This window comes from Pirellulales bacterium (assembly GCA_035533075.1).
GTDB lineage: Bacteria > Planctomycetota > Planctomycetia > Pirellulales > JAICIG01 > DASSFG01.
In genome coordinates, this window is record DATLUO010000130.1 from 1 (window position 1) to 57,671 (window position 57,671).

Consider the following 57,671-nt stretch of genomic DNA (forward strand, 5'->3'; position numbering starts at 1 on the left):
GGTCGATCCGGCGATTGCCGCCTGCTTTCCCGATTGGAAGCTGCTGGCCGAAGGCGGCGATCGAGACGCGGAATCCGGCGCCCTCTGGACGTCCGAAACCGTGCGGGTGCTGGTGGCGCCGGGCCGCTGGGCGGAGTGCCCGGCGGAAGCGACCCGGTTTTACCAACTGCGCGACGGCCGCCGCCGCGTGCTCTCCGTCACGAACGGGCGCTACGACCAGTTCCGGCTGTTTTTTGTCGGTCCGCGGTCGGAAGGCGAACGCTTGCAGGACGAGCTGGAGGCGCTTTCGCGGCGCATCGAGCGGCCGCATTATTTGCAGGGGCAAGTGATCAAGCCGGACGGCGAAATCATGGCCGACTTCGAACCGCGCACCTGGGACGACGTAGTGCTCGCCCCCTCGGTGCAAACGGCCATCGAACAAAACACCGTCGACATCTTCCGCCATCGCGAGGCGTTTCGCCGAAATGGCGTGCCGCTCAAGCGAGGCATCATCCTGCACGGCGTCCCCGGCACGGGCAAGACGCACTCGACCGGGAATAACCATACTGCGATTGTCGGCGGCAAGCGGGCCAGAATCAAGACCATGCGCACCCGCCACGACTGGGCTTGCCCCAGTCGGGCGATGATTGACCGCCAGAGGCCCACCGCGTAAACGTCATTCCTTAGCTTTCACACGCGGCGCGCAGCCCGCATTCTGCCGCCGCGTCGCGGCGGCAGGATGCGGGCCGCGCGCCGCGAAAGGCGGGGGGAAAAAGGAAATCGGCGGAGCTGCTCCGGCGGTCAATCAACGCCCCACCGGCACAAGGCCGGCGGTGGAGGAGCGGAACGCATTTAGCCGCGATTCCATGCCGTTTGTGTCCGGAGATACTTCCGCCGCCGGAACGCCACCACTGCCCCACGTTGGGCAGCGAACTTTGCTACGATTCAGTGCGTCAATAGAGAGCAGAACGGGGCGCCGTCCACAACCCGACCAAGGAGAACGCCGTGAGTGACTTTAGCGAGCGCGAGCCGCATACGTTTTTTGGCTACGTTACCGCCCTGAACATCGACGAGCGAAACGAGCTGGACGAGTACCTGAGGGGCTTGCCGGAGTTCAACGAATGGGATGAGGCAGGCTTCCTGCTCGGCTTGACGCAGAAACTGCTGAAGGCGTCGACCAGGTCGGGCGCGACGGCCGACGCCGTCGAAGGCGCCTGCGAGCAGCTCCGGGCCGACTTCCGCAAGTACAAAGACCTCGAAGACAACCTCCGCCGGAAAGTCAAAGCCTGGTGCCGGGCGATGGTCGAAGTATGACGCAGCTCTGGCGAATGCAGTGCCTGACCGCCGTGGGCGACGTGGCCGATTTCTGCGTTCAGTGTCCGCACGCGGGCGGCGATTACCCTCACACTCCCAACTATTATCGCTTGTCGAACGCTTCGCCCTGGGGAGGGCGCGGCATCGTGGCGGTTGGCCGGGGCGTTGAGGGCTGCCCGAAAAGCAAAGACGAATACCGGCGGCTCGCCTGGCACCAATACGGGCAAGCGCGCGGCTTCGCCACCGTCGTCAACGCCTTTCTCGACTACCGGTCGGTCGGCGATCTGGTCTGGATCCGCAACCGGCGCGCGGACTATTACCTCGGCAAGATCACCGGCGACTGGCAGTGCGTCTCCGGGCATCAAAACGCCGCCACCGCTCGCCTGGCAAGGGCCGCGCGGCTAGAATGGCTCTATGGTCGCACTGACGAACGAGCCGATCGATGCAGCGAAGGTGCTCGAACAGGTCGAGTCGCCATTGGCAGGCGCCGTGGTCTTGTTTTTGGGCACCACCCGCGAATTCACCGGCTGCCGCCGGACCGAATCGCTCGACTATGAGTGCTATCCCGAAATGGCCGCCCGAAAGTTGGCCGAACTGGAACTGGCGGCCCGCCAGCGCTGGCCGCTGGTGGAATGCGCCCTCGTTCACCGCCTGGGTCACTTGAAAATCGGCGAGGCCAGCGTGGCTGTGGCCGTGAGCAGCCCGCACCGGCAGGCCGCCTTCGAGGCGGGGCAGTGGCTGATCGACACCCTCAAACAATCGGTGCCGATCTGGAAAAAAGAAAATTGGGCCGATGGCACCCATGAGTGGGTGCATCCGGGGGTAAAGGCAGAAGGATGAAGGTAGAAGGCAGAAAAACAATGGACGACTCGGTTGCCGACGAGCAGCCCTTGGTCGACAGCTTTGGCCGGGTCCACCGCGATCTGCGGATCAGCGTCACCGACCGCTGCAACATCCGTTGCTTCTACTGCATGCCGGAAGGCACGGTGAGATTCAAGCCGCGAAGCGAGCTGCTGACGTTCGAAGAAATCGAGCGGTTCGTCGAAGTGGCCGCTTCGCTGGGCATCCGCAAACTGCGGCTGACGGGCGGCGAACCGCTCGTGCGGCACGGTCTGCCCGTGCTGGTCGCTCGTCTGAGTCGGGTGCCGGGCATCGCCGACGTGGCCCTGACCACCAACGGAATTCTGCTGGCCGAACAGGCCCAGGCCTTGCGAGACGCCGGGCTGCACCGGCTCAATATCAGTCTCGACACGTTGCGGCCCGACACGTTTCGCCAGATCGCGCGTCGCGACGGTCTGGACCGCGTGCTCGAAGGCATCGCCACCGCCCAGCGCGTCGGCTTCGATAAGATCAAGCTCAACGCCGTGGCGATCAAAGACCTGACGGAACCCGACGTGGTGCCGCTGGCGAGGTTTGCCCGTCAGCACGGTTTGGAACTGCGGTTCATCGAGTATATGCCGCTCGACGCCGACGGACATTGGTCGAACGACCAAGTGCTTTCGGGCGAGCAAATCATGGAGCTGCTGGAGGCGGAATTCGGGCCGCTGGAGGCCCTGCCCGTCGCCGATCCGAGCCAGCCGGCCACCGATTTTCGCTATACCGACCACACGGCAACGATTGGCTTCATCAACCCGGTGACACAGCCGTTCTGCGGCGATTGCAACCGGTTGCGTCTCACGGCCGAGGGGCAGGTGCGAAACTGCCTGTTCTCGACCGTCGAATGGGACGCCCGTGCGGTGCTGCGTGGCGGAGGCGGCGGCGACGAGTTGCGGACCCTGCTGCGCTCGTGCGTGGCGGCAAAGAAGGCGGGGCACGGCATCAACAGCGACGAATTCATCAAGCCCGAAAGGGCCATGTTTCAGATTGGCGGATAGTCGATTGGCCGCGCGTCTCTATTTCGATCAGGCCGCGACAAGCTGGCCGAAGCCCGAAAGCGTCTATCAGGCCGTCGATCACTATCAACGCCGGCTGGGTGCGGCGGCCGGGCGTGGCGCGTATGCGGATGCCGTCGAGGTGGCGCAACGCGTGTCGCGTACACGTGCCGCGGTGGCCCGCTTGCTGGGGGCCGAAAGTCCGCAACGAATCGTGTTTGCGTTCAACGGCACCGATGCCCTGAATATCGCAATCCATGGCGTGCTGGCGCGTGGCGGTCATGCGATCGCGACCGTGGCCGAACACAACTCGGTGTTGCGGCCGCTGCGGACCTTGGAGCGTGCCGGGCGGATTGCGGTGACGCGCATCGCCGTCGACCGGTGCGGCATCGTCGATGTCGACGATGTCCAGCGTGCCTTGCGGCCCGACACGGCGCTGATCGCGGTGACGCACGCCTCGAATGTCACGGGCGCCATTCAACCGGCCGCCGAAATCGGTCAGGTCGCTCGCGAGTCGGATGCTCTGTTTCTGCTCGATGCGGCGCAGACCGCGGGCGAGGTGCCGATTGACGTGCGAGGGTTGAACGTCGACTTGCTGGCCGCCCCAGGACACAAGGGACTGCTGGGGCCGCTCGGCACCGGTGTGCTTTATGTGCGGCCGGGCGTTGAGGAGCGGGTGGATAGCTTCCGGCAAGGCGGCACCGGCACGCGGAGCGAGGAAGACGTGCAGCCGGACGATCTGCCGGACAAATATGAGGCCGGCAATCTCAACGTGCCCGGCATCGTCGGGCTTGATGCTGGGATCGAATGGCTGCTAGTGCAAGGTATCGAACGGCTGCGCAGCCAGACGGTCGCGCACACGGAGCTGCTGCTCGCCCGCCTGACGGCCGTTCCCGGTGTGACCATTTATGGTCCTGAGTTGGCAGGCGAGCGCGTCGGTCTGCTCAGCTTCAATGTGGCTGGCATTGAACCGCAGGAGCTGGCAGCCATTCTCGATTCGGCTTATGGCATCCAGGTGCGGGCCGGGTTGCACTGTGCTCCGTTGATGCATGCGGCGCTCGGCACATTAAAGCAGGGCGGCACGGCGCGACTGAGCTTCGGACCCTTCAATACGCCGGATGAGATCGAGCGGGCCGCCGACGCGATCGGCGAGATCGCCGGCGTGGCGAAGGCACGAGAAAGCGAATATACTGCTGGCGGCGAAGTGTAAAACAACCGGCGGTGGCTGGGGCAGAGCTTGGCCTGGACGCGGTCGACGCCAAAAAAGAGCGTGGCGGCCAAGCGATGCCCCGGCAGCCTCACCGACCGGGGCATCGCTGGCCGGCAGCGCGTTCTGGTGATGATCCGGATTTACTCGGCCAGCTTCTGCCCCAGCCACCGAAAATGCAGCGGAAATCGACATGAGCGGTAATCTGGACGAACAGCCTTGGTTCAAAGACGGCCTCCGCTTCGAGTGTACGCAATGCGGCAACTGCTGCACCGGCGCGCCCGGCTATGTTTGGGTAAACCAGCAAGAGATCGCCGGACTCGCCGCACACGTCGGCCTGAGCGTCGATGACTTCGAGCGCAAGTACGTGCGGCGCGTGGGGATCCGTAAGAGCCTGGTGGAGTTTCCCAACGGCGACTGCGTGTTCTTCGATGGAGAATCGCGTCGCTGTACGGTCTATGGGCTTCGGCCGCGACAATGCCGCACCTGGCCCTTCTGGCAGTCGAATGTGCGAACCGAGGAAGACTGGGAAGAGACCTGTCGGGCTTGCCCAGGCAGCGGAACCGGCACACTTTACCCGGTTGAAGAGATTTTGCGGCAGGTGAAGGTCTTCAGGGTCTGATTTTTCGGATTTGACTGGAGTTTGCCGATTATGCCGCCGATTATGGTGGCTGTCAGACCGAAGTTCTTTGGCAATTGGAATTTAGTCGTGCTTCCGCCGCAAGCGAGGCGGAGGCCGGCTTTCACGCGTTGTTTGGCTGCGAACGGCCGGCGGTTGGACCTCGGTGGTGCCGGGTGAGCTTGACACTAGTTCTTACGGCACCTACACTTGGAGCGTCTACTGTTGCTTGAGGAAGGGCCTCGGCGGGCCTCCTCTACCTCACGGAGAGCCGACTCGTGACCAAAAAAGAAATTGTCAAGACAATCTCGGAAGAAATTGGGCTGACGCAGCTCAAGACCAAGGAAATCGTCCAGAAGACGTTCGATGCCATTGTCGAGACGTTGGTCGAAGAGAAGCGGATCGAATTGAGAAACTTCGGCGTGTTCGAAGTCAAGAAGCGGGCCGCACGCAAAGCTCGCAACCCGCGCACCGGCGACAAAGTGTATGTCCCTGCGAAATACGTGGTTACCTTCAAGCCGGGCAAGGAGATGGAGGAGCGCGTCCGCGAGTTGGAGCGGCAGGCGGCCGAAGCCGTCGCCCAGCAGCATGAGGAGGAAACTGCTGCGGAGGATGCCGACATGCAAGCCGAATCCGAACCCCTTACCGCACATACGGTTTACGGCGGCAACTCGAAAGCCGCCCCCTGAGCCGCACATCGTCTTTCCCACCTGACGCAAAGCTGCTGACGAATCCGCTTGCCGAGCAAGCGGGCTACGTAGACGAATCCGCTTGCCGAGCAAGCGGGCTACGTAGCGGAACGAGCTTTTGCCCCACGAATATGTTTCGATTGGTCGTCGCCCTGGCAAGCTAGCCATGCGCGGCACGGATGCCCGATGAGGCTGCGCGCCTTGAGCAAGGCGCATCGCCCATCACTGGGAGGAGTTTTGCAATGCGCAACCTGTTGTTGGCAGTATTGTTGGGCCTATCGATCGGCTCGAGCGTCGGGTGCCTCGTCCCGGCTTATTCGGGCGATCCGGTGCGACGCGGCCAGCAATTGATTTGGACATCAGAAGACCTGCGTCATTTGCTGGACGACTGGGAACGGATCTGGTTCCTCGACCAGCCCGACCACTTGTCGCCCTATCGCACGCACGGCGGTATTATGTAGGGCCGGTTGTCGCAAGTGGCTTGCACCGATACATTTGTAGCCGTGCAACCAACTCCGCTGTCTATCGACCTGGCCGTGCAGCTCGGCCGATTGCGGCTGCCTAACCCGATCATGGTCGCGTCGGGCACGTTCGGCTATGCGCGCGAAATGCAGGGGCTGGTCGAGTTGCGCCGGCTGGGCGGCATTCTGCCTAAGACGATCACCCGCGAGCCCCGCCTGGGCAACGCCCCCTGGCGGACCATCGAAACCACCGGCGGCATGCTCAATTCGATCGGCCTCGACAACGACGGCATCGACGCCTTCCTCGATCACCACCTGCCGTACCTGCGGACGGTCGGCTCGCCCATCGTCGTGAGCATCGCCGGCCGCAGCCAGCAGGAATTCGTGGAACTGGCCGCCCGGCTCGATGGGCAATCCGGGGTGGCCGCCGTCGAACTCAATATCTCCTGCCCGAACGTCAGTGGCGGCGTCGATTTCGGCACCGACCCTACCATGTGTGAAGCGGTGGTGGCCGGTGTACGCCGGGCGTGTTCGTTGCCGGTGCTGGCGAAGCTCACGCCCAACGTCACCAGCATCGCCGCCATTGCCCAGGCTGCCGAAGCGGGCGGCGCGGACGCCATCTCGCTCATCAACACGTGCCTGGGCATGGCCGTCGATTGGCGGCGCCGGCGCCCGATGCTGGGCAACGTGCTCGGCGGCCTGAGTGGACCGGCGATCAAGCCGATTGCTCTGCGGGCGGTGTACCAGGTGCGCCGCGCCGTAAAGACGCCCCTGGTTGGCATCGGCGGCATCGCCACGATCGACGACGTGATGCAGTTTCTTGTCACCGGCGCCAGTGCCGTACAATTAGGGACGGTAAACTACTATCGCCCCACTGCGTCGATGGAGATTCTCGACGCGCTGCCCGCCGCTCTGGCCGAGTTGGGCGCGGGCAGCGTGGGCGAAGTGGTAGGAACATTAGAGGGTTCAGGGTTCAGGGTTCAGGGTTCAGGACTCGAACAGCCAACCCCGATTCCCGAATCCCCAACCCCAAATCCCCAATAATGCGCATTCTCTCAGGCATTCAACCCACCGGCCGATTTCACTGGGGCAACTACTTCGGTGCCATCCGCCAGTACATCGACTTGCAGCATGGCAACGAGGCGTATTACTTCATTGCCAACCTGCACGCGCTGACCACCGTGCGCGACCCCGGCGCCTTGCGGCAGAATACGCTCGATGCCGCGCTCGATCTGCTCGCTTTGGAGCTCGACCCAAACAAGGCCACGCTCTTCGTTCAGTCCGATGTGCCGGAGGTCACCGAGCTGGCCTGGCTGTTGATGACCGGCACGCCGATGGGCCTGCTGGAGCGCTGCCACGCCTACAAAGACAAAAAAGCCAAAGGGCTGCCGGCCGACGCCGGCCTGTTCACCTACCCCGTGTTGATGGCCGCCGACATTCTGATCTACGACGCCGACGTCGTGCCGGTGGGCGAAGACCAGGTGCAACACATCGAGGTCTGCCGCGACGTGGCGGCCAGCTTCAACCATCACTTCGGCGAGACCTTCGTGCTGCCCAAGGCGAAGGTCTTGCCCGCGGCGGCCAAGGTGCCGGGCACCGACGGGGAAAAAATGTCGAAGAGCTACAACAACACCCTGGAGCTGTTCGAAGAACCGAAAGGGCTGCGGAAGAAGATCATGCGCATCGTCACCGACTCGCGGCCGATGGAAGAGCCGAAGGAGCCGGAGGGCGACCACCTCTACCAACTCTATTCGCTGTTCGCCAGCGATGCGGAACGCGAGGAAATGGCGGCCCTTTATCGTCGCGGGGGCTTCGGTTATGGGCAGGTGAAGCAGGCGCTGGCCGATGTGGCCGAGCGTTTTTTGGCCGGGCCGCGGCAGCGTCGCGCCGAGCTGGCCGCCCGGCCCGACGACGTGCGGGCCATTCTGGCCGACGGCGCCGCGCGTGCCCGGCGGAAGGCCGCGCAAGTGCTGCTTCGCGCCCAGCGGGCCTGCGGGGTGCGGCCATGAGGGTGATTGGCATCGGCACCGACATCATCGAGTGTTTGCGGATTGCCCAGATGATCGAGCGGCACGGCGAGTTGTTCATCAACCGCGTCTATACGCCTTTGGAAATCCGCTATTGCAACAGCCGCAAGCAAGCGACGCAGCATTTTGCCGGACGTTGGGCGGCGAAAGAGGCGATTCTCAAGGCGCTGGGAACCGGCTGGCGGAAAGGGATCAGTTGGCGGGACATCGAAATCCGCAACGACCCGCTGGGCAAACCCGTGGTCGGCCTGCGCGGCGGTGCGGCCGATCTGGTCGAGCAGCTCGGCATCACGGAGATGCAGGTCAGCATTTCGCACTGCCGCAGTCACGCCATGGCCTACGCCTTGGCCCTGGGCGCGGAGACGGAGAAACAGGAAGAGTAATCGGTGCTCAGGCCACCGATCGTAGGGCGGGACCAGCGAGCTTGCGAGCGCCGGCCCACCACTAGCAGGCATCGGGCGTCAGGTATCAGGCGTCAGGCGTCAGGAGGGATCGCAGAACCGCGCCGGATGCCTCACGCCTATCGCCTTGGACATGGTGGGCCGGCGCTCGCAAGCTCGCTGGTCCCACCCTACGGAGCGGGCCGATCAGGCCGTCAGATTCAGCGATTGCCCGAGTGCGGCCAACGTGGCCGTTGCCGTGCTCGACGGCGTCGTGTTCGAAGTCGTGGACGTTCCCGTCGAGTTGGACGACGGCTGTCCTGAAGCATTGCTTTGCAGCGCTTGCACAAGGCTGTTCAGCACGCGTCGGGCGTGGTGCCCACCGTGGCCGTGGTGGGTGCTCGTGCTGTTGCCGCCCTGATTCAAGGTGTCGAGGATGTTGTTGATCTGGCTTTGTGAAAAGCCGGCCTGCGAAAGCGTATTCGACACGGCGCCGTCAAGCTGTGTCTGGAAGCTGCCGCTGCCGGAACTGCCCGAGGTGCTGGAACTGCCGGAGGTGCTGGAACCGCCCGAGCTGCCGGAAAGGGCCTGCTGCAAGTCATTCTGCAGTGCTTGCTGCAAATCTTGCACTTGGGAGGCCGAGAGCTGCGGCAGGTTTTGGCTGCTGAAATCCGAATTGCTCGTTTGCTGTTGCTGCTGAAGCAATTGGGCATTCAGCGCGGCCGACGACGAACTGATGTTCTGAATGGACATGGAAGCCTCCTGGAGCGCAAAGGTGTAAGGTGTGAAAGAGGCTGCTGTCCCGGTGGCAGCGTTGACGTGAGGCCGAATTGGCCGGTGCCAGTTATCGGCCGTCGGGCGGCGGCGAGTTGAAGCTGCCGGGCAAGGTGACCGAAACGTAATGGACGTAGGCCGCCCAAGCTGCGCGCACCGCAATGCGCGGCCACCGTTGCGACTGCTGCGGCAGCGTGCGATACTCGCACACATGAACACGCTTTTCTATGGCGATAATTTGCCAGTCTTACGGCGATACATCGACGACGAATCGGTTGACCTTGTCTATCTCGACCCTCCGTTCAAAAGCGATCAAGATTACAACGTGCTGTTCGCCGAACAGGACGGGAGCCGATCGGCCGCTCAAATTCAGGCGTTTGAGGATACCTGGCAATGGGACCAAGCGGCATCGGCAGCTTACCATGAAACGGTTGAGGCTGGTGGCCAAGTCTCGTTTGTGATGCAAGCCTTTCGCCAAGCGATCGGAGCGAATGACATGCTGGCCTATTTGTCGATGATGGCGCCACGGCTCGTCGAAATGCGCCGGGTCTTGAAGCCCCGGGGCAGCATTTACCTGCATTGCGACCCAACCGCCAGTCATTACCTAAAAATGCTGATGGACGCGGTTTTTGACCCGACGAACTTTCGCAACGAAATCACCTGGAAGCGCACCAACGCGCGGAGCACGCCGCAACGGTGGCCCCGCATCCACGACATTCTGCTGTTCTACTCCAAGTCCAGACGGTTCACGTTCAATTCTCTCAAAGTGCTTGCCGACGAAGCGAAGATGCCACATACGCTCATTACGTGGTCGGACGGAGAGAAATACCAGACCTATGAGCTGACCGCTCCCGGCGTGACGAAGATCGGAGATAGCGGCAAACCGTGGCGCGGTTATGAACCATCTTCGATGGGCCGCCACTGGGCCAACAACCATGCCCAAATGGACGAATGGGACAAGCTGGGGCTGATTCATTGGCCTAGAGAGGGAAGCGCCGGCGGCTTCCCTCGACGCCGCGATGAAACGCCGTTTGACCCCGCGACCCGCATGGTGACGGTAGGCGACGTATGGACCGACATCGACAGAATCAATCAAGCGGCCAAAGAACGTCTCGGCTATCCGACACAGAAGCCCGAAGCGCTGCTTGACCGAATCATCAACGCCAGCAGCAACGAAGGCGACACCGTCCTTGACCCGTTCTGCGGTTGCGGGACCGCCATTGCGGTCGCAGAACGTCTCCATCGAAAGTGGGTTGGCATCGACATAACGTATCTCGCCGTGGCGCTCATCAAGAATCGGCTCACCACCGCCTTTGGCGGTTCGGCGGAGTTTGAAATCAAGGGCGAACCGACATCGGTTCCCGACGCGCAGGCGCTTGCCCGACAAGACCCATATCAGTTTCAATGGTGGGCGCTCGGGCTGGTCAACGCTCGCCCGGCTGAACAAAAGAAAGGTGCCGACAAGGGCATCGACGGCCGGATTTTTTTTCACGATGAATGGGAGGCCGGCGGAGGGCCGACCAAGCAAATCATCCTTTCAGTGAAGGCAGGTCATACCAGCGTCGCCCAGGTACGCGACCTACGCGGCGTCCTGGACCGCGAGAAAGCGCCGATCGGCGTGCTGATCACGATGGAAGATCCAACGCGCCCAATGAAGCAGGAAGCGGCCAGTATGGGCTTTTACAAGTCGCCTTGGTCACAAGAGGATTATCCAAGACTGCAAATCCTGACGGTCGAGGAATTGCTGGGCGGCAGGAAGATCGACGCGCCGCCCCAGCGCGGGCCGGAGTTTAAGCCGGCACCCAGGGCGAAGCGGAAGCCGAGACACCGGCAGAAGGAACTGGGCGAATAGCTGGAAGCGGACATGACATTGCACGGCATATAGTATTCGCCCTCCCGCGACACTAGAATGTCGGCACGGGTATCTCTTCGAGGCACATTGCCGTCTGTCATCAGGAGAACGTCGCCATGTCGCATCGCCGCTTTACGCTTGGGGTCGCATCTTTGCTCGGCGGCCTCGTTCTGGCCGGCTGGCAATCGCAGTTGTTTTTCGTCGCCGAGGTCGCCACGGCGTCGGCCGCACAGAAAGAAGAAGCCGATTCCGCTACTGGGAAGAAAGCCGCGCCTAATGCGGCCGAAGGAACTCAAGCCGAGCGTCGCCAGGCCAACCAGCGCAGGCGCCGCGCTCAACAGCAGGCCAACGTGGCCGCCCCCGGACCGCGGGAAGCCGCGAGCGAAGGCGGTGTACCGGTGCTCTCGACGGGCGATTCCTACGACGACTTCGCTTCCGTCGCGCAGGCGCCCGATGGCAGCCTCTATGCCGCCTACGCCGCCTACTTCGACGGCTATGACCAGATCCGCCTGCACAAGCGATTGCCCGACGGCACTTGGTCGACCCGCACGCACGTGCCGCTAGTGCATGCCCGGCCCGATATCTGGATGCCGCAACTCGCGGTCGATGCGGAGAACCGTGTCTGGGTCCTATGGTGCGAGCAATCGCCCGCCAGCAAAGACGCGCCGGGAAATTGGGACCTCTATGCGCGTTCATTTTCCGGCGACTCATGGAGCGACCTGGTGCGGCTCACCGACGATCCCAAGCCCGATATCCATCCGCACGTGGCCATCGACGCCCGCCACAACATTTATGTCGTCTGGCAAGCGCACCCCGACAACACGGGCGATATCCAGCTTTGCAAGTTCGATGGCCAAACCTGGTCGAAGCCGCTGGCCGTGACTTCCGGGGCCGCGAGTGATTGGCACCCGCACGTCGCCATCGACGGCCAAGGCACCGCTTGGATCGCCTTCGACAGCTACCGCAACGGCGACTACGACGTGTTTCTCACCAGCGTCAATGACGGCGTGGTGGGCGATCTAGTTCCCATCGCGACTAGCCGGTTTTATGAGGCGCACGCCAGCGTGGCCTGCACGCCCGACGGCCGCGTGTGGGTGGCCTGGGAGCAAGGCGGCTATCTGTGGGGAAAAGACCAGGGGTACTGGCTGAAGCAGACCAACAAGAATGTGGGCACGGTGCTGGGGAGTCCTCGCCAGGTCCACGTCGCCGCGTGGCAAGACGGGCGGCTGCTGGCCGCGCCGCCGGTGGACTCGAAGTTGCCCGAGAATGCGCCGCGCGGCACCGCCATGCCCGCACTCGCCGCCGACGCCGATGGCCGCCTCTGGCTCCGTTTTCGCCGGCATCAACGCGGGGCTCCTCCGCCCAACCGGCCGCTGCAGGGCAGAAGCTACTGGACCGAGAACGTGACCCATCTGACCACCGATGGCTGGGCGGATCCGACGATGCTGCCCAACAGCACCGGACGCATCAGCGTGTTCAGCCGCGTTGTGCCGCTGGCTGAAGGCGGCCTGGCGATCGCATACTCCAGCGATCAACGCAGGCCGCCCAACTATCATCAGCCGCTCCGCGATCAGGCGCTCGTGACCACGCTCGCTCGGCCCGACGAGCCGGCGGGCTGTCCCGACCTGGCCGCCTACATGCCGCCCGCCCCGCCTGAGAAAGCCGGCCAGTGGGATGATGAGCGCGAGACGCGGCAGGTGGCCGCCATTCGCGAGCACGAGGAGCAGATCGGCGGCGAAAAAATGCGGATTGTCCGCGGCGATCTGCACCGGCATACCGAGCTGAGCTGGGACGTGGGGCCGGCCGGCGACGGCTCGTTCCTCGATTTCTATCGCTACATGATCGACGTGGCAGCCATGGATTTCGGCGGCCTGACCGATCACCAGGGCGGCGGGCATTATCCCTATCACTGGTGGCTGATCGAGAAGTCCGCCGATCTCTATTACCTGCCGCCGCGGTTTGTGCCGCTCTACAGCTACGAGCGCAGCGCCCAGTTTCCGCACGGCCACCGCAACGTTTTCCATAGCTACCGCGGCGTGCCGGTCTTCCCGTTTCAAATCAAGCTCACGCAGACGGGCGTGTTTCCCGGCGTGGGCACGGGCAATCTTTCCGACGACGACACGAAGCTGCTCTATCAATATCTGCACGGCACCGGCGGACTGGCCATCTCGCACACTTCGGCCACCTCGACGATGGGCACCGACTGGCGCGACAACGACCCGGAAATCGAGCCGGTCGTCGAGATTTATCAGGGCGCCCGCAACAGCTATGAGGTAGTGGGCGGGCCGCGCGTCCACGACGTCGCCAACGCGCCGCCCGCCGACGCGCCCGGCGGCTACCAGGAAGAAGGCCTGGTCTGGAACGCCCTGGCCAAAGGCTACCGGCTGGGCATGACGTCGTCGAGCGATCACGGTTCGACGCACATTTCTTACAGCATGGTCTACACGCCCAAGAACGACCGGCAGAGCATCTTGGACGCGGTCCGCCGCCGGCACACCTACGGCGCGACCGACAACCTGATCGTCGCCGCGCGGGCCAACGGGCATTTCATGGGCGAAGAGTTCACCACAGCCCAGCGGCCCGCGCTGGAGCTGCACGTGGCGGCCACCGACAAGATTGCCCGCATCGACCTGGTTCGCAACAACGTCTACATCTACACCACCTCGCCGCTGCGCGAGAACGCCGACCTGAAATACGTCGACATGGAGCCGAAAGCGGGGCTGAACTATTATTATTTCCGCATCCAGCAGGACGATGGCCAGATAGCCTGGGCCAGTCCGTTGTGGATTCACTACGAACCGAAGTAGGCGCGTGAGCGCAATGTGGCGGCTGGGGGGCAGAAGCTCGTAGGGTGGGACCAGCGAGCTTGCGAGCGCCGGCCCACCCTACACAGTCGACATTACGCCAAGGGGTCCTCGAACGACTCGAGGCCCAACGACTCGATCGGCCGCGACAAGGGATCGTCGGCCGCCGGCTCGGCCGGCTTGTCGCTGGGGCGCACGACGACGCGCGTGCCGCGGACTTCGACCACCTGCACCCATTGCCCCTTCTCGATGGCCATGCCTTCGCTGACCGCATCGATGTTGCGTCCGTCGATGAAAACGGCGCCGCTGGGAAGCATCAGGCTCTTGGCCTGGCCGATGCGGCCCACCAGAGCTTTCAGCAGGCGGCGCTCGTCGTCTTGCGGCAATACTTCTTCGCTGGTAGGAGCCGCCAGCAGCACGCGGCGGCCGATGGCGGTCTCAGGCCAATACTGCAGGGCCGCGATCAACACCGCCGGCAGGGCCACCACCGCCAGGCCCAGAAAACTCAGCCCGTACCAGGGTCCCCGGTAAAACGCCAGCCCGATGGCCGACAGCACCGACACGATCGAGAGAAAACCAATCACGCCGCCGGAGGGAATAAAGATTTCCAGCACGGCCAGTGAAACGCCCACCAGCATCAGAATAACGGCCCAGGCCACGGGGTCTAACATGGTGCCACCTCAGACAAGCCCGCGAACCACAACGCGATTGGCACGCACCTCGACCACCTCGACCGGTTGGCCGCGGTCGACGAACTCGCCGTCGGTCAGCACGTCGACGAGCTGATCGCCGATGCGCGCCTTTCCGCCCGGCACCAGCGGCGTATAGGCCGTACCGCGAAGCCCTAAGAGATGGTCGAAGCGGGCCAGCGCCTCGCGCTCGCTGATGCGCGAGGCTTCTTCGCTCGACGGCGGCGCCAACACCATGTTGTTCAGCACCGGCGTGTGCGGCAGGTAACGTCGTATCGCCGCGACCGCCACCACCACGCCCAGACCGGAGCCCGTCAGCATCAACAAGCTGTTGCGAAGGTGGTGCAATTGGTATTCGTTGCGCGGCAACACGAAGGTCTGGCTGGCGAGAATCAGCGAGACGATCACCAGCAGCCCGCCGGCCAGGCCGAACAAGCCGAAGCCGGGCAAGACAAAAATCTCCAGGGCCAGGCAAGTCAGCCCGCCCAGGAAGAGTAGCACTTCCAGCCAACCCGCCGTGCCGCCCAGGTGCTGGCTCCAGAAATAGAGCATGAAACAGAACGCCGCGATCAGCCCGCCCAGGCCGATGCCGGGCGATTGCAGCTCGGCATACAGCGCCGCACCGCCGATGAACAACAAGAAGTAGGCGACGCCCGGCGACTTCAACGCATCGATCAGAAAATCGGCCCAGCCGGGTTCAATCAACGCCGGATCCTGCTCCAGGCCGTAGTGCGCTTTCAGGCCGGCAAAGTCCTGCACCAGGGCGTGCGCCAGACCGAGCTGTTCCGCCTGCTCGCCGTTGACCTGCAACGCCTTGCCGGCTTCGGCCACCTGCGGGCCGCGTTGCCACTGTTTGGCATCGTCGAGCTTTCCCGCCTGCTCTTCGGTGAAGTAATCGACCAGTCCGTCCGTTTGCCGGGTGTAGCGAAAGACGGGGGTCATGGCCTCGACGAGTGCCGCCGCCAATGCCGGCGAGTGCCGCTTTTGCCCGGCGATGGCTGCCACCGAATGGGCCAACGCCTCTTGCTCGCCCTCTTTCAGTGCCGCCGCGCCGGAACCGCCCAGCACGGCCTGAGGGCGCATCACAATCTGGTCGCAGGCCAGCGCCAGATACGCCGCGTCGCCGCGCGCTTCCGACTGAATGTAGGCCACGGTCCGGCGCTGCTTGGCATCGATGCCCACCATGAAGTTCGCCAGATTGATGCTGTCGTTCGGTGAGCCGCCCGGACTATCGATCCAGAAGCACAGCAGGTTGACGTCGTGGTCGCGAATCTGAGTCTGCACCAGGGTCTGCACCTGGTTGGTCAAGGCATCCGTGATCGGCCCCTTGATGGCGATCCGCACCGGCCGCATCGTGCCACTCAGCGCCAGGTCTTCTTCGACGGCACTGGCCGGCAGCCCCAGCGCCTTGGCCACCGCCTGCCGATCGTCGGCCAAATAACTCACGAAACCCAGTTCGCGGGCACGCTCGCCGCTGAACAAGCCCGGTTTGCCCGCCGGAATCAACGGTTCTTCTTTGGCGATCGACTTCTCTTTGCGCACTTCGGGCAACCGGTCGGCCCGCACAAATTCGCGGCTCACGTCGGTCTCGACCAGACGCAGGTCGACGGCCGGATCGAGCATCTTCAGGGCCACGTCGGCGGGCACGGTCTTGCGGGCGTTCGCGATCTCCGCGTAGGCATTGCGTTCCGACTGCTTGATTCCCTTCTCCGGGTCGCCCGCGGCGCCCAACTCGGCTTCGTCGCTCATGATGATCTCATCGCAGGCCAAGGCGACGAGCACGCCATGCCCGGTGAGCGTTTCTGGAAGGTAGGCCACGGTCGTGGCGCCGTTCAGGTTCGTCCCCGACAAATAGCGGGCAAGATCGTAGGCCTTGCCGAACTCGATGTCGCCGGGGTGGATCTCGAAGATGATGATCGGCCAACGGCCATCTTGCTTGGCCTTCTTGATCGCTTCGCTCACGGCGCGGCGAATCCGGTTTTCGAGCCGGTCGCTCATGTCGAGATTGAGTCGGATCAGAATGCCGATTCGCTGCCGGCCGTCGCCCGCGGAGTTCTTACCGGGGTTGGCATTGCCGGCCGCTTCCTTGGCCGGCTGCCCGTCAGCGGCCTTGGCTTTCTTGGCGGCATCCGCGAAGCAGCGGTCGCCGGCAGAGATGCCGAGGCACAGCCAGGCGCAAAGCCAGAGCAACCTGCCGGGAAGTGCTGGCAGAAAACGGTCGAGCATTGGGCCTCCGGGCCCCGTTCCGCGTTGTAAGCTGATGCGCCGCGGTTCCATAGAGGTTGAAAACACGTGCCGCGCGAAAACCGCGCAAGTAATTAGCACATTTAGCCTTTGGGCCGCCTAGATTATAAGCCCGCGCCAAGCTGAGTCAAACTAGCCCACCCCTCTAGACGAGGGCCGTGCCGATAACTCCCACCGCCATAAGACGATGGGAGTTGCCGCGGCTGCTCTCGCTATGCGAATCTGATGCCGCGAGATGTCCACTTCGCTGGTGGCAACAGCTCGGCCTGGGCCGCTGCTTGGAAGACGAACGAATGTTATTCCTTGGGCAACGTCTCCATCCGCTTGACGGCCTGATAAAGCCCCCAGCCGAGCGCGAGAACCAGCAGCAGAATGACGCCGCCCAACAGCAGCGGATTGTTGAGCAGCTTCGAGGGCCTGAATTCGGCCGGCTGCCCGGCGCCCGGCCCCGGTTGCGGCTTGCCAAGCTCGGCCCGCGAAGGTTGAAACCCCGAGCCAAGCAATTCCTGGATTGCCGCGGTGTCATACGCCGCCGCCTCGGCGTCGGCCGACCCATAGACCAGTTGATAGCGGGAAGCCGGGGAGGCCAGGTAAACCAACTCGTACACGTCGCCTTCGGCCTCGACGCCCTGGATCTCCAACGGCGGGCTGTCTCGATCGTCGATCACGATGCGGTATCTGGATTTCCGCGACGGTGGAAACGAAATCGAAAGCCCCTCCCGCTGCACGTTCTTGAATTCGATCCGCGACACGGTTCCTTGGCCGGTCCGCCGCCATGTTGTGTTCACGCCCTGAATTGTTTCCGCCTCGACCGCCGCATGCCGGCTGAAATTGCGGTCGGACGTTTCCAATGTCAGCGACGTCAGCGGTTGACGCCGGGTGTCGATGCGGACGATCGTCTGATGTTTCTCCGTATCTTTTTCGACTCGGAAGTCGGTCAGCGGGTATTTCGTTTTTTCGTCTCCGGTGGACTGCGATTCTTCAACTTCTCGCCAGAAATCGATGCGTTCGATTCGCAGCGGACGGCGCTCGACCGTAACCTTCTCGGTGCGCTCCGTTTCGTCGGCGCCTTGCAGACGGCGGGTGAGCGCCAACAGTTCCGACTCTTGTTCGACGGTCACGTCGTCGATGACGATGCGGAAATGCCGCTTTGCCGTCTCAGGGAACGAAACGCTGTCGCTGCGCACGTCCATGTAGCGAGAGTAATCGAAGATCACGGTTTCGTTTCCGGCCCGCTCCCATTGTTGACCGTCGGTCGACGCATCGATCCGCACTCGCTGCTCGAAATTGCGCAACGGAGAGACGATCGTCAGCCCGTTGGCGTGTGGATCGTCTTTCTCAAGCTCGACGGTGATTTCCAGGCCGCCGTCGTCGCGCGGCCGGGCGGAAAAGTGCCGCGCCGGCCACGTCTTCCGCACGCGCCGCGGGCGGGTCGTCCGCGCTTTGCGCAACAAATACGGAACCGGTTTTCCCGTCTCGTCGAGCAACCGGACGTCGGCAAGTCCATCCTGGGTGGCTGCAAACACGTCGGAATCGAGCGCGACGGCCAGCAACTCTTCTTGCTTCACGGCAGGCGCTTCGACTTGCCTGGCGAACTGATATGCCGCCTCGGCGGCGAAAGCCGGCTGCGCCGCGGCCCACCCGACGAACGCAAACCAGAGCACCTTCTTGATCACGTGACCTCCTCCGTGCCCGCCGGTTCCTTCGTGGCGAAGGTCTCGCGGTATTTCAGATAGATGAACGATCCGCAGAGCACCAACACGCCCAGCAGAATGAAGGCCACGATCCGATAAAACTGATCGAGACGCGACAGATCGACGAAGAACACTTTCCAGGCGACGACGGCGAACAGCGCCAGTCCCAAGTAGCGCAGCGTGCGGATGTTTTTGCCGATTCCGCTCAAGATCAGCCCCAGCGCGAACAACGACCACAGGATGGAGACGCCGCCGGGCCGCAGCCCTTCGATATAGGAGAACAAGAACGAGTTGACTTCGAGCGAGAGATAGATGAACAGCGTCGCCAGGCTGCAAAAGCCAAGGAATACGCCGGCGCTTTTGGCGTGCGTTCGGGCCACCAACAGCGCATAGCCACCGGCCAAAAAGCCGATGACGGCCCCAAAATCGACCAACCGCAGCGCGGCGTCGCGGAACGAGTATTCTCCGCCGTAAAGCATGCGGTGCGTGATGTCCCAGGCCGGCAGATCGAAGCCAAACAGTTTGATCAGCACTCCGCCGACAAACAGCATCAGCAGCGCGAGCAACCACTCGCTTTCACGGAGACACGTTTCATACAACAGCAGCCCGCATAGGGCCAGCCACAACATCGTGAGCAGGGGGAGCTTGACCGGCGGATACAGGTATCCGAAGGTCCGGTTCAGCTCCAGATGCACGTAGACGAACAGCATGCCCAGGGCGGTTCCCGCGGCCAGCCGGACCGCCCAGGCGTCGCGAATCCAGCCTGGCACGTCGTTATCGCGGTCCACGATTTTCGCGTCGCCGCCGTCCTGCCGCGTCAGCAACCGATACGCCCCGCCGAGCGAAGCGATCGGCACGCCAAACATCACCATCCGTTCGGCAAGCTGGCGCAGATAATCGGCCAGCGGCAGCTTGGCGGCCGAAGGAGTCTGCAGGAATTCTCCGCGCAAATCGATGAAACCGAATCGGAACAGCACGATTGCATACAGCAGGTAGCAGACCTGCCGCAAGAACTCGCTGCCCAGCTTTCCGGCGACCCACAGCAGCACGAACGCTTGGATGGCCCAACTGACGGTAATCCATTGGCGAGACAGGACGAGCGGCATCGTCACCGCCAGAAAAAACGCCGCCAGGCCGATGAAGCTAACCAGCAGTTCGCGGTCGACCAGCCGGCGCCGGAGAAAGTAAAACACGTGAAGCGTATAGAAGGCCGCCAGCGAGAGCGTCGCCGCGGCGACCCATTCGCGCCCGTAAACCTGATCGATCAGGCGATAGGAAACCGCATAGAACACCCCCGCGTTCACCACCAGCGTCAGCAGGTCGAGCAGATTCGACTTTGCTTTGTTGACGACCTTGTAGAGAAAGGTCATCGTCGAGAAGAGTACGAAGAAGGCGATCAAAAACGGCATCACTTCCCAGAAGTGGCCGACGTCGTAGTCGGGCATCGCCGCGAAGAACAGGGCGTAAGTCGCGGCGAAGCTCAGGTAATTCACCAGCGGCCAGTTCTTCCAGTAGCAAAGAGCCAAGACGCCGACGCCCAGCACGAGCACGTAGCCGAACAGGCCGGGAAAGTTGACGACGCCGGTGGAAAGCATGACCGGCGTGCCGTAGCCGCCGATGATGCCCAGCACGGCGACGAGGATGGAGTTGAACCGCACGGCGATGCCGCCGGCCAGGGCGGTGACGACGCTCATCAAGGCGAACGCCGGCGGCATTTCGATCAGGTGATAAAAGTTGGCGGCGGCGAACACGGAGAAGTAGAGCGTCGCCAGGCCGCCCCCCATCAGGCCCTGGCCCAAGACGTGGTATCGACGCCCCAGCAATTGCGTGCCGGCGATCAGCATGCCCAGGCCGGCGATCGTCGAGAGGGCCACGCGGCCCAGTTCGTTGATCAGTCCGTGCTCGACGGAATACTTCAGGAAGAACCCCACCCCGACGACAAGGATCACGATGCCGATCCGCAGCAGCCATTGGCTGGCGACGGCGTATTCCAGGGAGACTCCCGCCGGCGCATGCTCTTCGCCGACGATGATCCAGCTCCAGATTCGCCGGAGGGTCTCTTTCGCGGCGGTTTCGAACTTGTTGGGTACGCGGGGCGCGGTGGGCCGAGGGGGCGTGGGCAGGCGCGGCGCCGGCTGCCATGGCGCGCCGAAATCGGGCCGTGCGGGCCGCACCGGCGACGGTTCGACAACCTGTTCGGGCACCATCTCCGCAGTTTCCGGCGGCGCATGGCGATCGGGCTTAAGGGGTTCCGGGGCGGCGCGTTCCGGCACCGCGCGCTCGGACGTCGTCTCCGGCGTTGCGGGAGAGGACCGTTCCGCGGCGCCCCGCAGGGCCTCGATCTGGGCTCGCAGGGTCCGGAATTCCCGCTTGAGGTCGCCGAGGGCCACCTCCTGTTCCTGTCGCAGCTTGACCAGCAAGATGATCGTTGCGATAGGAAGGATCAGGCAGAGTCCCAAACCGCCCAGCGCGAGCAGCAGCAAGAGATCATCCATCGACGTGCCTTTCCAGAAAACCGCCGGTTCCCATCGCTCTCGCGGAGTCTGCTCAGGGAGCTGACTCGCTCGATCGCTTGATTGTACTCGCCCCGCAATCGGGATGCGCCATGGTTCTCGCGGATTCAGGGGGGGACATCGCCGTGTACCGCAGTCGTAAGGTGGGACAAGCGAGCTTGCGAGCGCCGGCCCACCGTGATGGACGTCGCTTTCGGTGGGCCGGCGCTCGCAAGCTCGCTTGTCCCACCTTACGCTTCGCTGGAACAAAAACCGTTTAAGCAAAACACCGGGGCGGTTATTCCTGCCAGCCCGCCAGGATGCGCTCCACCTCTTCCTTGTGCCCCGTTTCGTCGCTCACCTGGTTTTCGAGCGCCACCTTCAGGCCCACGTCGCCGAACGATTCGGCATGTTCCACGCGCCGCGTGTAGTCGGCAATGGCTTGCTTCTCGGCCTGCAGCACGTTGAGCAGCATTTCGCGCGGCGTCTGGGCTTCGGGCACAGGACGCGGCACGGTGGTCGGCTGTCCGCCGAGGGCCGCAATCTTGTCAGACAAGAACTGCGCATGTCCCAACTCGTCGGTGACTTCCGCCTGGAATAATGCCCGCAGCTCCTTGCGATACGGCCCGGTGATCGTGGCCGAATAGTGCAAATACATGATCACGGCCTGCAGTTCGCCGGCCAGGTCTTCATTGAGGCCCTCCAGCAGCGACTCGCGCATGCTTTCGTTGGTCCCCGGTTCTGATACCCCGCTGGTTTGGTACTCGTGCTCTCGGGTGGTCGTGGCCATGATTGGATTGGCTCCTTTCTAGTTATCGTCGTAAGGTGGGACCAGCGAGCTTGCGAGCGCCGGCCCACCATGTTCGAGGCGTTGGGCGTTGGGCGTTAGGGCATCGGTAGAACAGCGCGCCTAAAGCCTTACGCCCACCGCCTAACGCCTTGCTTTCGGTGGGCCGGCGCTGGCAAGCTCGCTGGTCCCACCTACCGCCGTTCATGGGCAAATGCAAAGACCGTGCCTGCTAGGTAAGACTACTGGACGGCATCTTCGGCATACGCCTTGCTCATATCGACAGGACCATTTTCTTCATTCACAAGGAGCGATTCATGGCTAGCCCAGGCGGCCGGCTCGGGAATGCCGCGCACATGGGCCCCGGCGTAGTTCGTGAACCGCTTCACGGGCCGGCGACTTCAAACACCTGCGCACATTTGGGGCACTTCACCGCGTTGATTTTTCCCGAGGGCAGCCGAAGAGGCGCTTGACAATGAGGGCATTGGCACACTTTTTCGGCCGCACTGGGCGGCGCGGGCTGACCGGACGCCGACGGCGGACCCCGGCCGGTGGCGACCGCCGGCGCTTCGCCCGATGATCCGGCCTCGACCTTGATCGGCTTCTTGCAAACCAGGCAATCGACCGTGCCGCCGCGCGTCGAATCTTCCAACAGCATGAACTTGCGGCAATCGGCGTGCGGGCACTGAACGATAAACGGCATGGAACGGCACCGTCTTGGCTAGGTTCAACGTATCTTAAGTTGGTTCACAAACTCGGCCTCGCGGCCGATGTCGTCTTCCGTCAGGCCGTATTCTCGCTTGATCTCGGCCTGTGCGAAGCGGCCGCCGGTCATGTCGAGCGCCATCACGCTGATCCGGCCGTTGGCGCCGTAGCTCAGCCGCACCTGCACCGGCGAGCGGACCGGCAGGTTGGGCGGCAGCCCCGTCACCTCGCACTCGCCGATCGGAATGTTGTCGTTCGGCCGCTCCGACTCGCCTTCCAGCACCTTGACCACCACGTGCCTGGCGCCGGCCTTGGTCAGGCGAAAGATGCGGCTGGCGGCGAACGGAAGCTGGGTATTCTTCGCGATCACAAAAGCGTTCACCGGCCGGCCGCGCTTGGTGGCTTTGATGCCCAGGCTGTAGGCGTTCACGTTGAACACTTCGACGTCTTTGAGCTCGTCTTTCAGACCTTCGTCGATCTCCAGATCGCCGGCCGTGCCCTTGGCCGCCACGATGCCCGCGTGGATGGCCGCGCCGCGGGCCACCACCTGGTCGGCATCGAGACTATCGTCGGGCTCTTTGCCGGTCGCCTTGCGGAGCATCTCCTTGACCATCGGCATCCGCGTCGAGCCGCCCACCAGCAGCACGCGGTCGATGTCGGTCCAGCTCAGCCTGGCCTGCTCGACCACGAGATCCGTGACGATTTGCGTCTGCACGAGCAGCTCTCGCGACAGATCCTCGAATTGCTCGCGGCTGAGATTGAGCGTCAGCGAGTGTTCTTGGTGGAAGCACTCCAGCGGCACCTGCGGCAGGTCGCTGAGCAGGATCTTCGAGCGCTCGGCCAAGGCGGTCAGCGCCGCGCGGCGCTGGTCGTCGGCCAGCGGGTCGATGCCGTATCGCTCGCGGAACTGAGCGGCGATGTGTTGCACGATCTTTTCGTCCCAGTCCTTGCCGCCAAGCTGCACGGCCCCGTCGGTGGCCAAGGTCTCGAACCGTTTGGCCGCCAGGCGGACGACCGTGACGTCGAAGGTGCCGCCGCCGAGATCGTAGACCAGGGCGGTCAAGGTTCCGCCCGGCACGTCGAGCGGAGACGCCGCACCGCCGGCCGATTGGCCCGCCATGGCATACGACAGCGCGGCGGCCGTCGGCTCGTTGAGAACGTCGATCACGTCCAGCCCGGCGATGCGGCCGGCGTCCTCCGTCGCTTTGCGGCGCGTTTCGTTGAAGAAGGCGGGCACGGTGATCACCGCCTTGGCGATCGGGCCGATGTGCCGTTCGGCGTCCTGCTTCAGCTTGCGGAGGATGACGGCCGAAAGGGTTTCGGGGCGGAAGACGCGGCCATCGACGGGGTGCGAATAGCGCACGCCGCCCATATCGCGTTTGACCCACAGGGCGACGCGTGCGGCATCGACCGCCGCCGCCTCGCGCGCCGCCTTGCCGACCACCGCGGAATTGCCGTTCAAGTAGACGGCGCTGGGCGTGAGCGGGTCGCCGTCTTTGTTGGACAAGGTCACCGCTTTGCCCTTGGCATCGAGGTGGGCAATGACGGAGAACGTCGTGCCCAGGTCGATGCCTACCAGGTTGTGATGCTCGCGCGACAAAGCGGTGTCTCCCATGGTTCCAGCCTACGTTCTAACAATCTTTTCATCCGTCGTCAGCCGGAGATACCGGCGGTCGCAGTTCAATTCCGATGGTTTCGCCCGGAAAAACGGGCTGCGGCAGGAACAAAGACAGCTTATCGCGGCCGCGGGCAACCGTCGTAGACCAACCGCCGGCCCGAGGCCGCACGTCGATGACGGTCCAACCGTTCTCCTGGGTGCTGGCCATCGCCGAGAGTTGCTGGGGCCGGATCAGCAGCGTGTCGGCCCCGGCCGGCGCGATTGCGGGCGGCGACGTTTCTCGAGTGGCGATGATACCTTGACGCAGCCACGCTCGCGGCAGTTCGATGCACGGGCCGGTCCAGCGGGCAACGGCTTCGCTGACCGGATGCCAATGGAGCTCGGACGGCGTACCCTCTTGCACCAGGCGGCCGCCGTCGAGCACGGCGATGCGCTCGCAAACCATCGCGGCTTCGTCCCACGAATGTGTGACAAAGATGCACGTCGTGCGACGCGCGGAGACGCAATCGCGGATCAGCTCCAGCATGTCGGTGCGCAAGGGAGGGTCGAGATGCGCCAGCGGCTCATCGAGGAGCAGAAGGTCGGGACCGACTGCCAAAGCGCGGGCCAGGGCCAATCGCTGGGCTTCGCCGCCACTGAGCTGCGCGGGGCGGTGGTTCCAGACACGGGCCGGCAAACGCAGCTCGCCGAGCAGTGCTTCCGCCCGACGCCGGCGGTCGTTGACGGCGTGGCGAAACAAAACGCAGCGTAAATGCTCGAGCGCGGTGAGGTGAGGCCAGAGGGCCAGGCTCTGGAACACCATGCCAATTCGCCATCGGCCGTTCGCGGGGCCGTCGATGATGATGTTGCCGGAGGTGCAGCGGGTCAAGCCGGCAAGAAGCCTGAGCAGCGTCGTCTTGCCGGCGCCCGAGCCGCCCAAGAGTCCCACCACCTTGCCGGCTTCGATCTGCCAACAGACCCGGTCGAGCACCTCGACACGGTCGAAACGCTTCGTGACCTCGTGACACTTGATCGAATACATCGTCAAACCACTTCCAGGCAGCGATTGGTAAGCAGAAAATACGCCAGCACGGGCAAGAGGGCCACCGCCAACTGCATCAGAGCCAGGCTGGCCGCCACGTGGACCGGGCCGAAGTGCATGAACGTGAACAGCCGCAAGGCCAGCGTTCCCTGACCCGGCGCGCAGAGGAGTTGGCTGATTTCGACTTCGCCCACGGTGAGCACGTAACCGATCAGTACCGCCGCCAAGGCATGATCGGCCAACAGCGGAAGATCGATCCACCATGCCCGCCGCCAGCGGCCCAACCCCGACAGCCACGCCGACTCGCGCCATTCGCCGGCGATGCGGCGCTCGCCCGACGCCATGGCACGGGCGGCAAACGGCCAAGCTCGCGCGGTCAAGGCCAAGACGACGAGCGCGTTGGTGTTGCCCAACGCCTTCAGATCCACTGGCCAATCGCGATTGTAAAACTGGGAATAGGCCAGTCCCAAGACCAGCGCCGGCACGCCAATCGGCAGCAGCGACAGGAAGTCCAAAGCGAGGCTCTTTCGCCGGGCGGCCGCTCGCCCGACCACCGTGGCCGCCAGCAGCGCGAGGGCGGCTGCCAGCAACGCCGTGCGCAAGGTGTTGGCGGTCTCCGGCGCCGCGTCGCGAGCGGCAGCCAGAAACTTCGGCAGCGACCGGCACTCGACCACCATCGCGGAAACCGGCAAAACGACCGTGATCGCCAGATAGCCGGCCAACGCGGCCGCCACAAGCCAGGCCCGCCGCCCCAACTCGATGCGCTGAGCGGCCGTTTCGCTTCGGGCCGTGACATACTGCCGGCGCCGTTCGACGAACGCCAGCACTGCCACGGCGAACAGAGCGACCGAGAGCAAGGCCAGCGCCGATCGCGAGGCGCCGCCGCGATCGAGGTAGTTGGTCAGACGCAGATAGACCTCGATGGGAAACAAGCGACATTGCAGGACGTGCGGAACGCTGAAGTTGCCCAGGCTGAGTGCGAACGCCAGCAGCCAAGCGGCTGCCGCTTCCGGCCGAACGGCCCCGGCCAGCCATCGCCCGCGGCGCCACGGCGGCAACAGCAGGCGGGCCGCGTCCCAACCCGACTGCGGCAACCGGGCCAGTCCACGCCCGATGAGCAACATCGCCAGCGGAGCGTACATCTGGCCCAGCACCAGCACCGACGAAGTGAAATGCCCGGCGTCGAGCTGAGTCAGCCAAGGCCGCCAAGTGTCGCCCAGCCAGCGGTCGACAAGCCCGCTCGACCCATAGCAATAGACCTGAGCCAACGCCCACACCGCACTGGGTGAAGCGAAGGCGATCAGCATGGCCGTGGCCCACAGGCTGCGGGCCGGCAAATCGGTCAGTTCCAGCGCGGCCGCCACCAGGCCGCCCACGATGACGGCCACACTCGCGGCGGCGGCGCTCACCGCCAGACTGGCCGCGAACGAGGTCCAAGGGAACGCCGGCCGGCCCGCAACGCCGACGGCCGGCGACGGCGGCCCGGTGAAAGCTTGTTCGGGCGAAGAACGATCGCCGATGGCGAGCGCCGCCAAGGGCAGGAGCAACACCATTGCCACGCCCAAGGCCGGCCACAACGGCCAACCGGGCAAATATTCGTGCTGGTGCGCGATGCCTTTGCCGGTCACGGATGAAAGTGCTCCCGCGTCCAGCGACTGCTCGTGTCGAGTTGCTCGTAGATCGCCGTATGCGTTACCTGCATGGTTCGCAGCGGCCAAGCGCGCGACACGAACTTGGGCTGCGGCGAACCGCGGCGTACCGGCAAGTAGCCTTTGCCGTCGGCCGTGAGCGCCGCTTCAACCTGGCGGCTGACGAGGTAGTCGATGAGCCGCCGGGCCGACTCGCCGTGCGGCGCCCCGCGCACCAGCGCCACGCTGCTCGGCACCAGCAGCGTTCCCTGATCGTGCTGGTCGGGAAACACCATTCCGATCGGTTCGCCGTCGGCCAGACCGGAGAGCACGTCGTCGGTGTCGGTGAGTCCGACGAAAACCGGCGAGGCGCCCGGCTTGGCGCGGGCCACGAGATTCTTGACCATCGCGTTGCCGTCCACGATTCGCACGTCGTTGGCCAGAAGATCGTCGAACCACTTCGTCGCGCCTTCCGGCCCCAGCGCCGCGAACAGGGCGGCCGCGTGAGCGCGGGTGGTGCCAAACTGCGGGTCGGCGATGGCCACCTGGCCCCGCCATTCGGGCCCGGCGAGGTCTTGCAAGCCGCGAGGGGCCTTTTGTTCCGGCACATGGTCGGTGTTATAGACGATCACGCGGGCCCGCATGGCCACCGCGGTCCAACGGCCGTCGGCGTCTTTCGAATCGGCGGGAATATCGGCCGCTTCGGGAGACTCGTAACGATCGAGCAGGCCGCGATCGGCCAGCAGCAGTGTCTGCACCAGTTCGTTATTCCAAAAGACGTCGCACCGCGGCGACTGCGACTCCGCCAGCAACCGTGTTACGAGTCCGGTCGTCTTGGCCGCTTCGGCGTCGTAAACGGCGCGAACGTGAATGCCCGAAGCCGTTTGGAAGTCGTTCAAGATCGGCTCGGCATCGCCGCGGTCGATGGCCACGTAGACGACGACCTCGGGGGTATCCTCGCTACGGCAGCCCGGCAAAACGCACAGCGCGATTATCGCAAGCCAGATGCCGCCTTCGATCAATGGCGTCGCCCCTTTCGATAGTAGACCTCCGATCCGACTCGCATGAAATATAAAGGCGAGAAGTGGCCGTCAGCGTCACGTTGGGCGATGACGTCTTGAATCGAGTCGCCAAACCAGATGCAGCCGCTGGCCGGGTCGATTCCGGCGGTCCTTCCGATTTGTTTTGACAGATCATGCCGCCGCTGATATTCCGACAAAAGCTCTCGCGCTCGGTTCGAATCAGCTTCGGTCCAATGAGAAACGGTCATTCCAAATTCCTCAACGAACGCATATTCTACTGGCGGCGAACCTATGATCCATCTTAGATTGGCTACTCGACTAAGAAAAGGCCGACATTGCTTCGTCAAGGCCCCAGCTCCATCTTGGCATGCGCGACGACCAGGGCTTCGGCGTCGGGATACCAGGGAAACGACTTGTAGAGAAGCTGCACCTCGGCGACGACCGGCGGCCCGACGATGGGAAAACGTGCCTCGAACGTCTGGTCGATGCGCAGCTTCTCCGCACTCGACTCTCCACGAAAGGGCGTGATGCCTTTGATCAACTCCTGCCTGGCCAGCGTGATCTCGCCCCGCGAATTGCGCTCGATCACCTGAAGATACAGTACGCGATTGTGTCGCTCGCCCGGAAAGTTATGCCCCGTGGCATGGTTTGTGGCGGACACGACGAGTTCGTCGCGGTCGCGGCGGCAGCTCAGTTTCGCCGCCGAACGAATCAGATTGAGATCGTGTCCGCCGAGGCAGACATGATTGCGGCCGTGGGCCCTCTCGGCGACCGCCGGCATGTGGCACGACTGGCATTCTTTGCTCGCCGTGCGATACCGGCTTTCGTGCCAATCTTGATAGATCGCCTGGTGGCAGGCGCCGCAGGCCCGGCTGCCGCCGAAACCCTTGACCTCACGCGGACGGCAGGGCGCGTCGGCGATGGTCCGCGCGGCCGCAATGCCGCCCTCGGCCAGGCCATGACAGCTCAGGCAATCGACCCCGCTGGCCGGGTCGTCGGCGCGCAGCTCGATCGGAGCGCTGACATCCATCACGAGTTCGCGGACCGGAGCGTGGCACGACTGGCAGCGGCGGTCGAAGCCGAAATGTTGAAATGCGGCCTGCACCGGATCGTCGCTCCAGGCGCGCGAGTGGTACGAGGTTTGCCATTCACGCCACACCTGCTCGTGACAGCCACGGCAATCGCCGGCGGCCTTCACGCTCGAGGCGGCAGGCGACGGCGGGCCGGCGCGCGGCGCTTGGCCGATGGCCACCAGCAAGGCCAGGGCCACCAAGCAGAGCAAAGCAGCGGCAATTCGCGTTTTGGCAAACATGAAACGAGAAAGCGGGGCTTAATGAATTACGATCGGATTGTAGTGTTCTGCAAGTTATCCCGATTTTATGCCGCCGTCGTAAGGTGGGGCCAGTCCCGCGCGGACGGAACGCTTTCGGCGGAGGGGGCGACAATCGGCGTGCCGGACTCAGAACGGCCAGGCCCTGCGCAGCGCGGCGCGCTGCTTTTCGATAAGCTGCTCGATGCCGCCGCGGGCCAACTTCACCAAGGCCGCCAGCTCCTGCTCGCTGAAGGTCGCTTCTTCGCCGGTCCCCTGCACCTCGACGAAACGTCCCGCACCGGTCATGACCACGTTCATGTCGACGCTGGCGGCAAAATCTTCCTGGTAATCGAGGTCGAGCACCGGCCGCCCGTCGACCAGACCAACGCTGACCGCGGCCACGCTATCGCACAGCGGACGGCGCTGGGCGTCGGGCAATTCTTTGATCGCGGCCAGGGCGTCGACCAATGCCACCAATGCCCCGGTGATGCTCAACGTCCTGGTGCCGCCGTCGGCGTCCAAGACGTCGCAATCGACCGTGATCGACCGCTCCCCGAGGGCTTCCAGGTCGACGATGGCCCGCAGACTTCGGCCGATCAGCCGTTGAATTTCCGTGGTTCGGCCGTCGATCTTGCCGGCGCGATCCCGCGGCTTGCGAGGGCTCGTGCTGCCGGGCAGCATGCTGTATTCGGCGGTGACCCAGCCGCGACCTTCGCCTTTCATCCAGCCAGGCACTTCTTCGGCCACGCTGGCCGTGCAGAGCACCGTGGTGCGGCCGGCCTGAATAAGCACGCTGCCGGACGCGGTACGGGTGAAGCCCCGCTTGATCGTGATTGGGCGCAGCTCGTCGGCCCGCCGGCCATCGTGGCGGAGCAGTTTTGGATTTTGGGTTTTCACGCTTTGGCTCCCAGCAGCCAGGCCAAGATCCCTTTCTGCACGTGCAGCCGATTGGCGGCCTGTTGCACCACCACGCTCGACGGTCCGTCCATCACGCCGTCGGTCACTTCTTCGCCGCGACGCGCCGGCAGGCAGTGCATGAAGAACGTGTTTTCGGGCGCGTGCGAGAGCAAGGCTTCGTTCACCTGGTAGTCGGCCAGCGCCTGCCGCCGCACGTCGCTTTCGGCTTCCTGGCCCATGCTCGTCCAGACATCGGTATAGATGGCCGCCGCGTCGCGCACCGCTTTGCGCGGATCGGCGGTCACGGTCAGCTTCAATTGCGGCACCACCTTCTTCAGCAGGGCCAGAAAGTCGGCCTCGAACTGATACTCCTTGGGCGCCGCCAGGATAAACCGCATGCCCAGCTTGCCGCAGCCGATCGCCAGGCTGCGGGCCACGTTGTTCCCGTCGCCCACGTAAGCCAGCGTCCGGCCTTTCAACGGCCCAACCAGCTCGCGCAACGTAAACAGGTCGGCCAGCGCCTGGCAGGGATGCAGGTAATCCGTCAGCCCGTTGATGACCGTACACGTCGAATGCTCGGCCAGCTCCTGCAGCTTCTGGTGCGACTGAGCACGCACGACGATGGCGTCGACATAGGTGCTCAGCACGCGGGCAAAATCGGCGATCGTCTCCCGCGATCCCCAGCCCACCTCCTTGCCGAGAAACAGGCTGCTGCCGCCCAGATGACAGATGCCGGCCTCGAAGCTGACTCGCGTCCGCAGCGAAGGCTTCTCGAACAGCAAGGCGATCACGCGGCCGGGCAGCAGCGCCTCTCGCAGTCCCTGGGCGTGCTTGCTTTTCAGGTCTTCGCTGATGGCAAACACCCGCTCGAATTCGGCGCTCGACAGATCGGCCAGCGTGATTAAGTTGCGCATGGCTTATACGGGCTGCTCCACTTGTTCCTTCAATACTTCGGCCAGCACGTCGCAAGCGTCGTGGGCCTGTTGCTGGCTGAGATTGAGCGCCGGCAAAAGGCGGATGACCGTTCCCTGCGTGCAATTGACCAGCAGCTTGCGGTCCATGCAGGCTTTGACCACCGGCGCTCCTTCACGCGCCAGCTCGATTCCGATCATCATGCCCAGCACGCGAACGTCTTCAATGGCGTCGCACTCGCCGCGGAGCGTTTCCAGGCGGTCGCGAAAGACTTCGCTCACCTGCTTTGCGTTCTCCAGCAGGTTCTCTTCTTCGATCATCTCGATGGCCGCGATGCCGGCCCGTGCCGCGATGGGATTGCCGCCGAAGGTGGCGGCGTGCATGCCCGGCCGCAAACTGGGCGCGATTTCGGGCTTGGTCAGCATCGCTCCGCCCGCGATGCCCCCGCACAACGCCTTGGCCAGCGTCATCACGTCGGGCACGACGCCGAAGTGCTGGTAGGCGAACCACTCTCCCGTGCGGCCGAAACCGCTCTGCACTTCGTCGAAGATCAGCAGCAGACCGTGCTCGTCGCAAAGCTCACGCAGACCGGCGAGAAACTCTTGCGGCGGAATGTTGATGCCGCCTTCGCCCTGCACCGGCTCGACCATGATGGCGGCCGTTTCGGCATCGACCAGCTTGCGCACCGCCTCAAGATCGCCGTAGGGTGCATAGACGAAGCCGGCCATCAACGGCCCCAGACCTTCGTGATATTTCGGCTGGGCGGTGGCCGCGGTCGAACCGAGCGTGCGGCCGTGGAAGCCGCCGGTGAAGGTGATGATCTTGTAGCGTTGCTTGGGCGTGTGCAGGCGGGCCAGCTTGATGGCCGCCTCGTTGGCCTCGGTGCCCGAATTGCAAAAGAACGCCTGCCCGCCAAAACTCCGCTCCGAAAGCGCCTTGGCCCACAGCCCCTGGGCCTCGATGTACCAGGTGTTCGGCACGTGGATCAGCGTGGCGACCTGCTCCTGAACGGCCTTCACCACCGGCGCCGGACAATGCCCCAGCAGATTGCAGCCCCAGCCGGGAAACAGGTCGAGATAGCGCTTCCCCTCGCTGTCCCAGACATAGGAACCTTCGCCGTGCGTCAGGCACACCGGGTAGCGGTTATAATTCGGGATGACGTACTTCTTGAACAGCTCGATGACTTCGGACGACGAAGAAGCCAGCGACTGGGACACGGGGGGCGGTGCAACGGCGGCTTGCGAACTTGCCATGAGATGACTTCCTAATTGATTTTGTTCCACACGGGCGTAGAGACAAGCGACTCCGGGCCTTGGTTCGGCCTTCATTCGTTGACGATTTCGGTTCCCACACCGCTGCTGGTGTAGATTTCCAGCAGCAGCGAATGGCGCAGCCGTCCGTCGATGATGTGGATCTTGCTGACGCCGTTGTTGAGCGTCTCCAGGCAGGCTTCGACTTTGGGGATCATGCCCGACTCGATCGCACCGCTGGCCATCAACCCCCGCGCTTCGGCCGCGGTGAGCGAGTGGATGAGCGAGGCGGGGTCGTCTTTGCTGCGGCGGACGCCGTTCACGTCGCTGAGAAAGACGAGCTTTTCGGCCCGCATCTCCTGGGCGACGGCGGTGGCCGCCGTGTCGGCGTTCACGTTCAACTTCTGCTTCTGGCCGTCGACGCACATGGAGGGGATGACCGGGACGATGCCGGCATAGCACAGGTTCTCGACCGTCGTGCGGTCGACGCGCGTCACCTGACCGACGTGCCCCAGGTCGATCGGCTGGCCGTTTTCGCCGTCGAGCATCATCCGCTCGCCAAACAGGACGTTGGTGGTGTGGAAGTTGAGCGGCGCGGCGCGGCCGCCGAGTTCTTCGATGCGCTCGAAAATGTGCTCGTTGGTTTCATAGGCCAGCACGCGCTCGACGATTTCGAGCGCGGCGTCGTCGGTATAGCGGCGGCCTTGCACGAACCGCGGCACCAGCCCGGCCTCGGTCATGGCGCGGCTGATGGCCGCGCCGCCACCGTGGACCACCACGGGCCGCATGCCGACGGTGCGCATGAAGATGATGTCGAGCAGCAGGTGCCGCAGGGCGTTGGCGTCTTCCATCACGCTGCCGCCCAGCTTGATGACGGTGACTTTGTCGCGGAAACGCCGGATCCATTCCAGCGCCTCGATGAGCACGTCGGCCTTTTCGATGGCGCTAGACAGCGGCTTTGTCTCCTGGAACGTGGTCGGCTGGGCCTGGCCGGCGGGTAACCATTCAGCGACGGCAATGCTCACGGGCGGCGGTCCTCCGTTGTGTTGCGGGGCCGAAAGAAAACAAGCTTCCCCAGGGGAAGCGTGGTCTCGCCGGCGTCAGGATGGAAGAAAACGTTTTATTGTAGATGACGGCAGGGGGGTGTCAACTATTCTTCCGGCCTCGGCGGCTCATCGGCCGGAAAAACGGGCCGCCATCGATGATGCCCGGCGTCCGGCTTTACCGGCGGCAACCTTTGACAAGCCTTTGCCAGCCCGTGACAATGAGCTCTGACAGTCGGCGTGAGCCCATTGTGACAGGTCAGACTTGGGCGGCGTTGGGCAGAAGCAATCCAACGGCTACGGGAGATCCTTGACTTTCAAGCCATGCCAGAAAACGGCTACGACCCGCAACGCCTTGACCGCCGAAGATTTGTGAAGGCGTCGCTGATTTCTGCCGCATTGCCGATCGGCGCGGCAGCGGCGTGTCGCGAGAGCCGGGCCGCGGAGCCGCTGCCGGCAACGGCCGAGATTCCCGAGATCATCGACACCAACGTCCACTTGTTCGAGTGGCCTTTTCGCCGGCTCAAGTATGGCCGCACCGACGCCCTGATCGCCAAACTGCGGAAGCATCGCATCACAAGCGCGTGGGCCGGCAGCTTCGAGGCGGTGCTGGAGAAACAACTCGACCTCGTGAACCGCCGCCTCGCCGACGAGTGTAAGGCCCAGGGCGACGGCATGCTCGTTCCCATCGGCAGCGTCAACCCGGCCTGGCCTGACTGGGAGGCCGACCTTGAAGCGTGTCACGAACGGCACCGCATGCCCGGCGTGCGGCTCTATCCGATGTATCACGGCTACGCTCTCGACCACCCGGAGTTCGCCCGTCTGCTCGCCGAGGCCGCCAGGCGGAAAATGTTGGTGCAGGTCGTCCTGCGGCTGGAAGACGAGCGCGTTCAGCATCCGGCGGTGGCCGTGGAGGCCGTGGATGTCTCGCCGCTCGTCGGCTTGCTCAAGAATCTGCCCGACGCGAAGGTGCAGTTGCTCGATTCGGCGGGGCCGCTCTTGGGCAAAAACGTCGCCGCCCTGGTCAAGGAAACGACGGTCACGTTCGACGTCGCCGCCACCGAAGGAAATGGCGGCGTCGGGCGGCTCATCGAGGGTACGAACTACAGCTACCGGGGAGCGATTCCCGTCGAACGGCTGTTGTTTGGCTCTCATGCTCCCTATTTCCCGTGCGAGAGTGCATTGCTGAAGCTGTTCGAGTCGCCACTGGACCTGGAGCGGCTGCGGCTGCTCATGCACGCCAATGCCCGTCGTTTGATAGGCTCCCCGAGTTGAGTTCGTCGCCCACACTAACCCGAAGCGCAAGTTTCGACGTTGCGCTTTTGGCACCTGGCCGCGTAGCGGCGACAGAGTTTAGCCGTGGGCGCGAGCCCTCGTTGTTACACACAAGTTTCTTCTTGAACCTCGGCCTCCGGGCCGAAAAGTTCCCAGCAAAGGCGAAGTCGTGCATCCTCTGAAGGCCGATCCAGACGGTTTGAGGACCAGGCGGGTCGGCACGCTTCCGGTTCACGAACCCTCCAAGCTGGGCGATCAGTCGGACCATAATTCCCAGAGATGGCGGCTCGGACGGAGGGTCCTCGCGGTGAACCACCTTCCAGACCCCAAGCGGCACACGTACAGCGTGCGCCAGGCAGAGCGGCGTTTTGTTTTTGACAACGGTCAATGTTTTCTGACAACGGTAATTCGCTACGCATCCGCAACTGGACTTGGACGCGCACAGGGATTAGGATGCGTTCTGTCCATCGGAAGGGAGTTTTTCACATCGCATGACCAGCGCCCGCAACGGAATCTCGCCCGGCGAGCAACCCGATACAGGCTCCACACCCGAACTTCTCTGGCAACCGACGGCCGACCAGATCGCCCGATCGAACATGACCGCTTTCATGCGGTTCGTGGCCGATCGCGGTCATCCGGCCATGTCGGACTACCCGCCGCTCTATCAGTGGTCGATCGACAACCCTGAGGCGTTCTGGGCCGCCGTGTGGGACTTTTGCGGCGTTGTGGCCAGTCGCCGTTTTGACTCGGTGGTCGAAGACTTCGACCGCATGCCTGGCGCACGCTGGTTCAATGGCGCCCGGCTGAACTTTGCCGAAAACCTGCTTCGCTACCGCGACGACCGCCCGGCTCTGGTGGCCGTCAACGACCGCGGCGGACGGAGAGAACTGAGCTACCAGCAATTGGCGCTGGCCGTGGGACGCGCCGCGCGGGCGTTGAGGGCGTTGGGCGTGGCGCCGGGCGATCGCGTGGTGGGCTACCTGCCCAGCATTCCCGAAACGGTCATCTCGGTGCTCGCCGCCGCCAGCGTGGGGGCGGTCTGGTCGAACTGCTCGCCCGACTTCGGCGCCCAGGGCGTCTTGGACCGTTTCGGCCAGATCGATCCCAAAGTGCTGATCGCCGTCGACGGCTACATCGAAACCGGGCGGCACGTCGATCTGTCGCCGCGAATCGAACAAATCCGCGCGAACATCGCATCGCTCCAGCACGTGGTCATGATTCCCAATCTCGACCCGCCGGTCTTGAACTTAGACGCGCTGGCCGGCGCCGTTGCCTGGGACGATTTCATGTCCAGCGCTCCGGCCGGCCCGCCCACTTTCGAGCAGCTTCCGCCCGATCACCCGTTCTACATTCTCTATTCGTCGGGCACGACCGGGCGGCCCAAGTGCATTGTCCACAACACGGGTGGCGTGCTGGTCAAGCACCTGTTGGAACACATTCTGCACGGCAACCTGACGCGCGACGACCGCATGTTCTATTACACCTCCGCCGGCTGGATGATGTGGAACTGGCTCATCAGCACGTTGGCGGTCGGTTGCACAGTGGTGCTCTACGACGGCGCGCCCTTGGCCCCCAAGGTCGACGTCTTGTTCGACCTGGCCGAGCGCGAGCGGGTGACGGTCTTCGGCACCAGCCCCAAGTACCTATCGACCGTCGAAAAGATCCACGTCGAACCGATCAAGACGCACGACTTGTCGTCGTTGAAGGTGGTGCTTTCGACCGGGGCGCCCTTGCACGGCGAGAGTTTCGACTACGTCTATCGGGCGATTAAGCCCGATGTGCGGCTGTCGAGCATTATGGGCGGCACGGAGTTGTGCGGTTTTTTCCTCAGCGACAATCCCATCGGCCCGGTCTATCGCGGCGAGCTGCAATGCCTGACCTTGGGAACCAAGGTGGAAGTGTTCGACGAAGCCGGCCGATCGGTCGTCGGAAAGCCGGGCGAGCTGGTCTGCACGGCTCCGTTCCCCTCGATGCCGCTGGGCTTTATGAACGATCCGGAAGCGTACCACCGGACGTACTTCTCGCAGTTCCCCGGCGTGTGGCGCCACGGCGACGTGGCCGTGCTGAACGAGCGCGGCGGCATGGTGTTCTACGGCCGATCCGACGCCACCTTGAACCCCGGCGGCATCCGCATCGGCACGGCCGAAATCTATCGCCCGGTCGAGGCCGTGCCGGAGGTGTTGGAGTCGATCGTCGTCGGTCAGGACTGGGAGGGCGACATGCGGGTGGTGCTGTTCGTCAAGCTCCGCGAGGGGCTGGTGCTCGACAACGAGCTGCGAAAGCGGATCCGAGACGAGATTCGCCGCAGCGCGACGGTGCGGCACGTGCCGGCCCTGGTGCTGCAAGTGGCCGACATTCCCCGCACGCGCAGCGGCAAGCTGGTGGAGTTGGCCGTGCGCGACGTGATTCACGGCCGCGCGGTGCGGAACGCCGAGGCCCTGATCAACCCCGAGGCCTTGGAGTTGTTCAAGAACCGCCCGGAGCTGGCCCGCTAATTAGCCACCGCCGCTTGGCCAAGACGTCGCCAAAGAACCTTAACCTGGCGGGACGGCTCTCGCACCGCGATCTGCCTGAAATGACGGAACCTGCCGTTAGCTTGACCTAGGTCAATTTCGCCAGCTTGCGTATAATGCCGCCACACGAATCGCCTCACGCGGCAAGGAAGCTTCCGATGCGAAAAATCGCCATCATCAATCAGAAGGGGGGCGTGGGCAAAACCACGACCGCCGTCAATCTGGCGGCCGCGCTGGCCGCCACCGGTCAGCGGGTCGCGGTCATCGACCTCGACCCACAGGCCCACGCCAGCTTGCACCTGGGCCTGCCGCCCGAAAACGACGGCGGCTCCGTGTACGACGTGATGACCGGCGATGCCCGGCTGGCCGACGTGCGCCGCCAAGTGCAAGACAGCCTCTGGCTCGTCGGATCGCACATCGACCTGGCGGCGGCCGAAGTCGAGCTGGCCGGCGTGGTCGGCCGAGAACTGATCTTGCGCGATAAGCTTGCCGAAGACGACGAGCGGTTCGACTATCTGTTCATCGACTGCCCGCCCTCGCTGGGCATTTTGACGCTGAATGCCCTGGCGGCCGTCGACGAGGTCTTCATCCCCTTGCAGCCGCACTTTTTAGCCCTGCACGGTCTCAGCAAGCTATTGGAAACGATCGACCTGGTGGGGCGGCGGCTGAATCCGCGACTGCGGCTATCGGGCGTGGTGCTCTGCATGTTCGACGGCTCGACGCGGCTGGCGAGCGAGGTCTGCCACGACGTGGAACAGTTCTTCGAGCAGTGCCGCGCGGGCCGCACCTGCTGGTCCGATGCTCAGCCCTTTCAGACCCGCATCCGGCGCAACGTGCGGCTGGCCGAGGCGCCGAGCTTCGGCAAGTCGATTTTCGATTATGCCCCCGGCTCCAACGGCGCCGACGACTATCGTCAGCTCGCCCAAGAGGTGCTGCAGCTCGCCCCGGCGGTGGCGACGCCGTAAGGTGGGGCCCGTCCCGGCGCCGTGACGAGCGCCGGCCCGGTGAAGGCGGTTGGAAGGGCTTTTGGGGCGTGGTCCGTGTAGACTGCCAACGTGACGCTCCGCCCGGCAAGCGGGCGGCATCAGCCGGAAAAAAACCGCATCAACGTTTCTGCCACAAGGCCGACGTTTTGCGCATGCCAGTCCCACCCTACGTTCTTCGCAAACAATGGGCCGCGAGCGCGTCGGCCAGCGGGTCGGCGTCCGCATTGCAAAAGCCAAGGTGCAGGTGCCGCCGCCAGCCTTCGGCGTATTGAAAGCAGCCCGACATGCGGCCGACTTCGGCCGATAGCTCCTGCATGGTGCGCAGATAGGAGTCGAGTCCCTGGCTTTCGTCGAGCCAACGTTTCTGGCTGGCATGGCAGGCGAGCATGGCCGCCTTCTGCGGCATCACGTCGGTGACGTCGACAAACAGGCCCGGCAGCACGGGTTCGCCGAGCGGCGTCTGGTTTCCGTGCGGCTGAGCATGATAGACCGTCACCGGTTGCGAAACGGCCGGCGTGGGCGGCTCGGCGGGAAAGTTCGGCATACATCGGGCAAACGCCGCCGTCACCACCAGCCGGCAGGTATTCGTGTGGTCTTCCATGTAATCGACCGGCGAGTGCGTCAGCACGATCTGCGGTGACACCTCGCGCATGATGGCCGCCAGTCGCACGAGGGTCGGACGATCGTAAAAGATTTCCAGGTCGTTGACCAGGCTGTCGTGAAACACGGCCCCGATCGACCGGCAGGCCGCGACGGCTTCTTCACGGCGAACGCGGGCGACCGTGGCGGCATCGTGCTGCGTGGAGCCGCAGCAGCCGTTGGCCACGTTCATGTAGTGCAACTCGTAGCCGGCCTCGCGCAGGCGGATGAGCGTGCCCGCCATGACGAACTCGATATCGTCGGGATGCGCGGCGACGGCGAAAACGCGTTCGGTCATGGCCTGCGCCAATCGGCCTCGGCTTTGCGCATCACGCGTTCGGCCTCTTTGCGGCTAAAACCGAAAGTTTCGATGAAGGAGAGCACCGCCTCCCGCTTTGGGGCGGCAATTCTGCCATTCCAGATTGCGGCTGGTGGTGGAGTTTCCCCGCCGAGGACGCCGCGTTCGGGATTGAAGGTGTAGGTGATGCCTCCGACATTGTTGAGGCACAACCAAACTCGCGGTGGAGGGATTTTGGGCGGCATATTCGATCCTAACATCGAATACAGCCCTCCGCAGGAAAGATACTCGATCACCTTTTTCCTGTCGAGGACGGGCGGCGGTTCACCGGGCGGAACCAGTTCTATATCGTCCTCCGAGAGCGCCGCTATGTATGGCTCGTCGGGATCCATGGGAAGTTCGACGCGGTAAAGGTGCCGACCACGAACGCCTAGAGGACCGTGGTCTTCAAGGATTTTTCCGATGACCTTGCCGCTACCGAATTCGAACCTTACCCGATCGCCGACGCGGAACGGGAGCGCTTTTGACGCTGTTGCCATTTTTCCTCCTTACCAGGGTGGAACTCCATTGACGGTCATTAAGTGGTCGCGCATCACGCGGTCGAAACAGCCAGCAAGTTGATCGCAGGCGCTTCGCCAATCGCGCACAATCTGCAATTGCAACGTCGAAGTACCTACAGCGACGAGACTGAAGTCTTGATGGGCGATAGCGTTTCTCCACAGGTTCAGTTCTTCGAGGCGCTTTCGCCGATTCTCGTTGCGAACGTCGAGCTTTTCCACCGCGCCCCAAAACGACAGCCCAAATCTATTATAGTCGGAGCCAACGTTGCCTGGCGTTGGGTTTCCTCGATCGAGTTTACGGTTTTCGCCCAGTAGCGCGCCAAACGCTCTCGCCAGCACGCCGGTCAGGCTTTGAACAAGGTAGTCGGCACACTCGCGGTGCAAGTCGCGGCAAAACCCCTGGAACTGTGACGAGAGCAACACCGCGTATGCCTGATTGATCTGCTGGGTGGCATAGCGGCGGCCGCGGCCCGTGCCGCCGACACTCCTGTGGGCGGCCTCCAATTCATCGAGCGCAATCCGCCGTTCGTTCCGCCAAGCCTGAAGTGATTTCGACGGCATTGTGCCTCTCGCACCGAGAAAACGCTGTCCTTTGCTGGAAGTCTATCGCCGGCGCATCTCGCCAACAAGTTGGCCATTGATTGTCCCAACCTTTGCGGCCCGCGGCCGAGTGCCTTATGATGGCGGCCAACGGCCCGTTGAAGAAACAAAGAACCATGCCGCACAAGTCGATGTTGACCGGATTACAGGGTACGTTCGGCACGGTCCTGGCCGATCCGCCCTGGCGCTTTCAAAACCGGACGGGCAAAATGGCGCCCGAGCACAAGCGCCTGCGCCGCTACCAGACGATGAGCATCGACGAAATCTGCGCGATGCCGGTCGCAAAACATGCCGCCGAGCGCTGCCACCTTTATCTCTGGGTGCCTAACGCGCTCGTGCCCTGGGGACTGCAAGTGATGGACGCCTGGGGCTTCCAGTACAAGACCAACCTCGTGTGGTTCAAGGTCCGCAAAGACGGCGGACCCGACGGGCGCGGGGTCGGCTTCTATTTCCGCAACGTGACCGAGTTGGTTCTGTTCGGCGTGCGCGGCCAATTGAGAACCTTGCCTCCCGGCCGCCGCCAGGTGAATCTGCTTTCGACTCGCAAGGAAGAGCACTCCAAGAAGCCCGACGAGCTTTACCGCATCATCGAGCAGTGCAGCCCCGGCCCGCGGTTGGAGCTTTTCGCCCGCGAGCGCGTGGCAGGCTGGACCCAATGGGGCGATGAACTGGGCACCTATCTCGGCCGGCGGCCCGTCATCCCGCGATACAACGCGCACAAGATCAACGGCGCGGACGACTCATCGGACCCTGCCGACGATGTTCACACTCATCGGCGGCGATCACGCTCCCGCGCTTCGTAGCTCTTCATTTGCCGCGTGCCCCGCCGAAACCGATCCGGCATCCGACGCCCTTTTCAGCCGCGTCGTTTGACAGAAATACCGAATTCCTTCGCCCGCGAGATGATTGAGCCTCACAACCTCGCGCTCGGCTTCGTCGGCATCGTCAAGAACCGCCTTGACCGAGATACAACTCTCCAGGGGAGCGGTTGGCAACAAGAACTCGTCGATCCGCACGATGGCGTAGCCGTGTTCAAAGCGCCCCGGTTTCGCGGAAGAAACCCACTCGATGTCGGTTTGCGACGCGGTCATTTGGCTCCTCCCTCGGTTAAAGTCACTCGGCTCACGTTTCTTCATCGTCCTCGTGCCCTTCTTCCTCATGTTCTTTGTCGTCAACGTCCCCGCCCGCTTCCTCCGCCTCCACGTCGATCACGTCGCCCTCGTTATACTCATCAACCTCTTCCTCATCCGTGTCAAATGGCGCTTCCTCGGCCGCTTCTTCCGCGGCGGGCTTGATGCGGCGGCTGCGGGTCGGCTTGCTCGCTTCCACTTCAGCCGCCGCGTTCTGGCCCGACATCTGTTGCCATTGTTCGAGCGTGACCAGCACTTCGCGGGCCTGCGAACCGTTGTAGGCGCCCACAATACCGTCTTCGGACATGAAGTCGATCAGCCGCGCGCCGCGGCCGTAGCCGATGCCCAGCGAACGCTGCAACAGCGACACGCTGCCGCGCCCCTCGCGGACCACAATGTCGATGGCCGCCTCGTAAAGATCGTCTCGCTTCTTGAAGCGGTCGGCGTCGCCCTCGCCCGGTCCGCTGGCCTTCAACTGCACCAACTCCTTCACAAAATCCGGCTCCGTCGTGCCCACGAACTCCACGATTCTGTTGATCTCTTCGTCGCTCACGTAAGTGCCCTGACCGCGCAACAGCGTGCTCGTGCCCGGCCAGAGGAACAACAGGTCGCCGTTGCCCAACAGCTTGTCGGCCCCCATCTCGTCGAGCACCACGCGGCTGTCGGTGCGGCTGGCCACTTGGAAGGCGATGCGTGCCGGCAGGTTCGACTTGATAAGCCCCGTGATGACGTCGACCGTCGGCTTTTGCGTGGCCAGCACCAGGTGAATGCCCACCGCCCGGCTCTTCTGGGCCAGGCGAATGATGTGCGTCTCGACTTCCTTGGCCGAGGTCATCATCAAGTCGGCCATCTCGTCGGCCACAATCACAATGTACGGCAGGTGCGTGGGAATGTTCTGGCGCTCTTCGTCCGATTCGGGCTGCAAACGGTCGAACAGCTCTTCTTCGCCCAACTGGTTGTAGCCGGCGATGTGCCGCACGCCGGCGCGGGCCAGCAGGGCGTATCGCTCTTCCATCTTGTCGACCGCCCAGGCCAGGATCGCTTCGGCCTTGCGCATGTCGGTGACGACCGGGTGCATCAGGTGCGGCAGCGTTTTGTAGGGACTCAGCTCGACCATCTTGGGGTCGATCAGCAGCATCCGTACTTCGTCGGGCCGGCGGGCCATGAGCATCGACACGATCATCGTGTTCAGGCAGACGCTCTTGCCCGTGCCGGTGCGGCCGGCGATCAGCAAGTGCGGCAGCGAGGTCAGATCGGCGACCATCGGATTGCCCGACACGTCTTTGCCCAGGAAAATGGGAATGCGCATCTTCGCGGCCTTGGCCTGCGACTCTTCGATCACTTCGCGGAGCCGGACGAGCTGCCGCTCGGCGTTGGGCACCTCGACGCCGACCGTGTTCTTGCCGGGGATGGGTGCCACAATCCGCACGCTCGGCACGCGCAGGGCAATCGCCAGGTCGTCGGCCAGACTGGTGATCTTCGAGAGCCGCAAACCGGCTTCCAACTCCACCTCGAACTGGGCGATGACCGGGCCGGTTTCGATCTCCACCACCCGCACGTTGAGGCCGAAACTCGCGAACGCCTGCTCCAGCAGCTTGGCCTTGTGGCGGACCTCTTTTTCTTGCTCTTCGAAGGCGAACGGCTCGCTCTCCAAGAGCATGTCGATGGGCGGCAACTGATAGTCGGGCGTGTCCGCGGTGCGGCTGGCGGCGTCGAGCTCGTTCATCACCTGCTGGCGTTCGTCGCGCTTTCTGGGCGGCCGCACGCGCAGCGCGCTCGACGATTTCGGCTCGGCCACCTGCACGCCGCCCGACGGCTTGCCGAGCGGCTCTGCCTGGTCTTCGTCGACCACGTCGGCGGAACCGGCGTCGGCGATTTCGTTGGCGGCGGGCTTGCCGGCAATGCGGATGGGCGGGCCGTCGTCTTCATCGTCGGCCGGCTTGGCCGGGCCGTTCAGGTCGCTGCGGACCTTTGAGCGGCGCTGCGCATTGCTGCCGCCGATGCCGCCGAACGCGCGGCCGACGCTTCGGGCAGGAATCGCCACCAGCCAGCCCGACAGCCGCAGCAGCAAGTAATCGGTGGCCAGCAGCCAACCGGCGACCATCAGGCTGAAGGCCAGCACAAAAGAACCGGCCGTGGCGACGTGCGCGGCGAGCAGGCCGTAGAGCGTGGCGCCGAGGTAACCGCCGGCGCCGATCACCGGGCCGGGCGAGAACTGCGGCACGGCCATCGCGGCCAGCGTGGTCAGCCCGGCCAGCGACAGCAGCCAGCCGGCGCCGCGCAACGAGGGGTTGCGGACCGCCTTATGTCCCAACAGGGCCACGTCGAGCATGGCCAGCGAGACCACCAGGTAATAGGCGCCGAGTCCGAGCAACTGAAACAGCAGCGATGCCACGAGCGCCCCGACCCAGCCGCAGGCGTTGTTGGTTACGCTCTGGGGCGGGTAAACCAGGTCGCTGGGTGGATCGGCCGGATCGTAAGTGACCAGCGCGATGGAGAGAAAGACGCTCAGCGCCAACAGGAGCAGCGCCGCGAGGTCGAGTTTCGGATTTCGCTTTTCGAGCATGGTTTGGTTCTGCGGGGCAACACGGGCGGCCTTTTGGCAGCCGGTTTCCGATGGGGCAGATCCATGCCCGAACGCGACTTCCGTTGTGTCACTTCTTTACATCGGCACCGCCGCGGCCGCCGCCGCAACCTGGTCGCCGGTTGTCCCTTCTCATTGCCGAGACGGGCATGCCCGACTCAGCCGCAAATCCGGAGCGACCGTTATACGTCGTGCGGCCCAAAAATGAGGCTCGCCATTGCCGAAGAAAATGCGGTGGCTGGGGCAGAGCTTGGCCAGGACCGGCCCGGTTTGAGGACACGCTCTGCGGCCAAGCTCTGCCCCGGTTTGACGCACCGGGGCGTCGAAGCAACTAGGTTGGTGTGTGAATTTGCAAAAACTCGGGGCCGTCGCTTTGAACCGTGCGGTAATTCGGCGTACAATTCGGGGTTGCCCGTGTAACCCAACCCGCGCCGCCCATGTTCCTGAGATTCGACACGACAAAAACGCTGCAGTCCATCGGCGTCGTTCTCCGTCAGCACCATCTGTGTGCCGCGAGCAAGCTGCGCATTGTCAAGCTGCTTTACGTGGCCGATCGCGAAAGCATTCGCGAAACGGGCTTCCCGATTTTGGGAACCAAGACGGTCGCGATGGACCACGGGCCGCTGCACAGCGCCGTCTTGGACCTCATCAACGGCGAGCACGTGGACGAGCCGTGTTTCGCCGCCAGCTTCGACAAGTTCGGTTATATGGTGCAGATGGTCACCGACCCCGGCGTAGACCGGCTCTCGCGGTACGAGATTGAAAAGCTGCAGGAAGTTTGCGAGCGATATGCGGCCGCGGGCGATTGGGAACTGGCCCATCATGTGACGCACCGGTTTCCAGAGTGGCAGAACAACTTTCGGCCGGGGACGTCGACCACGATTTCAATCGAGTCGATCATCGACGCAGTCGGCCGAGGCGACGACAAGGCGTCAATCATGGACGACATTCGGCAAGAGCTCGATGCAGACGTTGCCTTCGGCGCAAAATCGTTGTAGCGAGGACCACGGTCAAGGCCGGCGATACATTTCGGTTTCGCGCTGGCGATCCACATTTGTGGATCATCATCTCCGACCCCGACAAGGACGCCGAGAACGTTTTGATCGTGAATGTCACGAGTTGGCGGGCGGACAAAGACCAAACGTGCCTGGTCGGCCCCGGCGATCATCCCCTTATCGAACACAACAGTTGCATCAACTTCCACGGTTCGCGGGTCTATCCAGACCAGCACTTGAACTGGCTGTTCAACGGCGACAAAATCGTTTTGCATGAGCCGCTTTCGCCGGCGGTGCTTCAGCGAGTGCGAGAGGGCGCCGTTTTGTCGCCGCGCATGAAGCTGGCTCACGGACAAATACTACTCGCCCAGGGGCTGGTCGAGAGCTGACGGAGCTGCGTGGGGCCACACGATTGATCAGGAGCCACGTCTATGAAACTCGACCCTCAGATAACCGGCAACGTCGGGCTGTATTACTGCTGCTATCAGCTTTCGCTTCGCGGCTGGAACGTAATGCCGACAGCACGCAATGCACGGGGCGTCGACATCATCGCCTACAACACCAATGCATCGCAGTTCGTCGGCATCCAAGTGAAGTCGCTCAGCAAGAAGGCGCCGGTCCCGCTCGGCCAATCGCTTGACAAGATCATGGGCGACTTCTGGGTCGTCATCAATAACGTCGCCACACAGCCTCGCGCTTACGTGCTTAGGCCAGCCGAAGTGAAGGAGCGGGCGCATCGCGGAGAGAAGGATGGCAGAGTGTCGTTTTGGCTACAGCCTAACCAATACGAGCACGAGTTATTCCACGAAGCTTGGCAACGTATCGGCTTTGGCCGACAGGATCAGGAGTTGCCGGTAAACGGCGTCGTACCGCAATCGGTATTGCCGAATCGCTGATTTTACGCAGGCCAATCCCACCCTACTTTTCCACAATTCGCACGTTCGTCGACAGAAAATACGGCACGCGGTCGGTAGCGAAGACGGCTTCGCCGAAGATGGCCTGCAATCCCTTTTGAGGGAGCGGCAACACAAATTCGTGGCCATCGCCGCTCGCTTCCATCGGCTGACTCGACCAGCGGGCCTCGCGGAAGTCGCGCGTGGGCGATTCGGCCAGCCAGGCCGAGACGCGCTGCGGGGGTTCGCTCGACGTGACCCGCAACCGCAGCTTGCCGGGCTCGTCGATGAACTTCCAATCGAGATCGGCCAACTTCAGCTCGCCCGCCGCCTGCCGGTGCAAGGCGGTGACCGTGCCCAGCGTGCGCTCGCGATCGTTCAACCCGTGACCCTGATTGGGAACGTACAAGACGTACTTCTTGCCCGTCAGGTCGGCCCAGTAGAGATTGAGTGCGTCGAGCGGCCAATAGCGGTCGTTCGTGCCGAGCAGAATCAGCTTCGGCTGGTCGATGAGATGACGATAGCTGTAGGGATCGACGATCGACACCAGCCGCTGGCCGCGGGGCGTGGCCAGGAGCAGGTGCAGGCCGCGCTGGGTGTAGTCGCGAATTTGCTCCGAAGGTTTGCCCCAGCTCGCAAGCTGGTGCGGCATCTGCTTGGGCAGGTTGAGCGTGTCGATCACGGCGGGCGCCAGGGCGGTGACGCGGCGATCGACCGCGGCGGTGAGCCAGGTGGTCCAGCCGCGCTTCGAGGCGCCGGTGACCGTGAACTCGTCGACGTCGAGCGACCATTCCTGTTTGGCGAACTGTCCGATGGCGTCCATGCCCGCCACCGCGCTCTTGACCATCGGCAGCAACAAGGGCCAAGTGGCGTCGTCGGTTTTGACGAACTGCGTGAAGGTGTGCGAGATCAAGGCGTCTTCGCGCATGCCGTGAAGCGGCTGGTGCGGCACCTGCAACAGCACGGCGAGCGGCGTGCCCGTGTTCTCGGCCACCGCGGCGTACATCGCCGCCTGTCCCGGCACTTCTTCGCCGGCCGCCGGCGGCTGTTCGAGTTCGGGCTTCCAGTTTCCGCCGCCGATGACCAAGAGTGCCCGGCCGCCGTCGCGGAGCTTCTTGGGCTTGAGCACGAAGAGCTGGTGTTTCCAGGCGTGGTCTCGCCAGGTCTGCGAGGTGAGTGTCAGCTCGCACCACGTGCCCTGCGGAATCTCGCCGCGTCGCCGCACGGTCCAGGCGAAGCTCTGGTCGGGCGTTTCCACGTAATCGGCCAGGGCACCCTTGGTCTTTGTGGTGTCGGCCTTCGCGGCCGTTTCGTCGGCCGAAGCCGGTGCGGCCATAAGCGCGAAGGCGGCCAAGAGCAGTTCGAGATATAAAGCGTGCTTCATCATTCCTCGTGGCGAGCGGGATGCGTCAGCTTCCCGGTAAGGGTAGTTGTGATTGGAATACTCAATTAGACTCGCCGGCCTTCCGCGAGGCAACCTCGGCGGTGGCAATCGCCTCGCCCCTTGATACACTTGAAGAAGCTGAACCCCCCAACGCCGAACCTCCAAGACTCCAATGAGAGCTGACGCCGTTCGCACCGAAGTTATCCGCATGGTCCGCCAGGCCCCGTTCCGTCCCTTTGTTCTCAGCATGGAGAACAGCGACCGCGTCACCATCGGTCATCCCGAGAACATTGCATTTGAGCCCGAAGGGGAATCGCTGGATTTTTATGTGATTGCTGGCGGCATTCGGCTGTTCGCCACTTTCAATGCCGTGGCGAGCGTGGCGATGGCCGATTCGATCGAGCATTTGGCGTAACGTGGCAATCGCGAACAACGGCTTCGGTCAGCCATGCAAAATGTACTCGGCATGATCCGTCTTACCATCTGGTCGTCGGCCATCGTCAGCGTGAGCTGGCCGGCGGCGACCGCCCGCGCTGAAGACCCCGCTCGGCCGATTGAATTCAATCGCGATATCCGGCCCATCCTGTCAGACAACTGCTTCCAGTGCCACGGGCCTGACCGCGCACAACGCAAGGCCGACCTGCGGCTCGACCTACAAGCCGAAGCCCTGGCCGAGCGCGACGGCGGCCGTCCGATCGTGCCGGGCAACGCCGCCGCCAGCGAGCTGCTGCGGCGAATGACCACGGCCGATGCCGATGAACGAATGCCCCCCGCCGACAGCAAGCGCCGGCCGACCGCCCAGCAGATCGAACTCCTCCGGCGCTGGATCGAGCAGGGCGCGCCGTGGCAAGCGCATTGGTCGCTCATTCCGCCCCAGCGGCCCGCCGTGCCGACGCTCAACGAGAGCGACGGGCCTGCCAGTCCGATCGACGCCTTCATTCTCGCACGGCTCCGGCGCGAGGGCCTTCACCACTCGCCGCCCGCCGACAAAACAACCTTGCTGCGCCGCGTCACGCTCGATTTGACCGGCCTGCCGCCGGCCCCCGCGGAAGTCGATGCTTTTCTCGCCGACGACGCACCCGACGCTTACGAGCGGGTCGTCGATCGACTGCTCGCTTCGCCGCGTTTCGGTGAACGCATGGCGGCACGCTGGCTGGATGGCGCCCGGTATGCCGACACGAACGGCTATCAGAGCGACGGCGAGCGGATCATGTGGCGCTGGCGCGACTGGGTGATTGAAGCCTTCAACCGCAAGCTGCCGTTCGATCAATTCACCGTCGAGCAGCTTGCCGGCGACCTGTTGCCCGGTTGCACCCTCGATCAGCGGATCGCCACCGGCTTCAACCGCAACCATCGCGGCAACGCGGAAGGCGGCATCGTGCCGGAAGAGTACGCCGTGGAGTATGTGGTCGACCGCGTGGATACGACGGGCACCGTCTGGCTGGGTCTGACGCTCGGCTGCGCCCGCTGCCACGACCACAAGTTCGATCCCTTCAGTCAGCGCGATTACTACCGGCTGTTTGCCTACTTCAACAACGTGCCGGAGCGCGGCAAGGCGGTCAAGTACGGCAACTCGCCGCCCGTCGCGCTCTCGCCGACCCGCGACCAGCAGGCCGGCCTCCAATCGCTCGAACGGCAGCTTGCCGCGGCCGAGGAGTCGTTCGCCAAGCTGGCAGACCCACTCGCCACCGGCCAGCAGGCGTGGGAGCAGTCGCTCGTGGGCGGCCCGCCGCTCGATTGGACGCTTACCGAGGGTCTGGTGGCGGCCTATTCCTTCGACGGCGATCTGCTGAATCGTGTCGACGCGCAAAAGAGCGGCCGCATCGTCGACGGTGCCGAGCAGTTCGCCGCGGGACGCACCGGGCAAGCGGTGCAATTCGACGGCCGCAGGTTCGTCGAGGCCGGCGATCTCGCGCCATTCGGCTTTTACGACAAGTTTACGCTTTCGGCCTGGGTGCGGCTGGGCGACGACCCCCGCGGCACCATCGTGTCGCGAATGACCGATGCGACGCAGGCCGATGGTTATTACCTGACCGCGGACGGCGGCAGAATTCAGCTCAACCTCGTCAAACGCTGGCTCGACGATGCCCTGCGTGTGGAGACGCAGCGCAGGCTCATCCCCGGCCGGTGGCACCACGTCGCCGCCACCTACGACGGCTCTCGCGTGGCGTCCGGCATTCACATCTACATCGACGGAGAGGCCGAACCGCTCAACGTGCCGCTCGACGATCTGAATCAGTCGTTCGACACCAAGCAGCCGCTGCGCATCGGCGGGGGCGGTGGAAGCGACGGACGGTTTCGCGGCGCGCTCGACGACGTGCGCGTGTACCGCCGCGCGCTCGACGCCGACGAGGTGCGGGTGGTCGCCACGGTCGAAACGATCGGCGACATCGCCGCCATGGCGCCCGAGCACCGGCCCACCGGCATGACGCTCAAAATTCGCGCCTGCTTTCTGAACGAGGCCGCGCCGCCAGCGATTCGCGACGCATGGCGGCAGGTGGTTGAGCTTGGGAACCAGCGCACCGCCATGATCGAATCGTTCCCCACGACGATGGTCATGCAAGAGTCGCCGCAGCCCCGCCCGACGCACCTGCTCGTTCGCGGGCAATACGACCGGCCGGGCGACGCCCTCTCTGCCGGCGTGCCCGCCAGCCTGCCGCCGCTTGCCGACGGCTTGCCGAACAACCGGCTCGGCCTGGCGCGTTGGTTGGTCGGTCCGACCAACCCGCTCACGGCCCGCGTGGCCGTCAATCGCCTTTGGCAGATGCTGTTCGGCACGGGGCTGGTGAAGACGGTGGACGACTTCGGCGCGCAAGGCGAACCGCCTTCGCACCCGGAATTGCTCGACTGGCTGGCCACCGAGTTCGTCGCCATGGGCTGGGACGTGAAAGCGATGCTCCGCCAACTGGTCACGAGTGCCACGTATCGGCAATCGTCCAAGGTATCGCCGGAGCGGTTGGCGCGCGATCCCGACAATCGCTGGTTGGCGCGGGGGCCGCGGTATCGGTTGTCGGCGGAGATGGTCCGCGACCAGGCCCTGGCCGCCGGCGGCCTGCTGGTCGAGCGGCTGGGTGGGCCGTCGGTCAGGCCCTATCAGCCCGAAGGCCTCTGGAACGACTTGTCGGGCGTCGACTACGTGCAGGACCACGGCGAAAAGCTCTATCGCCGCGGGTTGTACGTCTTCTGGAAGCGGACGGTGGCGCCGCCCGTGATGGTCACGTTCGACGCCGCCGGCCGCGAGACGTGCATCGTGCGCGAGACGCGGACCAACACGCCGCTGCAAGCGCTGACTTTGTTGAACGAGGTCAGCCTTGTCGAAGCGGCCCGCGGCCTGGCCGAACGGGCAATGCAGGTGGCCGAGTCGCCGCCGCGGCGAATCGAATGGATGTTCCGCCTCGTCACCGCCCGGCTGCCCAGCGCCACGGAGCTCGACACTCTGTTGCGCGGCTGGCAGCGGCACGCGGAACACTATCGGACGCACGCGGAAGCCGCCGCGGCCGCCATCAAGATCGGTGAATCGCGGCCGGATGCCGCGCTGGACGCGGCGCAACTGGCGGCCTACATGGCGGTGGCCGGGGTGATCTTGAACCTGGACGAGGCGGTAACGAAGCAATAGGCACATGGTCCGCGCAAACAGGCAACTTATCACCGAATACCAACGGCTCTTGACGGCGAACGAGTCGCTGGCGAGCGTCAAGCGAGCGATCAAGCTCGTTTGGCACGTTCTCGGGGCACGCGTCCGGCCGACGGCCAATGGCTTCGTTTGCGAGTTGTTTAACGCCGAATGCGCCGAGGTTGACGAACAGCTTCGGCAGGCCATCGAACGGTTAGGGCCGCTTGGAGTTCCCGCGGACCGCAAAGTCGGCGGCCGCGCACATTCGCGAAGTTCTGAACAACAGAAGCTGCGGGCCGTGGTCCGCGAAACGGAAGTTGCCCTTACGCTGGCTCCCACGGTCGCCTCAATGCCGGAGAAGGGACTCGGCGAAACAAGTTTATCGCTGCTGATGGATTCGTGCATGTTGTTGGCCCACCACGCTTACTTCGCACTGCTGCCGAAGCTCGATGAAGTGCTGCTAGCCAGCGAACGTGACGCGTTTCTTTCCGGGTTTCGGCAGTTCGCCGAATCGCAGACGCGTGCCTGCGACCGCTTTGCCCTGTTAGCGCTCTACTTCGATGCGGTCGATGCGCCACAAGACGCAAGCGACGCCCGCAGGGCCGCGCTGGCCGCCACTCCCGCCGACGCTCACGAATTCATGACGGAGTTGCAGAGCTCGTGGTCGAGTTTGATCGAGCGAGCAATGCCTGGCGAAGCGCTGGAGCTGCTGCTGGACAATTACCCAAGAGTGCCACGGCGCGATCTCGACGAGGTGAACGAGTTGATTCGACAGACGTTCCGGCATCAAAAGGCCGCGTCGAACGGCCATTCCGGCCCGCGCGAGAGCCGCGCGAAGCGACGAAGTCATTGAAGCCGAAGTCTTCGTGGTCGAGCAGGGAATCATTCTTTGGTCTTCATTGCTTCCAACCAGTCCATACGGAAAATGGCGCGCTGCACGACGGCATGCGCCACCAACGCGAAAACGCCGCCGATGACAAACGTCGCCAGGCAACTTTGAGTCGGGTCGACCACCGGTATGCGGAAAAGATCCGTGTCGTAGGCCACCGTAATGCCCCAATTCAAGAGATAGCCCAGCGGCATGCCGGCCAGCGTGCCCAGCGTGTTTACCAGCAGGCTCTCGCGCAGAAAGAGATTCCCCACCTGCCATTCGGTGTAGCCCAGCACGCGCAACGTGGCCACCTCGCGGCTGCGCTCGGCCAGCCCGATCAGCGACGAGTTGAGCACGCTGCCGAAAAAAATCACGCCCGCAAACAGCACCAGCAGGCCGATGAACACCCGCTGGTTCTTGATCAGCGTGTCCATGACGTTGGCCACCGCGTCAGCCCGTGAGCTGACCGATTGCACGCCGGGCAGCCGCTTCAACTCGCGATAGAGCGATAACACCACGTCGCGGCGGGGGTCGATCGCCAACTGCACGCCCGACACCGCCAGCTCCTCGTGGACCAGCCGGCTGAGATATTGAATGTCGGCATAGACCGTCAGGCCCATGTAGTTGTCGGCGATGCCCACCACGGGCACGCGGCGCGGCTCGCGCAGGCCCTTGGTGGGGCGAATCTCGACCAGGTCGCCGCGATCGAGATACAGCAGCTCGGCCAGCTTGCGGCTCATCAGCAGGCCGCTTGCGGGGATGCGCAGCCGCCGGCCCGCCAGATCGCGCGGCACCGTCAATCGGGCATCGCGGGCCAGGCCCGTGATGCCGCCCTTGTAGGAATGCGGGCCGTTGATGAAGGTGCAGCCAACGCTCAACATCGGCTCGGCACGGTCGACGCCGGGCAACTGCCGCGCTTCGGTCAGCGCGGCTTCCGACCGCTCGTCTTCGAAGGCCAGGTCGATGTCGCTCCGCTGCACCTGGAAGAACTGAAAGTCGACCAGGAACCGCGTCGCCTCGACAAGCATCAATGCGTTCACCGACATGCCGGCCCCCATCGCTGCCGCAAACATGCCGGCCGCCGTGCGGAACCGCTGCCGCACCAGGTTGCGCAGCGTCATCCGCCAGGCGAAGCTCAACGACTTCCAGAAGCGGCCGAAACGCTCCAGCCAGATCGCGCCACCCTGAGCGGGCGGTTTGGGACGCATGGCCACCGCCGGCTCCAGCCGCAACACGGCCCGCGCTCCGTGAACCGATCCGATCAGGGCACAAGCCAGGCTGACCAAGATGCCCTGCACAAAAATGTCGAAGTAGAACTGGTTGTCGAGCGTGGGGAACTCGAAGAACTTGCGGTACAGGCCGGTCATGCCGAACGAGATCGCATAGCCGAGGCCGCCGCCCAATGCGCCGCCGAGCACGCCGACGGCCAACCCGAACTTGAGAAAGTGGGCGAACACCTGCCGGTCGAGATAGCCGATGGCCTTGAGTGTGCCCACGATCACCCGCTGCTGCTCGGTCAAACGGGTCATGAGCACATTGAGCACCAGCGCCGCCACCGAGAGGAAGATCAGCGGGTCGATCACGCCGAACGCCTTCAGCCCGGAGATCTCGTTGCTCAAAAAACGGTTCGAGGGCTGCTGCGAAAGCGGCACGCTGGTGAACACGCCGTAGGAATCGAGCAGCAGCTCTGCCCGGCGCATCGTTTCGTCCGGCCGGTCGCGCAACTGCGGCGAGAGCAACCCCAGCACTTGGTTGCACGCGCCGTCGAAATCGAACACCTCCTCGGCGTAGGAATGTTTGAGATAGAAGACGCCCAGATGTTCCGGGTCGGGCATGATCGAACCCGGCCCGACCAGGTAGGTGAATTCGCTGCTCATGGCCGTGCCCACGATGAACAGCTCTTGCCGGCGGTTGTTCAAGATCAGGTGAATCCATTGGCCCGGCCCGAGTCCGTGAACGCGGGCGAACTTTTCGTTGACGATCACTTCGTTCGACCGCGCGTCGGTGAAGTAGCCGCCCCGCCTGAGCAGCACGTCGTTGATCGTCGGCTCGCGGCGGTCGGGCAGCGACAGCACGATGCCGTTGAGCGGCTCGGCGATGCGCTCGATGTCGACCGTGGCGAAAAACTGGATGCGCGGCCGCACTTCGACCACGCCCGGCAGCCTGGCCACGGCCGCCAGCTCGGAGACGGGCACCTTTTTCACTTCCAGCGAAAAATCGGCCATCCGGCAGTCGGCATAATAGCGGTGCTGGGCCCGCGACAGGTTGCGGTAAGCGAAGCCGAGCGCCACGTAGCAGGCCACGCCCACGGCCATGATGCTGGTGATGGCCAGCAACAGCCCGCCCGAATGACGCAGGTCGCGCAGCAGCTTGCGGTCGAGGACGGTCACGAGACGACATCCTCCGGGGCGACGGGCGGAGCTTCGACCTGGTCCGGCCCTGGAACGGCCGAACTTGCAGAACGCGGCCCGTTCGAGTTTGCCATATTGTTGCTCCTCGGCTAACGAAGTTTGTACTTCCTGCGATGAGACACTGCAAATCTGCTGGTGGGGCGGTCCGGTCAGCGCGGGCCGCCAGTGATGTAAAAACTTTCGCCGGTGATCCAGGCGTCAGCCTTCTCTTTCAGAAAAAATGGACGGCGCAACGCACCTCGTCACAACTGCCGCAAGAAGGCCACAAGCTCGGCCTTCTCGTCCCGCTCAAGCTTGAGTCCTTGCACGAGGTTGAAGAACTCGACGGCGTCTTCCAGCGTCAAACAGCGACCGTCGTGCAGGTACGGCGGGCTGTCTTTGACGCCCCGCAACGTGAAGGCTTTGATCGGGCCGTCGCCGGCCGCGTCTTTCAAAAAGCGCTCCACGTGCAGGTCGTGCATGTTGTTGTCGAGATAAAACGGCGCCGGATGGCAGACCGAACACTGCGCCTTGCCGAAGAACAGCTTCTCGCCGCGCAGCTCGCTGGGCGTGGCTTTGTCCGGATCGAGATGCCCGATGAGCGTCAGCTTGGGGGCGGGCGGAAAGTCGAGCATGTTCTGCAGTTGGGCCATGTGCGTTACCTGGATGCGGTCCAGGATGTTCATCCCCTTTTTCATGGCGTGGATCGCATCGCCGTTGAAATACGCCGTCCGCTGCTCGAATTCCGTGAAATCTTCCACGGAGCGGAGACTCCGCTTCGACCCGTGAATCTGCTGATTGAACAGCCCGCGCAGGCTGACCGTGTCGAGCCGCATGCGGCGCTGTTCCGGCCGCGTGTCGGGGCTGATGTGGAACTGTCCGGCCGTGTGGCCGTTGGTGTGGCAATCGAAACACGCGACGCCCAGACTGGGCTCGGCCGTCTTGCGATCGCCGGTCGGGTTGAACTCTTCTTGCGGAAAGGGCGTCACCAACAGCCGCAGGCCATCGAGTTGCACGGCCGTCAGCAGATCGGCAAACAGCCGATAATAGTTGTTGATCGACAGCACCTCGCCGCGCGAGACGTCGCCCAGCTCCGGGCGGTTCTGCAGATACATGGCCGGCGGAAACTCCGGCAAAAACGCTTCGGGCAAGTCGAACTCCACGTCGTACCGCTCCAGGCGTGGAAACATCTTGATCTGCATTTGCGGAAACACCTGCCCGCCCAGCCCCCCGCCCTGCGCCGGATGAGGCAGCGCCGGATACGGGAAAATATCCTTTTGGGCGATCTCATCGGCGCTCATGCCAGCCAGCGCATTCCAATCGACGCCTTTGGGCAGCTTGGCGGTCGGCCCGACCGGAATTGGTTTGCCGCGCGACATCTTCGCTTCGCGGTCGAGCTTCGGCTTCAAGTCATAGCGGGCCTCCAGAAGCTTGCGCTGCGTGGCCATGACCTTTGGCTTGGCCTCGACGCCGGCTTGATAGATGTCTTCGAAGGTCATGCCCGGCTTCATGGCGCCGAGAGGATCGAGGTAGAAGTCAAAACCGAGCATCTGCCCTTGGTCTTTCTGGTCGGACAGCGCCTTGGTGGTGGGCAACGCCTTGGCCGGCTTGAAGATATCCGACGTGTCGTGCTTGGTCTTTTTCTGTTCGGGCCGCTCGACGGGCACTTCCTTGGGGGTCTGGGCCTCGGCCACGGCGTCGCGCGGGGCTTTGCCCTTGGCGGGCTGCCTGGCATTTTTCTCTTGGGCCACGATCTGCAAAGCGGAGGCGTCCGCTAACAAGGCCGCGGCAAGAGCCAGAACCAGCCTAATCCGAGTGCTCATGAGTGTAACCTCCCGTTGGTTCGTGTCGCCCCTGGCCGACGGAACCACTTTTGTTGCTCGACGAGGTCGCTTGTCGGGGGCGCGTCGGTCCAGACCGGCAGCAGCGTCAGCAGCGCGTGAATGGCCTTCCGCCGTTCGGCCTCGGTCATCTCAGTTAACTCCCGCCGCTCAATTTCCGCCAGCCGTGGCCCGGCTGCCTTCCAAACTTGCACCCAATACTTGGTTGTACCCGCTTGATCTGACGAAGACGAGATGGTCATCGTGGCATTGCTCCGTTTCTGCTTGGATTATACCACACGCCCACCCGCGGCGATCTCGACCATGCACACTTCCTTGCGCAGCGTAGGCACCAGCGGCGGCAGCAGTTTCTCGAAGCTCGACGCGCGCAGCGCTTCGTCGGCCGGAAACCAACGGATGGCCGGATCGAGAATCGCGTGCGGATCGTCGGGAAAATCGGGGTGCAGGGCCATGTTCGTTCAATGTCGTAATCGTTTCGTGTTGCCACTCGACCCCATCCAGCTTGCCTGGATGGACGTGGTCGGCCATTTTTCCTGTAAGATCCGGATCGCTCGCCGGTATTCCAAGCTAAGACGAACCCTTTTTAATGTGGAGGTGAAGCATGACATCCCAGACGCAGCATCCCGCTTCGAAGGCGGCAATCTGGTCCGGCTGGCTCCTGAGCGCGCTGCCGTCGCTGTTGCTGCTGTTCAGCGGCGGCATGAAGTTGGTCAAGTCAGACGACCTCGTGAAGATGTTCGAACACTTAGGCTACCCCGGGCACCTCGCTCTCATCCTCGGGGTAATCGAAGTCGGCTGCACGTTGGTCTATTTGATTCCGCGCACCGCCGTCCTGGGCGCGATCTTGCTCACGGGCTATCTGGGCGGCGCCATCGCCACACACGTGCGGCTGCTCGAAGGGCAGTTCTTCGTGCCGCTGGTTCTCGGCTTGCTGATCTGGGGCGGGCTTTTCCTGCGAGATCCGCAGGTGCGAGCGCTCCTTCCTGTTCGTCGCAAGTAGCGGGGCTTACGGGTCCACAGACATCACCATCCAGGGATCGTCACCGTGAATGTCCCGCTCGACTGGGACGCGCTCATCGCCTCGCTGGCCCCCAACGGCCGGATGCACGTCGTCGGCGCGGTGCTGGAGGCGATCCCGGTGGCGGCCTTCGCGTTAATTGGCGGTCAGAAGAGTATCTCCGGATCGCCGACGGGTTCGCCGGTGGCGATCGAAACGATGCTCGACTTCGCCGCGCGGCACAGCATCACGCCGCAGACGGAGCACTATCCGATGAGCCGCATCAACGAAGCGTTCGAGCGGCTGTAGGCGGGCAAAGCCCGATACCGCATCGTGCTCGACGCGGACTTTTGACGGCCGTCGTGCGTTCACTGTTTGCATTGTCGGGCGAATACGGCACCGTGGGAACGGTCAGCCGAGCGAAGGAACCTTCCGAATGGAGTGGGCGTCGCCTGAAACGCGGACCTCGGGTGGCGGTTTGACGGCCTGCTCGCGTCGCCGAGCGCTTACAGCAAACCCTGATGGGGGGAATGATGCGTCAACGTTGACGCATCCATCCCCCCGTCAGTATGGACGTCCAGAGCGGGAAGCAGCTTTCGGCCGGCAAGTTCCCCGGCCGCTCTGAAAAGGACGATGCGTGAACGGCGCCGGCGGTTTCACTCCTGAAACGATGGGTGCTCCGTGAGACTCGCTGCCAACGGTCGGATCGGTTGCGGTTGCCGCCGTCACGATATCCGCCCTCCGTTGCACGTGATAGCGAAAAACGGGCCAACTGCCAAGTTCCGCATTACATCAGGATCCTGAGCGCTTC

Annotated in this window: 52 protein-coding genes (1 of these 52 running past the window's edge); 25 read left to right on the forward strand and 27 right to left on the reverse strand. The window is 63.8% G+C overall.

Translation table 11 applies throughout. The features are described 5' to 3' along the window. The 11 genes from VNH11_16165 to acpS all read left to right on the forward strand — a co-directional run. A partial coding sequence (locus VNH11_16165; protein HVA47905.1) for a hypothetical protein occupies positions 1–652 on the forward strand: 652 nt, incomplete at its 5' end. A gap of 332 nt (positions 653–984) precedes the next feature. After that, a complete protein-coding gene (locus VNH11_16170) occupies positions 985–1,293 on the forward strand; it encodes a hypothetical protein (GenBank protein ID HVA47906.1) in 309 nt (102 codons plus the stop codon). 414 nt (positions 1,294–1,707) lie between these two features. Beyond that, complete coding sequence (locus tag VNH11_16175; protein HVA47907.1) at positions 1,708–2,133, forward strand: molybdenum cofactor biosynthesis protein MoaE; 426 nt, start codon at positions 1,708–1,710, stop codon at positions 2,131–2,133. 20 nt (positions 2,134–2,153) lie between these two features. Further along, positions 2,154–3,167 (forward strand): GTP 3',8-cyclase MoaA, encoded by a 1,014-nt coding sequence (gene moaA, locus VNH11_16180; protein HVA47908.1) that lies wholly within the window; start codon positions 2,154–2,156, stop codon positions 3,165–3,167. Between the two features lie 4 nt (positions 3,168–3,171). Continuing rightward, entirely contained in the window at positions 3,172–4,374 is a 1,203-nt protein-coding gene (locus VNH11_16185) for an aminotransferase class V-fold PLP-dependent enzyme (GenBank protein HVA47909.1), read from the forward strand. Positions 4,375–4,564: 190 nt separating this feature from the next. Then, the gene (locus VNH11_16190; protein HVA47910.1) at positions 4,565–4,993 is read left to right on the forward strand and encodes a YkgJ family cysteine cluster protein; all 429 of its coding nucleotides are present in this window, start codon (positions 4,565–4,567) and stop codon (positions 4,991–4,993) included. Between the two features lie 275 nt (positions 4,994–5,268). After that, positions 5,269–5,679: an HU family DNA-binding protein gene (locus tag VNH11_16195; protein HVA47911.1), complete on the forward strand. Its 411-nt coding sequence runs from the start codon at positions 5,269–5,271 to the stop codon at positions 5,677–5,679. Between the two features lie 242 nt (positions 5,680–5,921). Beyond that, positions 5,922–6,140, forward strand: a complete 219-nt coding sequence (locus tag VNH11_16200) for a hypothetical protein (protein HVA47912.1) — start codon at positions 5,922–5,924, stop codon at positions 6,138–6,140. A gap of 42 nt (positions 6,141–6,182) precedes the next feature. Next, positions 6,183–7,184, forward strand: a complete 1,002-nt coding sequence (locus VNH11_16205; GenBank protein HVA47913.1) for a dihydroorotate dehydrogenase — start codon at positions 6,183–6,185, stop codon at positions 7,182–7,184. Beyond that, positions 7,184–8,149 carry a tryptophan--tRNA ligase gene (trpS, locus tag VNH11_16210; protein ID HVA47914.1) on the forward strand — a complete coding sequence of 322 codons (966 nt, stop codon included), beginning with the start codon at positions 7,184–7,186 and terminating at the stop codon, positions 8,147–8,149. The genes VNH11_16205 and trpS overlap by 1 nt, the downstream gene beginning before the upstream one ends. Then, complete coding sequence (acpS, locus tag VNH11_16215) at positions 8,146–8,550, forward strand: holo-ACP synthase (protein ID HVA47915.1); 405 nt, start codon at positions 8,146–8,148, stop codon at positions 8,548–8,550. The genes trpS and acpS overlap by 4 nt, the downstream gene beginning before the upstream one ends. A 204-nt stretch (positions 8,551–8,754) precedes the next feature. Here acpS and VNH11_16220 read toward each other — a convergent pair whose 3' ends face one another. Next, positions 8,755–9,300 (reverse strand): hypothetical protein, encoded by a 546-nt coding sequence (locus tag VNH11_16220; GenBank protein HVA47916.1) that lies wholly within the window; start codon positions 9,298–9,300, stop codon positions 8,755–8,757. Between the two features lie 232 nt (positions 9,301–9,532). Here VNH11_16220 and VNH11_16225 point away from each other — a divergent pair, with 232 nt between their 5' ends. Together VNH11_16225 and VNH11_16230 are read left to right on the forward strand one after the other, a co-directional pair. Beyond that, on the forward strand, positions 9,533–11,173 hold the full coding sequence (locus VNH11_16225; protein HVA47917.1) for a DNA methyltransferase: 1,641 nt from the start codon (positions 9,533–9,535) through the stop codon (positions 11,171–11,173). A gap of 116 nt (positions 11,174–11,289) precedes the next feature. Then, positions 11,290–13,980 (forward strand): hypothetical protein, encoded by a 2,691-nt coding sequence (locus VNH11_16230; protein HVA47918.1) that lies wholly within the window; start codon positions 11,290–11,292, stop codon positions 13,978–13,980. A 92-nt stretch (positions 13,981–14,072) separates the two neighbouring features. Here the strand turns inward: VNH11_16230 and VNH11_16235 are convergent, their stop codons facing one another. The 15 genes from VNH11_16235 to argB form a co-directional block, all read right to left on the reverse strand. Continuing rightward, entirely contained in the window at positions 14,073–14,648 is a 576-nt protein-coding gene (locus VNH11_16235) for an NfeD family protein (GenBank protein HVA47919.1), read from the reverse strand. Positions 14,649–14,657: 9 nt separating this feature from the next. Further along, the gene (locus VNH11_16240; GenBank protein HVA47920.1) at positions 14,658–16,892 is read right to left on the reverse strand and encodes an NfeD family protein; all 2,235 of its coding nucleotides are present in this window, start codon (positions 16,890–16,892) and stop codon (positions 14,658–14,660) included. Between the two features lie 314 nt (positions 16,893–17,206). After that, positions 17,207–18,586 (reverse strand): DUF3999 family protein, encoded by a 1,380-nt coding sequence (locus tag VNH11_16245; protein HVA47921.1) that lies wholly within the window; start codon positions 18,584–18,586, stop codon positions 17,207–17,209. Continuing rightward, positions 18,583–21,099 carry a DUF2339 domain-containing protein gene (locus VNH11_16250; protein ID HVA47922.1) on the reverse strand — a complete coding sequence of 839 codons (2,517 nt, stop codon included), beginning with the start codon at positions 21,097–21,099 and terminating at the stop codon, positions 18,583–18,585. Before VNH11_16250 ends, VNH11_16245 begins: the two co-directional genes overlap by 4 nt. A 295-nt stretch (positions 21,100–21,394) precedes the next feature. Next, on the reverse strand, positions 21,395–21,886 hold the full coding sequence (locus VNH11_16255; protein HVA47923.1) for a ferritin-like domain-containing protein: 492 nt from the start codon (positions 21,884–21,886) through the stop codon (positions 21,395–21,397). Between the two features lie 382 nt (positions 21,887–22,268). Continuing rightward, on the reverse strand, positions 22,269–22,586 hold the full coding sequence (locus VNH11_16260) for a hypothetical protein (GenBank protein ID HVA47924.1): 318 nt from the start codon (positions 22,584–22,586) through the stop codon (positions 22,269–22,271). 24 nt (positions 22,587–22,610) lie between these two features. After that, positions 22,611–24,203 carry an Hsp70 family protein gene (locus tag VNH11_16265; GenBank protein HVA47925.1) on the reverse strand — a complete coding sequence of 531 codons (1,593 nt, stop codon included), beginning with the start codon at positions 24,201–24,203 and terminating at the stop codon, positions 22,611–22,613. Between the two features lie 28 nt (positions 24,204–24,231). Beyond that, on the reverse strand, positions 24,232–25,227 hold the full coding sequence (locus tag VNH11_16270; protein HVA47926.1) for an ABC transporter ATP-binding protein: 996 nt from the start codon (positions 25,225–25,227) through the stop codon (positions 24,232–24,234). A 2-nt stretch (positions 25,228–25,229) separates the two neighbouring features. Continuing rightward, a complete protein-coding gene (locus VNH11_16275; GenBank protein ID HVA47927.1) occupies positions 25,230–26,855 on the reverse strand; it encodes a hypothetical protein in 1,626 nt (541 codons plus the stop codon). Further along, positions 26,852–27,877 (reverse strand): extracellular solute-binding protein, encoded by a 1,026-nt coding sequence (locus VNH11_16280; GenBank protein HVA47928.1) that lies wholly within the window; start codon positions 27,875–27,877, stop codon positions 26,852–26,854. Before VNH11_16280 ends, VNH11_16275 begins: the two co-directional genes overlap by 4 nt. Before the next feature lie 343 nt (positions 27,878–28,220). Then, complete coding sequence (locus tag VNH11_16285) at positions 28,221–29,189, reverse strand: multiheme c-type cytochrome (GenBank protein HVA47929.1); 969 nt, start codon at positions 29,187–29,189, stop codon at positions 28,221–28,223. A 147-nt stretch (positions 29,190–29,336) separates the two neighbouring features. Beyond that, positions 29,337–30,086, reverse strand: a complete 750-nt coding sequence (gene rph / locus VNH11_16290) for a ribonuclease PH (protein HVA47930.1) — start codon at positions 30,084–30,086, stop codon at positions 29,337–29,339. Further along, positions 30,083–31,000, reverse strand: a complete 918-nt coding sequence (gene argF, locus VNH11_16295) for an ornithine carbamoyltransferase (protein ID HVA47931.1) — start codon at positions 30,998–31,000, stop codon at positions 30,083–30,085. The genes rph and argF overlap by 4 nt, the downstream gene beginning before the upstream one ends. A gap of 3 nt (positions 31,001–31,003) precedes the next feature. Continuing rightward, positions 31,004–32,251 carry an aspartate aminotransferase family protein gene (locus tag VNH11_16300; GenBank protein ID HVA47932.1) on the reverse strand — a complete coding sequence of 416 codons (1,248 nt, stop codon included), beginning with the start codon at positions 32,249–32,251 and terminating at the stop codon, positions 31,004–31,006. 71 nt (positions 32,252–32,322) lie between these two features. Then, a complete protein-coding gene (gene argB, locus VNH11_16305) occupies positions 32,323–33,201 on the reverse strand; it encodes an acetylglutamate kinase (protein ID HVA47933.1) in 879 nt (292 codons plus the stop codon). Positions 33,202–33,615: 414 nt separating this feature from the next. Here argB and VNH11_16310 point away from each other — a divergent pair, with 414 nt between their 5' ends. From VNH11_16310 to VNH11_16320, 3 genes are all read left to right on the forward strand, one after another. Continuing rightward, positions 33,616–34,566: an amidohydrolase family protein gene (locus tag VNH11_16310; GenBank protein HVA47934.1), complete on the forward strand. Its 951-nt coding sequence runs from the start codon at positions 33,616–33,618 to the stop codon at positions 34,564–34,566. Positions 34,567–35,057: 491 nt separating this feature from the next. Beyond that, complete coding sequence (locus VNH11_16315) at positions 35,058–37,061, forward strand: acetoacetate--CoA ligase (GenBank protein ID HVA47935.1); 2,004 nt, start codon at positions 35,058–35,060, stop codon at positions 37,059–37,061. A gap of 176 nt (positions 37,062–37,237) precedes the next feature. Continuing rightward, a complete protein-coding gene (locus tag VNH11_16320; GenBank protein HVA47936.1) occupies positions 37,238–38,044 on the forward strand; it encodes a ParA family protein in 807 nt (268 codons plus the stop codon). 187 nt (positions 38,045–38,231) lie between these two features. On the opposite strand, the gene VNH11_16325 is transcribed toward VNH11_16320, so the two are convergent. The 3 genes from VNH11_16325 to VNH11_16335 all read right to left on the reverse strand — a co-directional run bounded on the left by VNH11_16325 (position 38,232) and on the right by VNH11_16335 (position 40,123). Further along, positions 38,232–39,002, reverse strand: coding sequence for a PIG-L deacetylase family protein (locus VNH11_16325; protein HVA47937.1), 771 nt, complete (start codon positions 39,000–39,002; stop codon positions 38,232–38,234). Continuing rightward, entirely contained in the window at positions 38,999–39,394 is a 396-nt protein-coding gene (locus tag VNH11_16330; GenBank protein ID HVA47938.1) for a hypothetical protein, read from the reverse strand. The genes VNH11_16325 and VNH11_16330 overlap by 4 nt, the downstream gene beginning before the upstream one ends. A gap of 156 nt (positions 39,395–39,550) precedes the next feature. Further along, positions 39,551–40,123: a hypothetical protein gene (locus tag VNH11_16335; GenBank protein HVA47939.1), complete on the reverse strand. Its 573-nt coding sequence runs from the start codon at positions 40,121–40,123 to the stop codon at positions 39,551–39,553. A gap of 155 nt (positions 40,124–40,278) precedes the next feature. Here VNH11_16335 and VNH11_16340 point away from each other — a divergent pair, with 155 nt between their 5' ends. Continuing rightward, positions 40,279–40,965, forward strand: coding sequence for an MT-A70 family methyltransferase (locus tag VNH11_16340; GenBank protein HVA47940.1), 687 nt, complete (start codon positions 40,279–40,281; stop codon positions 40,963–40,965). Here VNH11_16340 and VNH11_16345 read toward each other — a convergent pair. Both VNH11_16345 and VNH11_16350 read right to left on the reverse strand, forming a co-directional pair. After that, positions 40,945–41,253, reverse strand: coding sequence for a hypothetical protein (locus tag VNH11_16345; GenBank protein HVA47941.1), 309 nt, complete (start codon positions 41,251–41,253; stop codon positions 40,945–40,947). The genes VNH11_16340 and VNH11_16345 overlap by 21 nt on opposite strands. Positions 41,254–41,284: 31 nt before the next feature. Then, positions 41,285–43,858 carry a DNA translocase FtsK gene (locus VNH11_16350; GenBank protein HVA47942.1) on the reverse strand — a complete coding sequence of 858 codons (2,574 nt, stop codon included), beginning with the start codon at positions 43,856–43,858 and terminating at the stop codon, positions 41,285–41,287. 455 nt (positions 43,859–44,313) lie between these two features. Between VNH11_16350 and VNH11_16355 the strand changes: the two genes are divergently transcribed. From VNH11_16355 to VNH11_16365, 3 genes are read left to right on the forward strand one after another with little or no spacing between them, the layout of a single operon-like run. After that, positions 44,314–44,874 (forward strand): Panacea domain-containing protein, encoded by a 561-nt coding sequence (locus VNH11_16355; protein HVA47943.1) that lies wholly within the window; start codon positions 44,314–44,316, stop codon positions 44,872–44,874. A 56-nt stretch (positions 44,875–44,930) separates the two neighbouring features. Further along, positions 44,931–45,260 carry a hypothetical protein gene (locus VNH11_16360; GenBank protein HVA47944.1) on the forward strand — a complete coding sequence of 110 codons (330 nt, stop codon included), beginning with the start codon at positions 44,931–44,933 and terminating at the stop codon, positions 45,258–45,260. A gap of 42 nt (positions 45,261–45,302) precedes the next feature. Continuing rightward, positions 45,303–45,767 carry a hypothetical protein gene (locus VNH11_16365; GenBank protein HVA47945.1) on the forward strand — a complete coding sequence of 155 codons (465 nt, stop codon included), beginning with the start codon at positions 45,303–45,305 and terminating at the stop codon, positions 45,765–45,767. Between the two features lie 22 nt (positions 45,768–45,789). Here the strand turns inward: VNH11_16365 and VNH11_16370 are convergent, their stop codons facing one another. Further along, positions 45,790–47,148, reverse strand: coding sequence for a PhoPQ-activated protein PqaA family protein (locus VNH11_16370; protein HVA47946.1), 1,359 nt, complete (start codon positions 47,146–47,148; stop codon positions 45,790–45,792). Between the two features lie 172 nt (positions 47,149–47,320). Here VNH11_16370 and VNH11_16375 point away from each other — a divergent pair, with 172 nt between their 5' ends. Genes VNH11_16375 through VNH11_16385 form a run of 3 tightly spaced genes read left to right on the forward strand, consistent with a single transcriptional unit; the run spans position 47,321 to position 51,614 of the window. Continuing rightward, positions 47,321–47,563: a hypothetical protein gene (locus VNH11_16375; GenBank protein ID HVA47947.1), complete on the forward strand. Its 243-nt coding sequence runs from the start codon at positions 47,321–47,323 to the stop codon at positions 47,561–47,563. A 51-nt stretch (positions 47,564–47,614) separates the two neighbouring features. Next, the gene (locus VNH11_16380) at positions 47,615–50,764 is read left to right on the forward strand and encodes a DUF1553 domain-containing protein (GenBank protein ID HVA47948.1); all 3,150 of its coding nucleotides are present in this window, start codon (positions 47,615–47,617) and stop codon (positions 50,762–50,764) included. 4 nt (positions 50,765–50,768) lie between these two features. Beyond that, positions 50,769–51,614, forward strand: coding sequence for a hypothetical protein (locus tag VNH11_16385; GenBank protein ID HVA47949.1), 846 nt, complete (start codon positions 50,769–50,771; stop codon positions 51,612–51,614). Between the two features lie 29 nt (positions 51,615–51,643). Here VNH11_16385 and VNH11_16390 read toward each other — a convergent pair whose 3' ends face one another. From VNH11_16390 to VNH11_16405, 4 genes are all read right to left on the reverse strand, one after another. Then, entirely contained in the window at positions 51,644–54,022 is a 2,379-nt protein-coding gene (locus tag VNH11_16390; protein HVA47950.1) for an FtsX-like permease family protein, read from the reverse strand. Between the two features lie 263 nt (positions 54,023–54,285). After that, positions 54,286–55,845, reverse strand: a complete 1,560-nt coding sequence (locus VNH11_16395; protein HVA47951.1) for a cytochrome B6 — start codon at positions 55,843–55,845, stop codon at positions 54,286–54,288. Further along, positions 55,842–56,105 (reverse strand): hypothetical protein, encoded by a 264-nt coding sequence (locus VNH11_16400; GenBank protein ID HVA47952.1) that lies wholly within the window; start codon positions 56,103–56,105, stop codon positions 55,842–55,844. Before VNH11_16400 ends, VNH11_16395 begins: the two co-directional genes overlap by 4 nt. A 27-nt stretch (positions 56,106–56,132) precedes the next feature. Then, a complete protein-coding gene (locus VNH11_16405) occupies positions 56,133–56,315 on the reverse strand; it encodes a hypothetical protein (GenBank protein HVA47953.1) in 183 nt (60 codons plus the stop codon). A gap of 149 nt (positions 56,316–56,464) precedes the next feature. Here VNH11_16405 and VNH11_16410 point away from each other — a divergent pair, with 149 nt between their 5' ends. Further along, complete coding sequence (locus VNH11_16410; GenBank protein HVA47954.1) at positions 56,465–56,863, forward strand: DoxX family protein; 399 nt, start codon at positions 56,465–56,467, stop codon at positions 56,861–56,863. Between the two features lie 45 nt (positions 56,864–56,908). Then, on the forward strand, positions 56,909–57,169 hold the full coding sequence (locus tag VNH11_16415; GenBank protein HVA47955.1) for a hypothetical protein: 261 nt from the start codon (positions 56,909–56,911) through the stop codon (positions 57,167–57,169). 478 nt (positions 57,170–57,647) lie between these two features. On the opposite strand, the gene VNH11_16420 is transcribed toward VNH11_16415, so the two are convergent. After that, positions 57,648–57,671, reverse strand: the 3' end of a protein-coding gene (locus VNH11_16420; GenBank protein ID HVA47956.1) for a hypothetical protein. It continues 150 nt past the right edge of the window; the window shows 24 of its 174 coding nt (coding positions 151–174); its start codon lies off the right edge, out of view; the stop codon is at positions 57,648–57,650.

Bases quoted from the DNA above. Each gene is read 5' to 3' on its own strand.
- VNH11_16230 (HVA47918.1), top strand. From the start codon at position 11,290: ATGTCGCATCGCCGCTTTACGCTTGGGGTCGCATCTTTGCTCGGCGGC.
- VNH11_16400 (HVA47952.1), bottom strand. From the start codon at position 56,105: ATGACCATCTCGTCTTCGTCAGATCAAGCGGGTACAACCAAGTATTGG.
- VNH11_16235 (HVA47919.1), bottom strand. From the start codon at position 14,648: ATGTTAGACCCCGTGGCCTGGGCCGTTATTCTGATGCTGGTGGGCGTT.
- VNH11_16300 (HVA47932.1), bottom strand. From the start codon at position 32,251: ATGGCAAGTTCGCAAGCCGCCGTTGCACCGCCCCCCGTGTCCCAGTCG.
- VNH11_16325 (HVA47937.1), bottom strand. From the start codon at position 39,002: ATGACCGAACGCGTTTTCGCCGTCGCCGCGCATCCCGACGATATCGAG.
- VNH11_16330 (HVA47938.1), bottom strand. From the start codon at position 39,394: ATGGATCCCGACGAGCCATACATAGCGGCGCTCTCGGAGGACGATATA.
- VNH11_16350 (HVA47942.1), bottom strand. From the start codon at position 43,858: ATGCTCGAAAAGCGAAATCCGAAACTCGACCTCGCGGCGCTGCTCCTG.
- VNH11_16395 (HVA47951.1), bottom strand. From the start codon at position 55,845: ATGAGCACTCGGATTAGGCTGGTTCTGGCTCTTGCCGCGGCCTTGTTA.
- VNH11_16385 (HVA47949.1), top strand. From the start codon at position 50,769: ATGGTCCGCGCAAACAGGCAACTTATCACCGAATACCAACGGCTCTTG.
- VNH11_16175 (HVA47907.1), top strand. From the start codon at position 1,708: ATGGTCGCACTGACGAACGAGCCGATCGATGCAGCGAAGGTGCTCGAA.
- moaA (HVA47908.1), top strand. From the start codon at position 2,154: ATGGACGACTCGGTTGCCGACGAGCAGCCCTTGGTCGACAGCTTTGGC.
- VNH11_16410 (HVA47954.1), top strand. From the start codon at position 56,465: ATGACATCCCAGACGCAGCATCCCGCTTCGAAGGCGGCAATCTGGTCC.
- VNH11_16380 (HVA47948.1), top strand. From the start codon at position 47,615: ATGATCCGTCTTACCATCTGGTCGTCGGCCATCGTCAGCGTGAGCTGG.
- VNH11_16370 (HVA47946.1), bottom strand. From the start codon at position 47,148: ATGAAGCACGCTTTATATCTCGAACTGCTCTTGGCCGCCTTCGCGCTT.
- VNH11_16265 (HVA47925.1), bottom strand. From the start codon at position 24,203: ATGGGAGACACCGCTTTGTCGCGCGAGCATCACAACCTGGTAGGCATC.
- VNH11_16250 (HVA47922.1), bottom strand. From the start codon at position 21,099: ATGGATGATCTCTTGCTGCTGCTCGCGCTGGGCGGTTTGGGACTCTGC.
- VNH11_16320 (HVA47936.1), top strand. From the start codon at position 37,238: ATGCGAAAAATCGCCATCATCAATCAGAAGGGGGGCGTGGGCAAAACC.
- trpS (HVA47914.1), top strand. From the start codon at position 7,184: ATGCGCATTCTCTCAGGCATTCAACCCACCGGCCGATTTCACTGGGGC.
- VNH11_16340 (HVA47940.1), top strand. From the start codon at position 40,279: ATGCCGCACAAGTCGATGTTGACCGGATTACAGGGTACGTTCGGCACG.
- VNH11_16405 (HVA47953.1), bottom strand. From the start codon at position 56,315: ATGGCCCTGCACCCCGATTTTCCCGACGATCCGCACGCGATTCTCGAT.
- VNH11_16240 (HVA47920.1), bottom strand. From the start codon at position 16,892: ATGCTCGACCGTTTTCTGCCAGCACTTCCCGGCAGGTTGCTCTGGCTT.
- VNH11_16365 (HVA47945.1), top strand. From the start codon at position 45,303: ATGAAACTCGACCCTCAGATAACCGGCAACGTCGGGCTGTATTACTGC.
- VNH11_16355 (HVA47943.1), top strand. From the start codon at position 44,314: ATGTTCCTGAGATTCGACACGACAAAAACGCTGCAGTCCATCGGCGTC.
- VNH11_16260 (HVA47924.1), bottom strand. From the start codon at position 22,586: ATGCCGTTTATCGTTCAGTGCCCGCACGCCGATTGCCGCAAGTTCATG.
- VNH11_16225 (HVA47917.1), top strand. From the start codon at position 9,533: ATGAACACGCTTTTCTATGGCGATAATTTGCCAGTCTTACGGCGATAC.
- VNH11_16220 (HVA47916.1), bottom strand. From the start codon at position 9,300: ATGTCCATTCAGAACATCAGTTCGTCGTCGGCCGCGCTGAATGCCCAA.
- VNH11_16200 (HVA47912.1), top strand. From the start codon at position 5,922: ATGCGCAACCTGTTGTTGGCAGTATTGTTGGGCCTATCGATCGGCTCG.
- argF (HVA47931.1), bottom strand. From the start codon at position 31,000: ATGCGCAACTTAATCACGCTGGCCGATCTGTCGAGCGCCGAATTCGAG.
- VNH11_16345 (HVA47941.1), bottom strand. From the start codon at position 41,253: ATGACCGCGTCGCAAACCGACATCGAGTGGGTTTCTTCCGCGAAACCG.
- VNH11_16310 (HVA47934.1), top strand. From the start codon at position 33,616: ATGCCAGAAAACGGCTACGACCCGCAACGCCTTGACCGCCGAAGATTT.
- VNH11_16190 (HVA47910.1), top strand. From the start codon at position 4,565: ATGAGCGGTAATCTGGACGAACAGCCTTGGTTCAAAGACGGCCTCCGC.
- acpS (HVA47915.1), top strand. From the start codon at position 8,146: ATGAGGGTGATTGGCATCGGCACCGACATCATCGAGTGTTTGCGGATT.
- VNH11_16270 (HVA47926.1), bottom strand. From the start codon at position 25,227: ATGTATTCGATCAAGTGTCACGAGGTCACGAAGCGTTTCGACCGTGTC.
- VNH11_16375 (HVA47947.1), top strand. From the start codon at position 47,321: ATGAGAGCTGACGCCGTTCGCACCGAAGTTATCCGCATGGTCCGCCAG.
- VNH11_16335 (HVA47939.1), bottom strand. From the start codon at position 40,123: ATGCCGTCGAAATCACTTCAGGCTTGGCGGAACGAACGGCGGATTGCG.
- VNH11_16255 (HVA47923.1), bottom strand. From the start codon at position 21,886: ATGGCCACGACCACCCGAGAGCACGAGTACCAAACCAGCGGGGTATCA.
- VNH11_16285 (HVA47929.1), bottom strand. From the start codon at position 29,189: ATGTTTGCCAAAACGCGAATTGCCGCTGCTTTGCTCTGCTTGGTGGCC.
- VNH11_16315 (HVA47935.1), top strand. From the start codon at position 35,058: ATGACCAGCGCCCGCAACGGAATCTCGCCCGGCGAGCAACCCGATACA.